This window comes from Ruegeria sp. CF3 (assembly GCF_056537365.1).
This window is the reverse complement of record NZ_JBQFRK010000001.1, coordinates 1292804-1349225: the sequence shown is the minus strand read 5'-3', so window position 1 is coordinate 1349225 and position 56422 is coordinate 1292804. Positions and strand designations below refer to the sequence as shown.

At 59.2% G+C, this 56422-nt stretch carries 56 protein-coding genes (2 of these 56 cut by a window edge); 35 read left to right on the top strand and 21 right to left on the bottom strand.

Translation table 11 applies throughout. From position 1 onward, the window contains the following. On the bottom strand, positions 1-937 hold the 5' portion of the coding sequence (tldD, locus tag ACR0KC_RS06825; RefSeq protein WP_480791095.1) for a metalloprotease TldD. Its footprint begins 485 nt before the window's first position; the window shows 937 of its 1422 coding nt (coding positions 1-937); the start codon lies at positions 935-937; the stop codon falls past the left edge of the window. A gap of 176 nt (positions 938-1113) precedes the next feature. On the opposite strand from tldD, the gene coxB reads away from it, so the two are divergent. From coxB to ACR0KC_RS06770, 11 genes are all read left to right on the top strand, one after another. Then, positions 1114-2025, top strand: coding sequence for a cytochrome c oxidase subunit II (coxB, locus tag ACR0KC_RS06820; protein ID WP_170397324.1), 912 nt, complete (start codon positions 1114-1116; stop codon positions 2023-2025). Between the two features lie 74 nt (positions 2026-2099). Next, a complete protein-coding gene (cyoE, locus tag ACR0KC_RS06815; protein WP_170397322.1) occupies positions 2100-3056 on the top strand; it encodes a heme o synthase in 957 nt (318 codons plus the stop codon). Beyond that, entirely contained in the window at positions 3053-3214 is a 162-nt protein-coding gene (locus ACR0KC_RS06810; protein WP_170397320.1) for a hypothetical protein, read from the top strand. The genes cyoE and ACR0KC_RS06810 overlap by 4 nt, the downstream gene beginning before the upstream one ends. Continuing rightward, positions 3214-3789, top strand: a complete 576-nt coding sequence (locus ACR0KC_RS06805; protein ID WP_170397318.1) for a cytochrome c oxidase assembly protein — start codon at positions 3214-3216, stop codon at positions 3787-3789. Before ACR0KC_RS06810 ends, ACR0KC_RS06805 begins: the two co-directional genes overlap by 1 nt. Positions 3790-3811: 22 nt before the next feature. After that, complete coding sequence (locus ACR0KC_RS06800) at positions 3812-4627, top strand: cytochrome c oxidase subunit 3 (protein WP_480771633.1); 816 nt, start codon at positions 3812-3814, stop codon at positions 4625-4627. A 156-nt stretch (positions 4628-4783) separates the two neighbouring features. Next, positions 4784-5461 (top strand): SURF1 family protein, encoded by a 678-nt coding sequence (locus ACR0KC_RS06795; RefSeq protein WP_480771632.1) that lies wholly within the window; start codon positions 4784-4786, stop codon positions 5459-5461. Then, on the top strand, positions 5458-6846 hold the full coding sequence (thrC, locus tag ACR0KC_RS06790; protein ID WP_170404296.1) for a threonine synthase: 1389 nt from the start codon (positions 5458-5460) through the stop codon (positions 6844-6846). Before ACR0KC_RS06795 ends, thrC begins: the two co-directional genes overlap by 4 nt. After that, a complete protein-coding gene (locus tag ACR0KC_RS06785; RefSeq protein ID WP_170397310.1) occupies positions 6843-8105 on the top strand; it encodes a M16 family metallopeptidase in 1263 nt (420 codons plus the stop codon). The genes thrC and ACR0KC_RS06785 overlap by 4 nt, the downstream gene beginning before the upstream one ends. Continuing rightward, positions 8105-8689: a GNAT family N-acetyltransferase gene (locus ACR0KC_RS06780; protein ID WP_480561164.1), complete on the top strand. Its 585-nt coding sequence runs from the start codon at positions 8105-8107 to the stop codon at positions 8687-8689. Before ACR0KC_RS06785 ends, ACR0KC_RS06780 begins: the two co-directional genes overlap by 1 nt. Before the next feature lie 128 nt (positions 8690-8817). Continuing rightward, positions 8818-9609: an MBL fold metallo-hydrolase gene (locus ACR0KC_RS06775; RefSeq protein WP_480587201.1), complete on the top strand. Its 792-nt coding sequence runs from the start codon at positions 8818-8820 to the stop codon at positions 9607-9609. Positions 9610-9647: 38 nt separating this feature from the next. Beyond that, a complete protein-coding gene (locus ACR0KC_RS06770) occupies positions 9648-11060 on the top strand; it encodes an FAD-binding oxidoreductase (protein ID WP_223117684.1) in 1413 nt (470 codons plus the stop codon). A gap of 39 nt (positions 11061-11099) precedes the next feature. Here the strand turns inward: ACR0KC_RS06770 and ACR0KC_RS06765 are convergent, their stop codons facing one another. The 3 genes from ACR0KC_RS06765 to ACR0KC_RS06755 form a co-directional block, all read right to left on the bottom strand. Continuing rightward, positions 11100-11582 carry a fasciclin domain-containing protein gene (locus ACR0KC_RS06765; RefSeq protein WP_170424274.1) on the bottom strand — a complete coding sequence of 161 codons (483 nt, stop codon included), beginning with the start codon at positions 11580-11582 and terminating at the stop codon, positions 11100-11102. A 171-nt stretch (positions 11583-11753) separates the two neighbouring features. Then, complete coding sequence (locus ACR0KC_RS06760; protein WP_010441681.1) at positions 11754-12293, bottom strand: adenine phosphoribosyltransferase; 540 nt, start codon at positions 12291-12293, stop codon at positions 11754-11756. Positions 12294-12375: 82 nt separating this feature from the next. Then, on the bottom strand, positions 12376-12510 hold the full coding sequence (locus ACR0KC_RS06755; RefSeq protein ID WP_255612018.1) for a hypothetical protein: 135 nt from the start codon (positions 12508-12510) through the stop codon (positions 12376-12378). A gap of 105 nt (positions 12511-12615) precedes the next feature. On the opposite strand from ACR0KC_RS06755, the gene ACR0KC_RS06750 reads away from it, so the two are divergent. Further along, positions 12616-12789 carry a hypothetical protein gene (locus ACR0KC_RS06750; RefSeq protein ID WP_170397300.1) on the top strand — a complete coding sequence of 58 codons (174 nt, stop codon included), beginning with the start codon at positions 12616-12618 and terminating at the stop codon, positions 12787-12789. 2 nt (positions 12790-12791) lie between these two features. Here the strand turns inward: ACR0KC_RS06750 and ACR0KC_RS06745 are convergent, their stop codons facing one another. Then, complete coding sequence (locus ACR0KC_RS06745; protein ID WP_223117685.1) at positions 12792-13421, bottom strand: LysE family translocator; 630 nt, start codon at positions 13419-13421, stop codon at positions 12792-12794. Positions 13422-13705: 284 nt separating this feature from the next. Between ACR0KC_RS06745 and ACR0KC_RS06740 the strand changes: the two genes are divergently transcribed. Continuing rightward, a complete protein-coding gene (locus ACR0KC_RS06740; RefSeq protein WP_170733253.1) occupies positions 13706-14563 on the top strand; it encodes an alpha/beta hydrolase in 858 nt (285 codons plus the stop codon). A gap of 2 nt (positions 14564-14565) precedes the next feature. Here the strand turns inward: ACR0KC_RS06740 and ACR0KC_RS06735 are convergent, their stop codons facing one another. Then, entirely contained in the window at positions 14566-15438 is an 873-nt protein-coding gene (locus ACR0KC_RS06735; RefSeq protein ID WP_170511367.1) for an S-methyl-5'-thioadenosine phosphorylase, read from the bottom strand. 205 nt (positions 15439-15643) lie between these two features. Between ACR0KC_RS06735 and ACR0KC_RS06730 the strand changes: the two genes are divergently transcribed. Continuing rightward, positions 15644-17278: a SulP family inorganic anion transporter gene (locus ACR0KC_RS06730; RefSeq protein WP_170404268.1), complete on the top strand. Its 1635-nt coding sequence runs from the start codon at positions 15644-15646 to the stop codon at positions 17276-17278. Positions 17279-17308: 30 nt separating this feature from the next. On the opposite strand, the gene ACR0KC_RS06725 is transcribed toward ACR0KC_RS06730, so the two are convergent. Further along, positions 17309-17953 (bottom strand): CatB-related O-acetyltransferase, encoded by a 645-nt coding sequence (locus ACR0KC_RS06725; protein WP_170397291.1) that lies wholly within the window; start codon positions 17951-17953, stop codon positions 17309-17311. Beyond that, positions 17953-18558 (bottom strand): flavin reductase family protein, encoded by a 606-nt coding sequence (locus ACR0KC_RS06720; protein WP_480754444.1) that lies wholly within the window; start codon positions 18556-18558, stop codon positions 17953-17955. The genes ACR0KC_RS06725 and ACR0KC_RS06720 overlap by 1 nt, the downstream gene beginning before the upstream one ends. A 72-nt stretch (positions 18559-18630) precedes the next feature. Here ACR0KC_RS06720 and ACR0KC_RS06715 point away from each other — a divergent pair, with 72 nt between their 5' ends. The 5 genes from ACR0KC_RS06715 (at position 18631) to ACR0KC_RS06695 (ending at position 21681) form a co-directional block, all read left to right on the top strand. Then, positions 18631-19125 (top strand): GNAT family N-acetyltransferase, encoded by a 495-nt coding sequence (locus ACR0KC_RS06715; RefSeq protein ID WP_480737445.1) that lies wholly within the window; start codon positions 18631-18633, stop codon positions 19123-19125. 53 nt (positions 19126-19178) lie between these two features. Continuing rightward, entirely contained in the window at positions 19179-19946 is a 768-nt protein-coding gene (locus ACR0KC_RS06710; protein WP_480737293.1) for an EcsC family protein, read from the top strand. 80 nt (positions 19947-20026) lie between these two features. Beyond that, positions 20027-20512 (top strand): NUDIX hydrolase, encoded by a 486-nt coding sequence (locus tag ACR0KC_RS06705; protein ID WP_480612780.1) that lies wholly within the window; start codon positions 20027-20029, stop codon positions 20510-20512. Positions 20513-20583: 71 nt separating this feature from the next. After that, positions 20584-21039 carry a DUF1178 family protein gene (locus tag ACR0KC_RS06700; protein ID WP_480612782.1) on the top strand — a complete coding sequence of 152 codons (456 nt, stop codon included), beginning with the start codon at positions 20584-20586 and terminating at the stop codon, positions 21037-21039. A 3-nt stretch (positions 21040-21042) separates the two neighbouring features. Then, positions 21043-21681, top strand: a complete 639-nt coding sequence (locus ACR0KC_RS06695; RefSeq protein ID WP_170424264.1) for an SDR family NAD(P)-dependent oxidoreductase — start codon at positions 21043-21045, stop codon at positions 21679-21681. Here ACR0KC_RS06695 and ACR0KC_RS06690 read toward each other — a convergent pair. Beyond that, complete coding sequence (locus ACR0KC_RS06690) at positions 21675-22031, bottom strand: hypothetical protein (RefSeq protein WP_170397277.1); 357 nt, start codon at positions 22029-22031, stop codon at positions 21675-21677. The two genes, ACR0KC_RS06695 and ACR0KC_RS06690, sit on opposite strands and share 7 nt — an antisense overlap. Before the next feature lie 155 nt (positions 22032-22186). Between ACR0KC_RS06690 and ACR0KC_RS06685 the strand changes: the two genes are divergently transcribed. From ACR0KC_RS06685 to ACR0KC_RS06660, 6 genes are all read left to right on the top strand, one after another. After that, positions 22187-23425 carry an aspartate kinase gene (locus tag ACR0KC_RS06685; protein ID WP_480705545.1) on the top strand — a complete coding sequence of 413 codons (1239 nt, stop codon included), beginning with the start codon at positions 22187-22189 and terminating at the stop codon, positions 23423-23425. 45 nt (positions 23426-23470) lie between these two features. Next, on the top strand, positions 23471-25714 hold the full coding sequence (gene ptsP, locus ACR0KC_RS06680) for a phosphoenolpyruvate--protein phosphotransferase (RefSeq protein ID WP_170397273.1): 2244 nt from the start codon (positions 23471-23473) through the stop codon (positions 25712-25714). Between the two features lie 165 nt (positions 25715-25879). Beyond that, positions 25880-27325, top strand: a complete 1446-nt coding sequence (zwf, locus tag ACR0KC_RS06675) for a glucose-6-phosphate dehydrogenase (RefSeq protein ID WP_480705542.1) — start codon at positions 25880-25882, stop codon at positions 27323-27325. Positions 27326-27327: 2 nt separating this feature from the next. Next, positions 27328-29133 carry a phosphogluconate dehydratase gene (gene edd, locus ACR0KC_RS06670; RefSeq protein ID WP_480587035.1) on the top strand — a complete coding sequence of 602 codons (1806 nt, stop codon included), beginning with the start codon at positions 27328-27330 and terminating at the stop codon, positions 29131-29133. A gap of 4 nt (positions 29134-29137) precedes the next feature. Beyond that, a complete protein-coding gene (gene eda, locus ACR0KC_RS06665; protein ID WP_223117696.1) occupies positions 29138-29770 on the top strand; it encodes a bifunctional 4-hydroxy-2-oxoglutarate aldolase/2-dehydro-3-deoxy-phosphogluconate aldolase in 633 nt (210 codons plus the stop codon). A 51-nt stretch (positions 29771-29821) separates the two neighbouring features. Beyond that, positions 29822-31012, top strand: coding sequence for a pyridoxal-phosphate-dependent aminotransferase family protein (locus ACR0KC_RS06660; RefSeq protein ID WP_480705540.1), 1191 nt, complete (start codon positions 29822-29824; stop codon positions 31010-31012). An 81-nt stretch (positions 31013-31093) separates the two neighbouring features. Here the strand turns inward: ACR0KC_RS06660 and ACR0KC_RS06655 are convergent, their stop codons facing one another. Then, positions 31094-32203: a pyridoxal phosphate-dependent aminotransferase gene (locus ACR0KC_RS06655; protein WP_480771631.1), complete on the bottom strand. Its 1110-nt coding sequence runs from the start codon at positions 32201-32203 to the stop codon at positions 31094-31096. 149 nt (positions 32204-32352) lie between these two features. Here ACR0KC_RS06655 and ACR0KC_RS06650 point away from each other — a divergent pair, with 149 nt between their 5' ends. Next, positions 32353-33135 (top strand): crotonase/enoyl-CoA hydratase family protein, encoded by a 783-nt coding sequence (locus ACR0KC_RS06650; RefSeq protein ID WP_170564757.1) that lies wholly within the window; start codon positions 32353-32355, stop codon positions 33133-33135. On the opposite strand, the gene ACR0KC_RS06645 is transcribed toward ACR0KC_RS06650, so the two are convergent. The 4 genes from ACR0KC_RS06645 to ACR0KC_RS06630 form a co-directional block, all read right to left on the bottom strand. Further along, entirely contained in the window at positions 33136-33468 is a 333-nt protein-coding gene (locus ACR0KC_RS06645; protein WP_170663858.1) for a DnaJ family domain-containing protein, read from the bottom strand. It abuts the gene before it with no gap. 39 nt (positions 33469-33507) lie between these two features. Continuing rightward, positions 33508-34668: a benzoate/H(+) symporter BenE family transporter gene (locus tag ACR0KC_RS06640; protein WP_480771630.1), complete on the bottom strand. Its 1161-nt coding sequence runs from the start codon at positions 34666-34668 to the stop codon at positions 33508-33510. Between the two features lie 146 nt (positions 34669-34814). Beyond that, positions 34815-37976: a valine--tRNA ligase gene (locus tag ACR0KC_RS06635; protein WP_480705534.1), complete on the bottom strand. Its 3162-nt coding sequence runs from the start codon at positions 37974-37976 to the stop codon at positions 34815-34817. 93 nt (positions 37977-38069) lie between these two features. Continuing rightward, on the bottom strand, positions 38070-38969 hold the full coding sequence (locus ACR0KC_RS06630) for a phytanoyl-CoA dioxygenase family protein (protein ID WP_170404230.1): 900 nt from the start codon (positions 38967-38969) through the stop codon (positions 38070-38072). A 177-nt stretch (positions 38970-39146) separates the two neighbouring features. Here ACR0KC_RS06630 and ACR0KC_RS06625 point away from each other — a divergent pair, with 177 nt between their 5' ends. The 3 genes from ACR0KC_RS06625 (at position 39147) to ACR0KC_RS06615 (ending at position 43694) form a co-directional block, all read left to right on the top strand. After that, entirely contained in the window at positions 39147-41438 is a 2292-nt protein-coding gene (locus ACR0KC_RS06625) for a xanthine dehydrogenase family protein molybdopterin-binding subunit (RefSeq protein WP_480771629.1), read from the top strand. Further along, a complete protein-coding gene (locus tag ACR0KC_RS06620) occupies positions 41416-42492 on the top strand; it encodes a DUF2235 domain-containing protein (RefSeq protein WP_170397244.1) in 1077 nt (358 codons plus the stop codon). The genes ACR0KC_RS06625 and ACR0KC_RS06620 overlap by 23 nt, the downstream gene beginning before the upstream one ends. Positions 42493-42602: 110 nt before the next feature. Beyond that, the gene (locus ACR0KC_RS06615; protein WP_480771628.1) at positions 42603-43694 is read left to right on the top strand and encodes a Hint domain-containing protein; all 1092 of its coding nucleotides are present in this window, start codon (positions 42603-42605) and stop codon (positions 43692-43694) included. 53 nt (positions 43695-43747) lie between these two features. Here the strand turns inward: ACR0KC_RS06615 and ACR0KC_RS06610 are convergent, their stop codons facing one another. Further along, entirely contained in the window at positions 43748-44317 is a 570-nt protein-coding gene (locus tag ACR0KC_RS06610) for a GcrA family cell cycle regulator (RefSeq protein WP_170397240.1), read from the bottom strand. A gap of 126 nt (positions 44318-44443) precedes the next feature. On the opposite strand from ACR0KC_RS06610, the gene ACR0KC_RS06605 reads away from it, so the two are divergent. After that, positions 44444-45247, top strand: a complete 804-nt coding sequence (locus tag ACR0KC_RS06605) for an ABC transporter permease (protein WP_170511463.1) — start codon at positions 44444-44446, stop codon at positions 45245-45247. On the opposite strand, the gene ACR0KC_RS06600 is transcribed toward ACR0KC_RS06605, so the two are convergent. Continuing rightward, positions 45229-46119, bottom strand: a complete 891-nt coding sequence (locus ACR0KC_RS06600; RefSeq protein WP_480705529.1) for a DMT family transporter — start codon at positions 46117-46119, stop codon at positions 45229-45231. The two genes, ACR0KC_RS06605 and ACR0KC_RS06600, sit on opposite strands and share 19 nt — an antisense overlap. A 294-nt stretch (positions 46120-46413) precedes the next feature. On the opposite strand from ACR0KC_RS06600, the gene ACR0KC_RS06595 reads away from it, so the two are divergent. Genes ACR0KC_RS06595 through ACR0KC_RS06585 form a run of 3 tightly spaced genes read left to right on the top strand, consistent with a single transcriptional unit; the run spans position 46414 to position 48956 of the window. Further along, positions 46414-47601 carry an acetylornithine transaminase gene (locus ACR0KC_RS06595; protein WP_480705527.1) on the top strand — a complete coding sequence of 396 codons (1188 nt, stop codon included), beginning with the start codon at positions 46414-46416 and terminating at the stop codon, positions 47599-47601. Between the two features lie 27 nt (positions 47602-47628). Next, the gene (gene argF, locus ACR0KC_RS06590; protein ID WP_480771627.1) at positions 47629-48555 is read left to right on the top strand and encodes an ornithine carbamoyltransferase; all 927 of its coding nucleotides are present in this window, start codon (positions 47629-47631) and stop codon (positions 48553-48555) included. 56 nt (positions 48556-48611) lie between these two features. After that, positions 48612-48956: a 5-carboxymethyl-2-hydroxymuconate Delta-isomerase gene (locus ACR0KC_RS06585; protein WP_480771626.1), complete on the top strand. Its 345-nt coding sequence runs from the start codon at positions 48612-48614 to the stop codon at positions 48954-48956. 27 nt (positions 48957-48983) lie between these two features. Here ACR0KC_RS06585 and ACR0KC_RS06580 read toward each other — a convergent pair whose 3' ends face one another. Both ACR0KC_RS06580 and ACR0KC_RS06575 read right to left on the bottom strand, forming a co-directional pair. Next, positions 48984-49580, bottom strand: coding sequence for a ferric reductase-like transmembrane domain-containing protein (locus ACR0KC_RS06580; RefSeq protein ID WP_480503800.1), 597 nt, complete (start codon positions 49578-49580; stop codon positions 48984-48986). A 6-nt stretch (positions 49581-49586) separates the two neighbouring features. Then, positions 49587-50075: a peptidase associated/transthyretin-like domain-containing protein gene (locus ACR0KC_RS06575; RefSeq protein WP_170397223.1), complete on the bottom strand. Its 489-nt coding sequence runs from the start codon at positions 50073-50075 to the stop codon at positions 49587-49589. A gap of 256 nt (positions 50076-50331) precedes the next feature. Between ACR0KC_RS06575 and ACR0KC_RS06570 the strand changes: the two genes are divergently transcribed. Together ACR0KC_RS06570 and ACR0KC_RS06565 are read left to right on the top strand one after the other, a co-directional pair. After that, entirely contained in the window at positions 50332-51297 is a 966-nt protein-coding gene (locus ACR0KC_RS06570) for a pirin family protein (RefSeq protein WP_170404212.1), read from the top strand. Between the two features lie 65 nt (positions 51298-51362). Next, positions 51363-52337 (top strand): 2-dehydropantoate 2-reductase, encoded by a 975-nt coding sequence (locus ACR0KC_RS06565; RefSeq protein WP_480771625.1) that lies wholly within the window; start codon positions 51363-51365, stop codon positions 52335-52337. Positions 52338-52398: 61 nt separating this feature from the next. Here the strand turns inward: ACR0KC_RS06565 and ACR0KC_RS06560 are convergent, their stop codons facing one another. From ACR0KC_RS06560 to hrpB, 3 genes are all read right to left on the bottom strand, one after another. After that, positions 52399-53877 (bottom strand): inorganic phosphate transporter, encoded by a 1479-nt coding sequence (locus ACR0KC_RS06560; protein WP_170397220.1) that lies wholly within the window; start codon positions 53875-53877, stop codon positions 52399-52401. A gap of 89 nt (positions 53878-53966) precedes the next feature. Further along, entirely contained in the window at positions 53967-54425 is a 459-nt protein-coding gene (locus ACR0KC_RS06555; protein WP_170511319.1) for an NUDIX hydrolase, read from the bottom strand. Between the two features lie 194 nt (positions 54426-54619). Further along, positions 54620-56422, bottom strand: partial view of an ATP-dependent helicase HrpB gene (hrpB, locus tag ACR0KC_RS06550; protein WP_480771624.1) — the 3' portion only. 636 nt of this gene lie beyond the right edge of the window; 1803 of the gene's 2439 nt are visible here — the last part of the coding sequence; its start codon lies off the right edge, out of view; the stop codon is at positions 54620-54622.

Sequence of the window (56422 nt, the reverse complement as noted above, 5' to 3'; positions counted from 1 at the left end):
CTGTACGCGAGCTGGGTGTACCCTCGTCATCCATTGATATCGAACCGCGTCGGTCTGCAATCGTCCCATCATCCACGACTGTTACACCTTTCGAAGCGATCTGCTGCCCCATCAGCCCGGCAAAAGCGGAACTGCCCTTGCGGTTGAAATCACCTTCAAGCCCGTGGCCGATGGCCTCGTGCAACAGAATACCGGGCCAACCGGGGCCCAACGCGACTTCCATCACGCCGGCAGGGGCAGGGACGGCATCCAGATTGACCATCGCGATCCGCAGAGCCTCACGCGCCTTATCTTGCCAGTCTGAGGGATCGATCAAGCCATCCAGCCCAACACGTCCGCCACCTCCGGCAGAACCGCTTTCGCGCCTGCCGTCCTGTTCTACGATAACCGAGATGTTCAGGCGGGTCATCGGGCGTATATCGCGCACCTGCACACCATCGGGGCGAAGAATCTCGACCTCCTGCACTGCAGCGGCAATCGTGGCGCTGACTTGCACAACCCGGGAATCCAGACCACGGGTAAAAGCGTCTATCTCGCGCAGTGTCTCGATTTTGACCGGGAAGGCGGCGGATTCGATCGGGTCTTCATCGGTATATAACCTGGTATTGGTGGCACGTGGTGGCCCGGCCAGCGTCCCACCACCATCGCCGACCGCCAACCGCGCGGTTTCGGCTGCACGCTTCAGAGAGGGAATCGAAACATCCGTTGAATGCGCGTATCCAGCCACTTCACCCTGCACCGCGCGAAGACCGAATCCCTCGGAAGCGTCGTAAGAAGCCGTGCGCAATCGGCCGTCATCAAACACTAAAGATTCGGATTTGCGCCGTTCTACGAACAGTTCCCCATCCTCGGCGCCATCAGTTGCAGCCTTCAGTACAGCAAGCGCTTCATCCTTGGGAAGAACGCTTTCAAACGGGCGAAACGGGGCCTGAGTCATCAGTTGTGACCTTTCGGGTTTGATCCAGATCAAAAATAGCGTCTGTTTGACGCAAGCATTTTGCTTTATCTACCCGACGGAATATGGTTTTTAACGCGGCCAAAGACAACGGGAGAGGTGCGACCGATTCACACCTTTTCGCGAGAGACGCAAAGATCAAACGATCAGGACAGAAAATGAAGAATGCTTTGATGCTTTCCGGGCTTGCTACGGCCCTCTCCAGCCTTCCCGCCATGGCTCAGGAGCTTGAGATTATTGGCAAGCCGGTTGACGGCGGCATGGGGTTCCAGCCTGCTGCCACCAGCCTTGCCGAAGGGATTCAGTCGCTGGACAACATGATTCTGGTGATCATCACCGCGATCTGTGTGTTTGTTGCGGGTCTGCTGGTTTACTGCATCGTACGCTACAACCAGCGCGTAAACCCGAACCCGGCTCGGTTCTCGCATTACACTCCGGTTGAGATTGCCTGGACTTTGGGCCCGATCCTGATTCTGGTCTTCATCGGGGCTTTCTCGCTGCCGGTTCTTTTCAAGCAACAAGAGATTCCCGAAGGCGACATCACCATCAAAGTCGTGGGGAACCAGTGGTACTGGACCTACGAATATGTCGATCATGACTTTGCCTTCGACAGCTATCTCCTGGGCCACCCGGCCACCCTCGACGAGGGCGCGCGCCCGGCTGATGCCGACGTAACACCGTTTGTTCTGGACGATGCGATGCGGGCGAAGCTGGCCGATGCAGGCTATGGCGAAGACGAATGGCTTCTCGCCACCGATACCGCCGTCGTTGTTCCGGTTGGCAAGATTGTCGTGATGCAGGTTACCGCATCGGACGTGATCCATTCCTGGACCATTCCTTCGTTCGGCGTGAAGCAGGACGGCGTTCCTGGTCGTCTGGCCGAACTGTGGTTCGAAGCAGACAAGGAAGGCGTCTATTTCGGACAGTGCTCTGAGCTGTGCGGTAAAGACCATGCCTATATGCCAATCACTGTCAAAGTGGTCAGCGAAGAGGCATATGAACAGTGGCTGCAGGGCGCGCTTGAAGAATATGCAGGTCAGCCTGCTTCCTACCAAGTGGCCTCGAACTAAGCCCTTTGCGGCCTAGGTAAACACATGCGGGCTGCGCGGAAATCGCGCAGCTTTTGCCCCGAAAAGGATCGGATATGAGCGACGCAAGCTTCAATGCCAGCACCGTCTCTGCGCAGACCCGCGCGGACGAGGCCAGCTTTGGTGATTATTTCGCCCTGCTGAAGCCGCGCGTGATGTCGCTGGTCGTATTCACGGCTTTGGTCGGACTACTTGCGGCTCCTGTTCCGATACATCCGTTTGTTGGCTTCTGCGCCATCCTGTTCATCGCTATTGGTGGCGGAGCATCCGGCGCGCTGAACATGTGGTGGGACGCGGATATCGACCGCGTGATGAAGCGCACCAAAGGCCGTCCAATCCCCTCTGGCAAAGTTGAAGAAGGCGAGGCATTGGCGCTGGGTCTGGCTCTGTCTGGCCTGTCCGTGATTATGCTGGGTTTGGCAACCAACTGGTTTGCAGGGGCGTTTCTGGCCTTCACTATTTTCTTCTATGTTGTCGTCTACACGATGTGGCTGAAACGCTCGACGCCTCAGAACATCGTCATTGGTGGTGCCGCGGGGGCGTTCCCGCCGGTCATCGGATGGGTCGCGGCCACTGGCTCGATGACGCTCGAACCGTGGTTGATGTTTGCCCTGACATTCATGTGGACACCTCCGCATTTCTGGGCGTTGGCCTTGTTCATGCGCTCGGACTATGACGATGCCGGGGTGCCGATGTTGACCGTCACCCATGGTCGACGCGCGACGCGCTGGCATATTCTGGTTTATACCGCGTTGCTGGCGTTGCTGGCGGTGGGGACTGCGTTCTCGGATATCGGAGGCCCGATTTATCTAGTTGTTGCGCTGGTTCTGAATGGCTTGTTTCTGCGGGGGGCCTGGCAGATTTCTCGTCGAAACGAAGACGATTCGGAGGCCGACAACTTCAAGGTCGAACGCAGTTTCTTCAAACTGTCGCTGCTGTACCTGTTTCTGCATTTCGGCGCGATTCTCGTCGAGGCCCTGTTGAAACCTTACGGATTAGGAGGCTGGTCATGAGCCTGCGCAAAACTCACGAACTTCACCAAAGACGGTTCAGCCGCAATCTGGGCGTCGGCCTGACACTGGCCGCGTTCATCGTGATCATCTTCGGCCTGACAGTCGTCAAGGTCTCGAACACAGATTTTAGTCTGGCGACGCAGCAGGTGCAGAACTGATGAAGTTGACGGGGCCACAGAAAACGGTCGCGCAACTGGTCGGCGTCGTCGTCCTTATGGGCGGTTTGGCATGGGCAGCGGTGCCGTTTTATAATTGGTTCTGCCGGGTCACGGGGTATGGAGGGACCACGGGGGTTGCCGAGAAAGCCCCTGATGACATTCTCGACCAAGTGGTGACAGTCCGATTTGATGCCTCCAAGGCCAAGGGTATGCCGTGGGAATTCAAGCCCGTCGAACGCGAGATGAAAATACGTATCGGTGAGACAGGTCTGGCGTTCTACGAAGCGTACAATCCAACCGACAAGCCCGTCGCAGGGCAGGCGTCCTACAACGTGGCGCCCTATTCCGCCGGGGGGTATTTTCAGAAAATCGCCTGCTTCTGCTTCGATGAACAGGTGTTGGAGCCGGGTGAGCGAGTCGAGATGCCCGTTACGTTCTTCGTCGATCCCGAACTGATCGAAGATCCCGAAGCAAAATATGTGCATACGATAACGCTGTCGTATACATTCTATGAGATTGATCTGCCCGAGGGCTATGCCGCCCTTGATGTGCAGGCTGAGACAAACAAGAACTAACGCCTGTAGGTGAGGGACGCTGATGGCACACGCAAAAGACCATGATTACCACATTCTGAACCCGTCAATCTGGCCACTGATCGGCGCGGTAAGCGGATTTGTGATGCTGTTCGGGGCCGTTCTTTGGATGCACGGGATTACCCCGTGGATCTTCTGGATGGGGCTGCTCGGGGTTCTTTATACCATGTTTGCATGGTGGTCCGAAGTCGTGGTTGAAAGCCGTCAGGGCGATCATACGCCGGTCGTGCGTATCGGCCTGCGCTATGGCTTTATCCTGTTCGTGATGTCCGAGGTGATGTTCTTCTTCGCCTGGTTCTGGTCGTTCTTCAAACATCGCATGTATCCGATGTACGACTATGCCGGTACTGAATACATCCAGCCGGATATCCACGCCGTTGATCCGTTCCACCTGCCGCTGATCAACACTTTGGTCCTGTTGCTGTCGGGTTGTGCGATTACTTGGGCCCACCACGCGCTTGTTCATGACAATGACCGCAAGGCGCTGATCAATGGTCTGGCCATTGGTATCGTTCTGGGCATCGCCTTTACTGCGCTTCAGGCGTTTGAATACTATGAGTTACTGGCCCATGAGGGTTGGGAGTTCGGTGGCGATCAGTTCTATTCGAACTTCTTCATGGCAACCGGTTTCCACGGCGCGCATGTGATTATCGGCACCATCTTCCTGTCGGTCTGTCTGATCCGCGCCCTGAAGGGGGACTTTACGCCCGAGAAACACGTCGGGTTTGAGGCTGCCGCATGGTATTGGCACTTCGTTGACGTCGTCTGGCTGTTCCTGTTTTTCGCCGTCTACATCTGGGGTCAGGCCCCGCTGATGTAACGCCACGCAGGTGATCCAATTGCAAAAGCCGCCCCACGGGGCGGCTTTTTCTCAATCAGGGGCGCAAGATTGCGCCCCATACAATTACATGGTTGCACTTCGGTTCGCGAGCCCCTTAACAAGGCGCCGGTTCCCGCAACAAGGTCTGATCCCAATATGCGTCGCATTCTGTTTCTGCTGATCTTCGGCCTTGCCGGTCTGGGCCTGCTGCTGTCGCTGGGCATTTGGCAACTGCAGCGGCTGACCTGGAAACAGGAGGTGCTGGCCGAGATCGAAAGCCGCATCGCTGCCGATCCTGTCGCCTTGCCATTGCAGGTGTCCGAAGATGCGGACAAATACCTGCCGGTGACGGTCACAGGCGAGATCGAACCGGGCGAGATCCACGTTTTGGTTTCGGTCAAGCAGGTGGGGCCGGGGTATCGGATCATCCAGTCCTTTACCACCGACGACCGGACTATTCTGGTGGATCGCGGTTTTGTGCCGACCACAGCCAAGCAGGCTGTTCGCCTGACTGGCCCGATGGAAATCACCGGCAACCTGCACTGGCCCGATGAAGTTGATGGCTACACGCCTGACGCAGATATTGACGGCAACATCTGGTTCGCCCGTGATGTGCCCAGTCTGGCCGCCGCGCTGGGGGCTGAGCCGGTGTTGCTGATTGCCCGCTCGGAAACCGATCCGAATGTAACGCCAATGCCGGTGGATACGGCGGGCATCCCCAACGATCATTTGCAATATGCAATCATCTGGTTTGGTCTTGCTCTGGTCTGGGCCGCAATGACCGGATACTTCCTGTGGCGCAGCCGTGCCAATTCCGAAAGTGACGCGACATGAAATACATCTCGACCCGCGGGCAGGCGCCCGAACTGACCTTTGAAGAGGCGATGCTGACCGGACTGGCCCGTGATGGTGGTCTGTACTTGCCCGCTGAAATTCCGGTGATGTCGCAGGACGAAATTGCTGCGTTGGCTGGCTTGTCCTACGAAGAAATCGCATTCCGCGTGATGTGGCCCTATGTGAGTGGCTCGTTCTCCGATGATGAGTTCAAAGATATCATAGCGCGCGCTTATGAGGGCTTCGGCCATGACGCCCGCGCGCCGTTGAAGCAGCTGAACGAGAACCATTTTCTGCTGGAGCTGTTTCACGGACCCACGCTGGCCTTCAAAGATTTTGCCATGCAGCTAATCGGCCAGCTGTTCCAGGTCGCGCTCAAACGGCGGGAAGATCGCGTTACCATTGTCGGCGCGACGAGCGGTGACACCGGTTCAGCCGCCATCGAAGCGTTCCGTGGGCTGGATGCGGTGGATGTGTTCATCCTGTTCCCACATGGCCGTGTTTCAGAAGTGCAGCGCCGTCAGATGACTACGCCTGCAGACAGTAATGTGCACGCTTTGGCGGTAGACGGCGATTTCGATGACTGTCAGGCAGCGCTCAAAGACATGTTCAACGACTTTGATTTCCGCGACGGTGTGAAACTTGCAGGCGTCAATTCGATCAACTTCGCCCGCGTGTTGGCACAGATCGTTTACTATTTCTCCGCCGCCGTCAGCCTCGGCGCGCCACATCGCAAGGTCAGCTTCACCGTGCCGACAGGGAATTTCGGCGATATCTTCGCAGGCTATCTGGCCAAACGCATGGGGCTGCCCATCGATCGTCTGGTGGTGGCGACCAACCAGAACGATATTCTGCATCGCTGTCTCTCCGGCGAGGGATATTTCAAGGGCGATACAATCCCCTCAATCAGCCCTTCAATGGATATTCAGGTTAGCTCGAACTTTGAGCGCGCACTGTACTACGCCTATGGCGAAGATGGCGGCGCAGTCGCTCAGTTGATGGACGAACTCAAGAGCGGAGGTTTCAATGTCAGCCAAGGCGCGATGGAGGCTCTGCGAGAAAGCTTTGACTCGGGCCGCGTTTCTGAGGACGAGACGCTTGAGACGATCAGGCGCACGATGGTCCACAGCGCCGAGTTGGTTTGTCCGCACACCGCCGTTGGGATCAAAGTGGCTGAAGACCACCGCGCTGCCGATGTGCCCATGATCACGCTCGCAACCGCGCATCCTGCGAAGTTCCCGGCGGCGGTCGAGAAGGCAAGCGGCGAACATCCGCCTCTTCCATCCCGCATGTCTGATCTGTATGAACGTCCGGAACGGGTGACCCGCGTTGCGAACGATCTGGGTGCCCTTGAGGATCATATCAGAAGGCATATTGCTGAGTGACAGTCAGACAGGACCAACTGAAGAACGGATTTCGTGTCGTCAGTGAACATATGCCGGGGCTGCAATCTGCGGCCATCGGCATCTGGGTAACCGCCGGTGGGCGGCACGAGCGGATCGAGCAGAACGGTATCGCGCATTTCCTTGAGCATATGGCGTTCAAGGGAACCCAGCGGCGTTCTGCGCTGCAAATTGCCGAAGCGATCGAGGATGTGGGCGGGTACATCAACGCCTATACCTCGCGCGAAGTTACGGCCTATTATGCACGCGTATTGAAGGACGATGTGGCGCTGGCCATGGATGTCATCGGCGACATCGTCCTGAACCCGGTGTTCGACCCGCGCGAGATCGAGGTCGAGCGCGGCGTGATCCTGCAGGAAATCGGTCAGGCCTATGACACACCTGACGATGTGATCTTTGACTGGCTGCAAGAGCAGAGCTATCACGACCAGCCCCTTGGCCGCACCATTCTGGGCCCGACCGAGCGCGTCAGTGCGTTTTCCCGCGAGGACTTGTCTGGTTTCGTGGCCGAACACTACGGGCCGGAACAGATGATCCTGTCTGCAGCTGGAGCTGTGGACCACGATGCGCTGATGAAACTGGCCGAAGAGATGTTCGGCCACCTGCAGCCGCGCAAGGGTCTGATCCCCGACGCTGCGCGGTTCACTGGTGGTGAGGCGCGGCAGGAGAAAGAACTGGAGCAGGCGCATTTCGCGCTGGCGCTGGAAAGTCCGGGCTATCGCGATGATGCGATCTATACGGCCCAGATTTACTCGACCGCTCTGGGTGGAGGCATGTCCTCGCGCCTGTTTCAGGAAGTGCGCGAAACTCGCGGGCTTTGTTATACGATCTTTGCTCAGACCGGTGCTTATGCGGATACCGGTACGACAACGATTTACGCAGGCACCTCGGCCGATCAGGTGGGCGAATTGGCGACGATTACCATCGACGAGATGAAGCGCGCTGCCGAAGACATGAGCGCAGAAGAGGTTGCCCGCGCGCGGGCCCAGATGAAGGCCGGGATGCTGATGGGGCTGGAAAGCCCGTCGAACCGGGCCGAACGTCTGGCGCGGCTGGTGCAGATCTGGGGACGTGTGCCCTCGCTTGAGGACACCGTGGCCAAGATCGATGCGGTCAGCACTGAGGACGTGCGTGCCTTTGCCGAAGACATGGCAGTCAAAGCCCCTGCAGCGCTGGCGCTGTATGGGCCGGTCTCGGGCGCACCGACGCTGGTGGATCTGCAGGAGAGGCGTGCGGCGTGATGCTGTTAGGCAGACGCAAGCTGAAACTCGAAACCGAGCGCTTGACGCTGCGCCCGCCCATGCATTCCGACTTCAACGACTGGACCGCCTTGCGGCGTGCTTCAAAGGACTATCTGGTGCCGTGGGAGCCGGTTTGGGCCAAGGACCATCTGAGCCGAAAGTCGTTTACCAACCGGGTCTATTGGGCCCAGCGCTCAGTCGCGGGTGGTACGGCGATACCTCTGTTCCTGTTTCGTCGCACAGACAATATTCTGCTGGGGGCGATCACGTTGGACAATGTTCGCCGTGGTCCGGCGCAGGCTGGCACCTTAGGCTATTGGACCGGGCAGGCCTTTGCGCGTCAGGGGTTCATGCGCGAAGCAATTGGCGCCGTTGTTCATCACGCCTTCACCCGTCTGGATTTAAGCCGGATCGAGGCCGCGTGTTTGCCTGAGAACAAGGCCTCTCGCGGTCTGCTGGAAAGCTCAGGCTTCAAATACGAAGGCGTGGCGCAGTCTTATCTGCAGATCAATGGGCGCTGGCGAACACATGTTCTGTATGCCAGCTTAAGGTCCGATCGTCGGGGCAAGACTGAGGCAGGCTAGAGGGCACTGCCGCCAGGCATGGCAAGCCTCCTGTCCTGGAGATATCCGTGGCCAGATCAACAAGGGCATGACTTGTTGGCCCATTGCGCTACACTTGCCCTATGTGGCGGTTTGTTGCGGGACTGATGATGATTGCAGGCGGGGCTGTGGCGCAGGAGCGGCGGCCTAGTCACTGCATCGCCATCGCAGATGCGGCACCGGGGATTGAATATCTTCACAAAGCGGCGTGGCAGGATCCCGTGCCCGAGTTTTCGGTTCGTATCAGCTATGTCGCGCATGCATCGTTTCTGATCCAGACACAGGGCGGGCTGAACGCGGTGACCGATTTCACCGGTTTTATCGGCGGCGCTGCGCTAATTCCTGACGTGGTCACAATGAACCATGCGCACAGCACCCACTGGACTGCCCATCCCGATCCGGCCATCCCGTATGTCTTGCCGGGTTGGGGAGAGTTCGGCGAAGGCATCGAGCACCATCTTGATCTGGGTGAGATGCTGATTCGCAATGTGTCGACCGATATCCGTTCGGCCTATGGCGGTATTGAAGATCGCGGAAACTCGATCTTTGTGTTCGAGGTCGAAGGGTTGTGCATCGGCCATCTGGGGCATCTGCATCACATTCCGTCGGATGAACAATTCGCTGCACTGGGTCGGCTGGATGTGGTCATGGCGGCGGTGGACGGAGGCACCACGATGCCCTTGCCCGAGATGGTTCAGGTTCTGAAACGCCTCAAAAGCTCGGTCATTATCCCGATGCATTGGTTCTCGGACTTTTCGCTTGAGCGGTTTTTGGTGGATATTCGGGATGAATTCCCGGTTGAACGGGATGGGGTGTCCGAGATTGTCGTCTCGTTGCGCACGTTGCCCGACAGGCCGACGGTTGTGGTGCTGGAGCCTCAGTACCTGATAGAGCTGGAATAGGGCTTGTCGCGGCCCGTGGCCTTTGGCAGGGAAGAGCCATGAAACTGAACCCTGCAGACAGCCGCCTTGCCGAAGCAATCAGAGCCCGATTGGGTGCTGACGTTTTGCGCCCGATTGCAGATCGTTACCTTGAAGAGCCGCGTCAGCGGTTTGTCGGGCAGCCCGGTTTGCTTGCCTTGCCGCGCACCGTGGAAGATGTGTCGGCTCTGGTGCAATTGGCCGCAGACGCTCGGGTGCCTGTTGTCCCTTATGGCGGCGGCACCGGTCTGGTAGGAGGGCAGGTTGTTCCGGATGGTCCTGTCCCTTTGATCGTTTCCCTGGAACGGATGACGGCGATACGGGCGACTTACCCCACCGAGAACATACTTGTGGCCGAGGCCGGTGCCATTCTGGCCGACGTCCAGACTGCCGCTGAAGACGCGGACCGTCTATTTCCCCTGTCGCTGGCTGCGCAGGGTTCTTGCCGGATTGGCGGCAATCTGGCCACTAATGCGGGTGGCGTGAATGTGCTGCGCTATGGCAATGCACGCGATCTGTGCCTGGGGCTTGAAGTGGTATTGCCCAGTGGTGAGATATGGCACGGGCTTAGCCGGTTGCGTAAGGACAACACCGGTTATGACCTGCGTAACCTGATGATCGGGTCCGAAGGGACACTTGGCATCATTACGGCGGCGGCGTTGAAGCTGTTCCCGCGACCCAAGGGCGTTGGAACCGCAATGTTTCAGGTCTCCTCACCCGAGGCTGCCATTGATCTGTTGTCAGTGGCGCGGGATCAAGTGGGGGAAGCGGTCAGTACGTTTGAGTTGATCCATGGGCAGGGCCTCGAATTCCTGACCGAGGTTTTGCCCGACGTGCGGCAACCCTTTGCGGCAACACCTGAATGGAGTGTGTTGATCGAGCTGGGCCTGTCTGTCGGCCAAGACCCTTCGGACATGCTTGAGGCGATTTATGTCGCCGCTGATGAGCGCGATCTGGTCCGCGATGCGGTTATCGCGCAGAGCGAAGCACAGCGGTCCGAACTCTGGGCCGTGCGCGAGCGCATCCCCGAGGCCAACCGGCTGATCGGATCAGTTTCCAGCCATGATATCTCGGTCCCGATTTCCCGCATTCCAGAGTTCATTCGGCGCGGCGCGGATGTGGTGGCCGGGCAGGGGCCGTTTCGCGTGAACTGCTTTGGACATCTGGGCGACGGTAATCTGCATTATAACGTGTTTCCACCCGCCGGGCAGGACAAGTCAGAGTTTGTTGCGCAGCGGGGCGCGGTCAAACGCGCGGTACATGATCTGGTTCATGAATTTGGTGGATCGGTCAGTGCCGAACACGGTGTCGGTCGGCTCAAGACAGATGATCTGGAACGCTATGGCGATCCGGTCAAGATGCAGGCCATGAGGGCGATCAAAGCAGCGCTTGATCCTCAAGGGATTATGAACCCCGGGGCGGTTCTGGCCTAATAGACGCGCCCCGGACGTATACCGGGGCGCTGCGGTTCTTTACGAAGCGGGCAGAATGACCTTGTCGATCACATGGATCACGCCGTTCTCGGCTTCGATATCGGCTTGCACAACGTTGGCATCATTCACCATGACGCCATTGTCGAGATCGATGGTGATATCTCCGCCCTGCACGGTGGCGGCGGTCATGTCATCGGACAGATCACCCGACATCACTTTGCCCGGGACAACGTGATAGGTCAGCACTGCGACCAACTGGTCCTTGTTTTCGGGCTTCAGCAGATTTTCGACCGTGCCCTCGGGCAGCGCTGCAAAAGCCTCATCCGTTGGGGCGAAAACGGTGAACGGCCCTTCGCCTTTCAGCGTTTCAACCAGTTCGGCGGCCTGAACGGCAGCGACGAGCGTTTCAAAACTGCCCGCGCCCACCGCAGTATCGACGATATCCTTGGCGTGCCCATCTGCCAAAGCAGAGGTGGTCAACAGAAGACTGGCAACTCCAGCAACAGCGAATTTGCGCAACATGACATGATTTCCCTTGTTGAGAATGCCCTAGGTGGCATCATTCGGGGTACGCAGTCAGGTCGCGACAAGATCACAGAATCCAGAGGCAACTGTTTCTTGAATGTGACCCCAATCGCGCTAAGCCTGCGGCGCACGCGATTTCCAGTCACGAGTTTGTGAAGTTTGTGGAGATCAGAGCCCTTCGAACTCGCACAGAACGTGCACGTCCATGCCCAAATCTTCCAGCGCTTTGCGACCACCCAATTCGGGCAGATCGATGATGAACGCGCATGAGATGATCTCGCCGCCCAGCCGTTCGATCAGCTTGATCCCCGCGGCGGCGGTGCCTCCGGTAGCCAGAAGATCATCAACGACCAGGATCTTCTCACCCGGCTGGATGGCGTCATCGTGAATTTCGACTATCGCCTCTCCATATTCCAGCTTGTAGTCTTGGCTGATCGTGGTGCCGGGCAGTTTGCCCTTTTTGCGGATCGGCACGAATCCAACGCTCAGCTGGTGGGCAATCGCACCGCCCAGAATAAAGCCGCGCGCCTCAAGGCCCACAACTTTGTCGATTCGCTCACCGGCGTAAGGGTGCAACATCTGGTCGATTGCCATGCGGAACCCACGCGGGTCGGCAAACAGGGTGGTGACATCGCGGAACATGATCCCTTCATGCGGGAAATCGACGATGGTCCGAATGTAATCCTTGACCGTTTTGTTTCTGGACATGGGCCACCCCTTTGGCATCAAACACGCGCGGGGTATTTCGCCCATAAGGTGCGGTCATGCAAGAGAACTCTGGCCCCTGCGGCTACTTGCTGCGGCCGCGCATGGCGTTAGGCAGGCCGTAGTAGCGATACAGCGCGTTCGGAAGCCAGGACAGGTGCGGCTTGCGCCAGTTGCGTTGATCCCGAAGAAGAATGGCTTGCGCGACATGAAGGTTCATTGCTTTAATCTCACTTTTGCTGTTATGTGCGCGATATCTACTTTATATTCTATGTATATACAATGCATCGCGCTTAGAATCAAGGGCAGGACGGGGACTGGACGTGTGACCAAGAAAGATGGAAAGAAATCTACCAAGAAAAACAGTCAGTTGGTTTTGCGTCTCGACAAGGATGAGCGCGATGCATTCGTCGAGTTGTGCAGGGATCTGGACACCTCCGCCGCCCGCGAAATTCGCCGGTTTATCCGGGGGTTCATGAAGGAAAACGCTGAAAACTGAAATCACGCCGGGCGGCGCAGAACCGCTGTGGCGATGCCCATTCCGATCAGGGTCAACCCTCCGAACCGGGTCATGGTCGTGATGACATTCGCGCGTCCGATCATCCGGCGCAGCTTGTCCGCCAGCAGCGCATAGGCCAGCGCGTTCAGCCCCGCGAGACCCACAAATGTTGCGATCAGGATCGCGAATTGCGGACCCAAAGGCTCGGCTGGACGCAAGAATTGCGGTACGAAAGCGATGAAGAAGGCAATGGACTTCGGGTTCAGCGCGGTGACTGCAGCGGCATGGCCAAAAACACTGCGGGCGGTCACGTCACGTTCGGTTTCAATTGCTTGCAGCCCGCCCGACGGCGCGCTGCGCAGGAGTTTGACACCAAGCCAGACAAGATAGGCTGCCCCAACCCATTTCAGCACGGCAAACAGTGTGGCAGAGGCCAGCACCAGCGCCCCCAGCCCCAGCAGCGACGCGGTCATCGCCACCAAATCCCCCAATGCGACCCCAGTGGCCGAGGCAACCGCCACACTGCGTCCTTTCGACAGCGCATAGCTAAGCACCAGCAACACGGTCGGGCCTGGGATCAGCAGCAGCGCGGTCGAAGCGGCCACAAAGGCCAGCCAGATTTCAATGGACATGGAGTATCCTATTAGAGTGTTTCCCATAGCAAGCCTTGGCACGACGTATTGGTCAAGGCTTTGCGGGCACATTCTCGTGGTGAAACACCGTCTCCAACGGGTTGGCGTTCGGATTTGCGAAGCCGGGGTCGCCTAAATACCAAGGACATGGGGCAGGGAATTCAAGCGTGCAATGCGGTCTGGGATTGCCGCAACAGGTTTAAGATTGGATGAAGCTTGGCTTATGCATCTTGAAACGCCTCCAATGTACCCCACTCTCGCAATGCGACCCAAAGGAGGGAGCCATGGTTCAAACCCAACACGCTGAGGCCGATACCGGCCGCGCCAGATCCGGTGTCGAGCGCCTCAAAAGCATCTTGGTAGGACTGCTGTTGGCCGCGGCGATCTTGTATGCGGGCGTCCTCGGATACATGTTTTTCAACCAGCAATCTCTGCTGTACAAACCCGAAGGTACGTTACCGGATCCGGCTTCGGTGGGGTTGGCGGATGTTGATGCGCTATCGCTGACAATGGCTGATGGTACTGCCCTGACGGTCTGGGCAGCACCCGCTGCAATCCCGGATGCACCGACCGTCCTATTCTTCCACGGCCAAAGCGGCAATCTGGGGGACCGTGCTGAACGGCTGCGCGAAATCCTAAACTCGGGCTATGGGCTGCTTGCCCCCAGCTATCGCGGCTTTCCGGGCAGCGAAGGCGAGCCCTCGGAACTGGCGCTGATCTCTGATGGAGTTCAGCTCTATGACAGGCTGGCGGGTCAGGGCAAAGCTGTGGTGCTGCACGGTCAGAGCCTCGGCACCGGCATTGCCGCCGCTGTGGCTGCCGAGCGTCCCGATGCAGAACTTCTGGTGCTTGAGGCCCCGTTCACTGCAACCGTTGATGTCGCGGCGGAACGCTATCCTTTCCTGCCGGTCTCAGCCTTGATGAGGGATCAGTTCGCCACACGAGATCTTATCGAACAGATCTCGGTGCCGACGTTGATTTTTCACGGCACCGAGGATGAAACTATTCCACTGCATCACGGAAAAGCTCTGGCCGAGATGTCCGATACCGCGCAGATTTACGTGATCCCCGACGGCACCCACAACGATTTGTGGTCGCGTGGCCTATGGGACGAGGTGCAAAAGAAACTGTCGCAGTACTGAGTTTATAACACCCGCCCAGCCACAGCATCCAGCTTGGCCAACAATTCCGGATCGCGCTTTTCAGGCGCGGTCAGGATGGCATACTCCAGCGCCCGGTCGCAGCCATGCGGGCAGGGCGCACGGTCGGTCCCCAGCATAGCGGGCAGACCTTTGACCAATGCCCGGCCTTTTTCCGCATTGCCGGTCAGCGTGGCGATGATGGCGGCCACGTCGACTTCACCGTGATCAGGGTGCCAGCTGTCATAGTCGGTGACCATGGCAATTGAGGCATAACAAAGCTCGGCCTCGCGTGCGAGTTTCGCTTCGGGCATGTTGGTCATGCCGATCACGTCGCACCCCCATTGTTCGCGATATAATTTGGATTCCGCCAATGACGAGAATTGCGGTCCTTCCATCGCCAGATAGGTTCCACCTCGGTGGATGGTGATGCCAGCCGTCTTGCCAGCAGTCTCGCAAGCGTCCGACAGGCGCGGGCAGGTCGGATGCGCAACACTGACATGGGCGACGCAGCCAGTCCCGAAAAAGCTCTTTTCACGGGCAAATGTTCGATCGATGAACTGATCCACGATCACGAAATCACCCGGCGCCATATGTTCGCGGAACGACCCGCAGGCCGAGACCGAGATCACATCCGTTACGCCAAGCCGTTTCAACGCGTCGATATTGGCGCGATAGGGCACCTCGGTCGGCGAGTGCACATGTCCGCGACCGTGACGCGGCAAGAAGGCCATTTCGACCCCATCCAGCGACCCGGTCAGGATCTGATCCGACGGATCGCCCCATGGCGTTTCTACTGTGACCCACTCGGCATTCTCCAGACCATCGATGTCATAAATGCCCGATCCTCCAATGACGGCGATTTTTGTTTGGGTCACGAGTGCTCTCCGTTGAAAATTCCTGCTGTGTGAGTTCTGCGGGCCACAGCACCTTTTGACAAGTGGGTTCAACGGTTTGTGTGCGCTTGGGTCAAGCTATGCGCAGGGCGCATATCAGGGTCCCGCCTGGCGCGGTATCTCGAGACCGGTTTGACCGCTAGAAGGCCCCTTTCGCGCGAACAATACCGACCAACAGGACCGATCCATGCCCCGAGCCATGCTGGCAAGCTTTGCCAATCGTATAGCCAAACCCGATTTGCGCTGGGTCCCGGATGAGGGATTGACCTTTTCCCGCCTGCGGATCGAACTGCTGTCCGGTCTCACCGTCGCCTTGGCGCTGGTCCCCGAAGCCGTGGCCTTTGCCTTTGTCGCCGGGGTGCACCCTCTGGTCGGGCTTTACGCGGCGTTTCTGGTCGGTCTGATCACTGCGTTGATCGGTGGTCGCCCCGGCATGATCTCGGGCGCGACCGGGGCGCTTGCGGTTGTCATGGTCGCACTGGTCGCACAACACGGGGTCGAATACCTGTTCGCAACGGTGGTGCTGATGGGGATTATGCAGATCATCGCAGGTGCGATGCATTGGGGCCGGTTCATCCGACTTGTGCCGCATCCGGTGATGCTGGGCTTTGTGAACGGCCTGGCGATTGTGATCTTTCTGGCGCAGCTGGGGCAATTCAAAGTGCCCGGAACCATGGAAAATACCGGCCACGGCATGGGCGGTGGCGAGTGGCTTTCAGGCCTACAGCTCTACACAATGCTGGGTCTGGTTGCTCTGACCATGGCTGTGATCTGGATCATGCCCCGCATCACCCGCGTCATCCCAGCGCCTCTGGCCGGGATTTTTGTTGTCGCTGCTTTGGTCATTGGCATTGGGCTGGACGTCCCGCGTGTCGGTGATCTGGCTTCGATCGAAGGCGGCCTGCCCAGCTTCCATATACCTATGGTGCCGCTGAACTGGGAGACCTTTGAAATCATCCTGCCCTATGCCCTGATCCTTGCCGCAATCGGTCTGATTGAATCCCTGCTGACGCTGAACCTTGTGGGTGAGATTACCGGCAAGCGCGGTGGTGCCTCGCAGGAATGTATCGCGCAAGGCACAGCGAACGTGGTCACTGGCTTCTTCGGCGGTATGGGCGGTTGTGCGATGATCGGTCAGTCGATGATCAACGTGAAGTCAGGCGGGCGCACGCGTATCGCAGGTATCGCTGCAGCGCTGTTTCTGTTGCTCTTCATCCTAGTGGGTTCGCCTCTGATCGAGCAGATTCCACTGGCCGCACTTGTCGGTGTGATGTTCATGGTGGTGATCGGAACCTTCGCCTGGAATTCGCTGAAGATCATGCGCAAAGTGCCTTTGATGGATGCGTTCGTGATCGTACTGGTGACAGTCGTCACCGTGATGGAAGACCTTGCGGTGGCTGTTGTGGTCGGTGTGATTGTCTCTGCCCTGGCTTATGCATGGAATAACGCCAAACGCATCCACGCGGTTACGCGCGACTCGGAAACGGAAGAAGGGGCGAAGGTCTATGAAATTCAGGGCCCGCTGTTCTTTGGTTCGTCCGAGGGCTTCGTGGAGCTGTTCGACGTAAGAAACGACCCCGAGACCGTCATCATCGACTTTGCAGCCAGCCGTGTGGTGGACCAATCCGCGCTGCAGGCTATCGAAAACATCGCCGCCAAATACGAAGCGGCTGGCAAACGCGTCATGCTGCGGCACCTGAGCCGTGACTGTCATACACTGCTGAACAAGGCCGGCCATCTGATGGTCGACAGCGATGATGACCCGGATTACGAACTGGCTGTGGATTATTCGGTCCGCACCGGTATTCTGGGCGGGCACTGAATACGCGAAAGGGCGGCCGGATTGGCCGCCTTATATCTCGGAAGCAATGCGCTCCAACGCATCGATATTGCCTGAAAGCAAGGCATCTTCGGCCCGAGTGATGGTTTCTGCGGGCCAATCCCACCATCGCAAGTCTTGCAGCCTTTCAATCACATCGCGATCAAAACGATAGCGCCGGACTTTTGCCGGATTGCCGGTAACGACTGCATAGGGTGGAACCTGACCCCGCACGACCGAGCCTGCGCCAACAATCGCGCCATTTCCGATCTGCGCTCCGGGTAAAATCAAAGCTCCGTAACCGATCCAGACATCGTGCCCGATAACGGTATCACGTGTATCAGGCTGGTAGCCTGACATGCGATCCGGATCGAAGATTGGAAATGGAAAGCAGGTCAAGCCATCGGTCGCGTGATTTGCGGAGGCAGTGATAAACCTTACTCCATGAGCGATTTGGCAGAACTTGCCCAGCATCAGCTTTTCTTCTGAAAAGGGAAACAGATACGGTGCAAGCCGCTGCGCCCAGTCCTTCGGTGCATCGAAATCCGACGCATAAGTGTAAGCTCCTGCCTCAAAGCGGGGATGATCGATGGCCTGAGACAGAAACACTGTTCCGTTGTGGCTAGAGCCGTCGGGCAGAACAATCGGATATCTGCGTGTAGGATCAGGCAGTGGCATTAGTCATCCGGGCGTGAAAGGCTGAACAATTCTGTCACCACAGAATAGTCCCGATAACCCAACCGCGCGAGCGGGTTGAATGAGGTCACGTCAAGTTTGCCGTCACGGATGTGGTCATCGTGCAGGTGCACACCAGTGACCTCTCCGAACACCACCCGATTGGACTCACCCGGCAGAGTTACGATCTGAGTAAGTTTGCATTCCAGCGCTGCGGGCGCTCCCTCGACCCGAGAGCAATTTATGGTTTCGCATTCAACTGGTGTCAGCCCAGCATGAGCGAACTCGTCGACGTGCTTTTCCAAACCCTCTGAGCTGGCATTCATTGCGTCGCGATGCGCATGGGCCACCACGTTGACGCAGAATACCTTCGTGGCCTCGATGTTGGCGATGCTGTCCTTGCCGCCATCCTGATCGTGTTTGGAGCCGGTTGAGGCGAACATCACCTGAGGCGGTGTATAAGCGACACCATTGAAGAAGGAATACGGGGCCAGGTTGTTGATCCCGTCAGCATCGCGCGTCGAAATCCAGCCGATCGGGCGTGGGGTTATGATGGCGTTGAAGGGGTTGTGTGGCAGGCCGTGGCCGTCTTCGGGGCGATAGAACATATGGACTCCAAGCGTTTGCCCAAGGCCTATCGAAGTGCTAGGGCGATTTCCAGCAAGGATAAGAGGGCGCGCGTGCAGCAATTCAAGATCAGGCCGGAAGAGCCGGAAGACTGGTGGGAGGTCGAAGCGCTCTATGACCTGTGCTTTGCTCCGGGGCGCGAGGCGTTGTCGTCTTATCGTCTGCGTGATGACGTGCCGCCTGTCGCTGGCCTGTCGCAGGTCGCGCGCGATGGGCAGGGCATTCTGGCTGGTGCAATCCGGTTCTGGCCCGTGCATGTGGGTGAACATGACGCGCTGCTGCTAGGTCCAGTGGCGGTCCACCCGACCCATCAAGGCGAAGGGTTGGGCGGATATCTGATCCATCAGGGGGTAGAGGCCGGGCGCGCCAAAGGGTGGGATCGCGTCATGCTTGTGGGCGATGCGCCCTATTATGCCCGGTTCGGGTTCACCCCGCTGACGGGTGTCGAAATGCCCCCGCCCACCAACCCTGATCGCATACTGGGTTTGGAACTGACCCCCGGAGTTTGGTCCGGAATTCAGGGACTTGTTAGTCGCTGGACCCGTTGACCCATTGAAAACCCGCTGCAAAGTCCCGATGTTTTCAGGACAGGAGGGCACAGATGCAGGACGTGGTTCTTGTCGAAAAACTCGATCCCGAGGCCGAGCTTGATCGGCTTGCGCAGCTGTATGGTGCGGCAGGTGGCGTAGGAGTGAATCTGCTGAACAAGCTTGGTGGTTCGGCGGAATCCTTATTGGATCAGTTGCCTAAACCGGTGCGAGAAGGTCTGACCGAAGCAACCGAACAGGCGCTTTGGCTTGCCATGCATGCGGCCGAAGGCTCTCGGCGTGCCGTGCCGGACCAGAAACCATGGGTCAACACAGTCTTGACTACTGCCATGGGCGCAGCCGGAGGTCTGGGTGGAGTGTCCACAGCACTTGTCGAGCTGCCCGCGACAACCGCCATGATGCTGCGCGCGATCCAAGGCGCAGCGATGCGGGAAGGGTTTGATCCGACCGCCGAGAACGTGAAATTCGACTCGATCCGAGTGTTGTCAGCCGCAGGTCCTTTGGCCGAGGATGACGGGGCTGATCTGGGCTTTTTCTCAATGCGCATGACCCTGACCGGACCGACCATGCAACGCCTCATTGCGATGGTGGCGCCGCGCCTGTCCGTAGTGCTGGGCCAGAAGCTGGCGGCGCAGTCTGTACCGTTGCTTGGGGCGCTTGCCGGGGGCGGTACAAATTTTGTCTATACTCGCTACTACCAGCAGATCGCGCATGTGCATTTTGGGCTGCGTCGATTGGCGATTGATGCCGACATCCCTCATGACGAGCTGGTGCGGCGCTTGTCGGGGCGGATGGCTCTTAATAAGGGCGCTTTCCCGTAAAGCTTGGCAGACTTTGCCGGATATGATAAATATCACTTTATAAACCGCAACATAAGCGGAGCGAGCAGTGGATATGAACCGTGTTTGACGGGCGCAGTAGTGGTGCGATTGCCGGGCTTTCGGCAGAAAACCTCTCCCTTTCCGGGGCGCTGCCTGTTTATGCTCAATCCGCTGCGCTTTGCTATCGAACCAATGATGACCTGCCAGAGATTTTGTTGATCACAACGCGCAGGGCGCGGCGCTGGATCATCCCGAAGGGGTGGTTGATCAACGGGCTGACCCCGTCTGAAACAGCCGCCCGCGAGGCCTGGGAAGAGGCTGGTGTTTTGGGGCAGTGCGGAAGCGAAAGCCTTGGTCGGTTTGCCTATATCAAGAACCGGCCTGGCAAGCCATCGGCGCTGTGTCTAGTTGATGTGTTTCCGCTGCATGTGCAGCGATCCGAGGCGCATTTTCCCGAAGCGGGTGAGCGCAGGCGCAAATGGGTTTCGCCCAAAAAGGCGTCATCGAAAGTGGCGTCGCCTGATCTCGCCGCGCTTTTGGGTGGATTCGGGCTGCACCGGCAGTAGCGCGACAAGATCAAGACTTGATATTGCCATGTTGGTCGGTATCTATTCGCCAACCGGATTTTGGATGTGATATGATTCAATACGCATTGAAATGCAGCAATGACCACAGCTTTGACAGTTGGTTTCAATCCGCAGCCGGCTTTGACAAACTGTCAGCGGCCGGGTTGGTAACCTGCGCGGTCTGCGGCTGCGACAAGGTGGAAAAGGCGGTGATGACACCGCGTGTCCGGCCTGCGCGCAAGGCGGTGACCGAGGTTGCACCAGAGCAGCCTTCTGCGGATGAGATCAGCATGGCAACACCTTCGCCCGAGATCGCTGAGGTCCTCAGCGAACTGCGTCGAAAGGTCGAGGAAAACTCGGACTATGTGGGCAAGGATTTCGCCAAAGAAGCCCGCAAAATCCATCTGGGGGATGCGCCCGAGCGCGCGATCTATGGTGAGGCCAAGCCCGAAGAGGCGCAATCGCTGATTGAAGACGGCGTGCCGGTCGCACCGTTGCCGTTTGTTCCTAGCCGGAAGACCAACTGACCCATGCACATCGTTATTACGGGCACGAACCGAGGGATCGGGAAATCCATTGCGGATCAGTATCGTGCAGAAGGTCATGAAGTGACCGGAACTGCCCGGGACGGTAGCGCAGATATCGTGCTGGATGTCACGGACCCAGAACAGCACGCTGCAATGGCCGAGCAACTGCGAGGCCGCCAGATTGACCTGCTGATCTGCAATGCGGGCGTTTATCTGGACAAAGGACACGACATTAGTGGCTATCCCGCCGAGATGTGGGCGCAAAGCTTCGCCGCCAACGTGACAGGCGTGTTTCTTACCATCCAGTCCTTGTTGCCGAACCTGTGTACCGCGCGGGGGCGGATCGCCATCGTTTCGTCTCAGATGGCGTCACATACGCGCGCGCCGGGTGGCAGCTATATCTACCGTGCGTCAAAGGCGGCGGCGCTGAATTTGGGCCGCAACCTAGCGACTGACCTACAGGCGGATGGCATTGCGGTGGGAATCTACCATCCGGGCTGGGTGCAGACGGACATGGGCGGATCTGCAGCAGAGATCACGGTCGATCAGGCGGCAAACGGCTTGATCGAGCGATTTGCGGCTCTCTCGCTCGATACTACCGGTTGTTTTGAAACCTGGGATGGTCGGGCGCACCCTTACTGAGAGTTCAGGGCCGCTTTGGGGATTTCGTAGACTTCACCGGGATCAATGAAGATCACCATGATATCACCGCGTGTCTCATAGGTCAGTTTCGATGTCGAACTGCTGGAATCCGGCACGCCTTTGGTGAAGTAAATCCGCCGGACCTCGCCAGTGTTCAACTGAACCGCCAACGTCGCCGTTCCATCTTCGCGCTTCCGCAACTCGGCTGGACAACTGGCCAGTGTATCACCCGCTAATGCAGCGCATGGAACGGTGCCTAATGAGTTCTCGCCATCCGTTCCCGATAGGGTGGCCACTTGGGCATTTGCGGCAGTCGAAACCAGGCTTAGGGCAAGGGCAAAGCGGAACATTGAAATCCTCGTGGAATAAGACTTTGACCGAACGCTTACACCACGCACGACCAAAGTAAAGCACTGCGGTGCAGACTTTGCCCACTTGCCCTTGCGCCCCCCCTCGCATAAGAGGCACGGGATCAGAAATTCAAGGCGCGGAGACACTAGCCCCCATGCCCGTACTCGTGATGAAATTCGGCGGCACATCGGTCGCCAATCTGGACCGGATCCGCCGTGCTGCCAAACGGGTTGGTGTCGAGGTAGCCAAAGGCTATGACGTCATCGTCATCGTTTCGGCGATGTCCGGCAAGACCAACGAGCTGGTGGGCTGGGTCGATGAAATCTCTCCGCTCTATGACGCGCGCGAATATGATGCCGTTGTCTCCTCTGGTGAAAACGTTACAGCTGGCCTGATGGCGCTGACCCTGCAGGAAATGGACATCCCGGCGCGCAGCTGGCAGGGTTGGCAGGTGCCGCTGATCACCAACGGTGCTCATTCAGCGGCCCGGATCGAAGAAATCCCGCCCGAGAATATCAACCAGAAATTCGGCGAAGGGATGCGCGTTGCGGTGGTCGCGGGCTTCCAGGGCATCAGCCCCGAAGGTCGCATCACCACGCTGGGTCGGGGCGGTTCGGACACCACTGCGGTGGCTTTTGCTGCCGCTTTCGAAGCCGAGCGCTGCGACATCTATACGGATGTGGACGGTGTCTATACGACCGACCCGCGCATCTGTGAAAAGGCGCGCAAGCTGGACAAAATCTCGTTCGAGGAAATGCTCGAACTGGCCTCGCTGGGGGCCAAAGTGCTTCAAACCCGCTCGGTCGAGCTGGCGATGCGCTACAAGGTGAAACTGCGCGTTCTTTCAAGCTTTGAGGAACAAGCCGACGAGGCCGGTACACTGGTCTGCGACGAGGAGGATATCATGGAATCCAATGTTGTGGCCGGTGTGGCCTATTCCCGCGACGAAGCCAAGATGACCGTCGTTTCGGTGGCGGACCGTCCCGGCATCGCCTCGATCATCTTTACCGCGCTCAGCGACGAGGGCGTGAACGTGGACATGATCGTCCAGAATATCTCGGACGAAGGGCGCACCGACATGACCTTCTCCTGTCCGACCAATCAGGTCTCCCGCGCCGAAAAGGCATTGCTGGCGATCAAGGATCAGGGTGAGCTGAACTACGCCGAACTGGTTGCGGATGAGGATGTTTGCAAGGTCTCAGTTGTCGGGATCGGCATGCGCTCGCAATCCGGTGTTGCGGCCAAGATGTTCAAGATTCTCTCGGATGAGGGGATTAACATCAAGGTCATTACAACCTCCGAGATTAAAATTTCCGTCCTGATCGACAGGAAATACATGGAACTTGCGGTTCAGGCACTGCATGATGCCTTTGAACTGGACAAGGCGGCCTGAGCTTTCAGCCAAGTGTCCTGTCTGAAACCGTAACGTGGGTGGGCCATGGCGGAAGGCACGGAAACAGAATCTCGCAAGTTGCTGGGACGGCTGCGCGAAGAAATGGCGAGCGAAGCCGCCGGTCAGGAACGTCTTGACCGGATCACGCACCTGATCGCCGACAGTACCGGTCGCGAAGTTTGCTCGATCTACCTGTTTCGGGATGAGGATACGCTTGAACTGTGCGCCACCGAAGGTCTGTCCCCAGAAGCGGTGCACAAGACGCGGATGCGTATGGGCGAAGGGCTGGTCGGTCGCGTCGCCAAATCTGGCAAGGTGGTGAATACGGCGGACGCGCCCTCGGCCAAGGGCTTTCGGTACATGCCGGAAACCGGCGAGGAACGGTATTCGTCCTTTCTTGGTGTGCCGGTACAGCGTCTGGGTCAGAAACTGGGCGTGCTGGTGGTTCAGTCCCGGGACGCGCGCGAGTTTTCGGCGGATGAGGTTTATGCGCTGGAAGTTGTCGCGATGGTTCTGGCCGAAATGGCCGAACTGGGCGCGTTCGTCGGCGAAGGCGCGGCCTTGTCACCGCTGCACCAGCAATCGGTGCAACTTACCGGTGGCCCGGCGCAGGAGGGATCTGCTGAAGGCCATGTCTGGCTGCATGAACCTCGTGTTGTTGTCACCAATCCCATTGCCGAAGACCCGCATCGTGAGCGTGAGCGGCTGACCGAGGCAGTTGAAGAGCTACGCGTCGGCGTCGACAAGATGCTTGAGATTTCTCAGGGCGGCGACAAAGAGCAGTTGCAGGTTCTGGAAGCCTACCGGATGTTCGCCAACTCCAAGGGTTGGATGCGCCGGATGGAGGAGGACATCGCTCTTGGTCTCAGCGCAGAGGCGGCGGTCGAGAAAGAACAATCTCAGGCGCGGGCCCGCATGGGGCAGGTCACCGATCCGTATTTACGTGAACGGTTGGCCGATCTGGACGACCTCAGCAATCGGTTGCTGCGAATTTTGACTGGACAGGGTAACGGAAATGGGGCTGACCTGCCGCCCGATCCGATCCTAATTGCGCGAAATATCGGCCCCGGTGATCTGCTTGAATATGGCCGTTCTCTCAAAGGGATCGTGTTGGAAGAAGGCTCGGTCGGAAGCCATGCCACTATCGTGGCGCGCGCGTTGGCGATCCCGTTGGTGGTGCATGTAGGCCGCATCACCACCGAAGCCCTGAACGGCGATCACATTCTGGTTGATGGCGATAGCGGTGTCGTTCATCTGCGCCCCGAAGACACCGTCGTTAGTGCATTCCGTGACAAGATCGCGATGGAGGCCAAAGCGCAGGAGCGCTACGCCTCGATCCGTGAAACGCCCACCGTTACTCAGGATGGTGCGCGAATCAACATGGTGATGAATGCGGGCCTGATGGCCGATCTGCCCTCACTTAGCAATTCTGGTGCCGAGGGAGTGGGCCTGTTCCGCACTGAGTTGCAGTTTCTGATCCGCAATCAGATGCCCAAGCGATCCGAGCTGGTGACGCAATACAAACGGGTTCTGGATGCTGCGGGCGAAAAGCGTGTGGTGTTCCGTACACTCGATATCGGGTCAGACAAAGTTCTGCCCTATATGAAGCATGTGGAAGAACCGAACCCTGCGCTGGGCTGGCGGGCGATCCGGGTGGGTCTGGACAAGCGCGGCGTGATGCGGATGCAGTTGCAGGCGCTGATCCGGGCCGCCGATGGCCGCCCCCTGACGATCATGTTCCCGTTTGTCGCGCAGGCTGACGAATTCCGTGAGGCGCGCTGGGAGGTCAAGAAAACGATCGAGCGTGAACGGCGCCTGGGCCATGTTCTGCCTGAATCGCTCGAAGTGGGGGCGATGCTGGAAACGCCTTCACTTGCCTTTGCGCCGCAGAAGTTCTTTGACGAAGTCGGCTTTATCTCGATCGGTGGGAACGACCTGAAACAGTTTTTCTTCGCCGCCGACCGCGAAAATGAACTGGTTCGCCGTCGCTACGATACTCTGAATGTCAGCTTTCTGAGTTTCATTGAACGTATCGTTGAGAGATGCTCGATCTCGGACACACCGCTCAGCTTCTGTGGCGAAGATGCCGGCCGCCCGGTCGAGGCGCTGTGTCTCGCGGCCATGGGCATCCGTACCCTTTCGATGCGCCCGGCCTCAATCGGGCCGGTCAAAAGCCTGTTGTTGCGGTCGAACCTTCAGGATGTGCGTAAAATTATCGCCGATGCCCGCCATCGTGGAGAACAATCCGTGCGTCCGGCGGTGATGGACTGGCTGCGGACGCAGTCCTGACTGATCTTCCGCGATGCCAGCTGCAAATCCGCGCTTGATTTTTGCGCTCAGGTTTTCTATTCAGCCGATGAATGTTAGCGATAACATAGCTAATGACGCACATGCGTTTTAATCCCGGGCTGAAACCTCGCTTATGCTGGCGGGGAATTCGAAAGGAGCCTTGCAATGGTCTCACGCGTAATTCCGGTAGATCCGTTCGACCTGGTGTTGTTCGGCGCGACGGGCGATTTGGCGCAGCGTAAAATCCTGCCGGGCCTCTATCATCGCTTCGAAGTCGGCCAGATGCCTGAGGATGCGCGCATCATTGGAACCGCCCGATCCGACATGGACAGCGACGGGTTCCGTGAACAGCTGCGTGCGTCGATGCAAGAGTTTGCGCCGGGTTTCAAAAAGGATACGCTTGATCGCTTTCTGACCCGCGTCGAGTATGTTCCGGTAGATGCGCTTGGCGATGCGGGTTGGTCTGACCTTGCGAAAACGCTGCGACCGGATGTGGTACGCGCCTTCTATCTGTCAGTAGGCCCAAGCCTTTTCTCGGGCATCGCCCAACGTCTGAACGAGTACGGCCTGTCCACACCTGACAGTCGTATCGTGGTCGAGAAACCCTTTGGTCACGATCTGGCATCAGCCAAAGCGTTGAACGAAGGGCTGCGGGCCTGTTTTGAAGAACATCAGATTTACCGGATCGATCATTATCTGGGCAAGGAAACCGTGCAGAACCTGATGGCGCTGCGCTTTGCCAACTCGCTTTTCGAACCGCTTTGGAATGCCACCCACGTGGATAATGTTCAGATCACGGTGGCCGAGACCGTGGGTGTCGAGGGGCGCGGCGCCTATTACGATCAATCCGGCGCGATGCGCGACATGATCCAGAACCATCTGGTTCAATTGCTGTGCCTGACGGCGATGGAACCGCCTTCGAAATTCTCACCCAACGCGGTGCGCGATGAGAAAGTCAAAGTGATCGAAGCGCTGGAGCCGGTGGAACCCAAGGATATCGCTCGTGGTCAGTACCGCACCAAAAAAGGGGGCGATGGCTATCTGGATCACGTCGGCAACCCCGCCAGCCGTACCGAAAGCTTCATTGCGCTGAAGGCGCATATCGGCAACTGGCGCTGGGCCGGTGTCCCGTTTTATCTGCGGACCGGCAAGCGCCTGCGCGCACGTGAATCCGAGATTGCAGTGTTCTTCCGCGACCCGCCGCATACGATTTTTCCGAATGTCGGCCCATTGCATGGCAACGTGCTGGTGATCCGCCTGCAACCGGACGAAGGCATCACGCTCCGCACCACCATCAAGGAACCGGGGCAGGGCGGGTTCCGCCTGTCCGACGTTGCACTCGATATGAGTTTCGCTGATGCGCTGGGCGACGACGGCCAATCCCCGGATGCCTATGAACGCTTGATCATGGATGTCATCCGCGGCGACCAGACTTTGTTCATGCGCGGGGATGAAGCCGAGGCCGCATGGGCCTGGGTCGATCCCATCATTCACGGCTGGGAAGAGCGTGGAGATAAGCCCGCGAAATACGATCAGGGCAGTTCGGGGCCCGAAGAAGCATTGATGCTGATGCATCGCGATGGGCGCCGCTGGCGTCAGATCGGAGGGTAATCATGGTCAACACAGTTATATCCGACGTCACCAAACGCATCATCGACCGCAGCGCCGATCTGCGTGGTCCGCATCTTGAACGAATGGAGCAGGCCAAATCCAAGGGCCCTGCGCGTGCGCACCTGTCCTGCAGCGGGCAGGCCCACGCCTATGCCGGGGCGGGCGAAGATCAGGACTCCATGGCCACCGGCACGGCTGGCAATCTGGGGATCGTTACCGCCTATAACGATATGCTCTCGGCCCATCAGCCTTTCGAACGCTACCCGGCCCTGATCCGCGATGCGATCCGCGCAGCAGGCGGCACAGCGCAGGTTGCAGGCGGCGTGCCAGCCATGTGCGACGGCGTCACGCAAGGCGAGGCGGGGATGGAACTCTCGCTGTTCTCGCGCGATGTGATCGCGCTGGCGACCGGAGTGGCGCTAAGCCACAACACTTATGACGCCGCCGTTTTCCTGGGCGTCTGTGACAAGATCGTGCCCGGCCTGATCATCGGCGCGCAAGCCTTTGGGCATCTTCCTGCCGTCTTCCTGCCTGCAGGTCCGATGACCAGTGGCCTGCCGAATGACGAAAAGGCCAAGGTCCGCCAGAAATTCGCCGCCGGAGAGGTGGGCCGCGAAGAGCTGATGAAGGCCGAAATGGCCGCATATCACGGCCCCGGCACCTGCACCTTCTACGGAACTGCCAACACCAACCAGATGCTGATGGAATTCATGGGCCTGCACCTGCCAGGGTCCAGCTTCATCAACCCCAACACCCCCCTGCGCGATGCCCTGACCGAGGAAGGCGCGCGCCGCGCCCTGTCTCTCAGCGCGCTGGGCAATCACTACACACCGGTCTGCCAGATCCTTGACGAGCGCGCTTTCGTCAATGGCATCGTCGGCCTGATGGCCACCGGCGGTTCCACCAACCTACTGATCCACCTGATCGCCATGGCGCGTGCCGGTGGTATCGTGCTGGACTGGGAGGATTTTTCCGACATCTCCGCTGTCGTGCCTTTGGTCGCGCGCGTCTATCCCAACGGTCTGGCAGACGTGAACCACTTCCACGCTGCGGGTGGCCTGGGCTTCGCCATCGGTACGCTGCTGGAAGATGGCTTGCTGCACCCCGATACGCTGACTGTCGCGGGGCAGGGCCTGCACAACTACACCAAAGAACCCAAGCTGAAAGACGGCGAGTTGGTCTGGGAAGAGGGCGCGGGCCACAGTCTGAACGAAAAGATCGTTCGCCCGGCCAAAGACCCGTTCCAACCCACGGGCGGGCTCTCTCGCTTGACGGGCAATCTGGGCACAGGGGTCATGAAGGTGTCGGCTGTAGCACCTGAACACCAAGTGGTCGAAGCGCCCGTGCGTGTATTCCACGACCAGAACGCCGTTAAAGCCGCTTTCAAAGCCGGAGAATTCACCGATGACGTCATCGTTGTTGTTCGCTTCCAAGGGCCAAAAGCCAACGGTATGCCTGAACTTCATTCGCTGACGCCGATCCTGTCGATCCTGCAGGGCAGGGGGCAGAAGGTGGCTCTGGTCACCGATGGCCGTATGTCGGGCGCATCCGGCAAAGTGCCCGCCGCCATCCATGTCTGCCCCGAGGCGCTGGATGGTGGACCGATCGCCTATCTGCAAGACGGTGACCTGTTGCGCGTTGATGCGGTCAAGGGCGAGTTGGAAATCCTGACCCCCGGTGTTCTCGACCGCAATCCGGCCACCGCCGACCTTACGGCAAACCAACACGGTGTTGGCCGTGACCTCTTCGGCGCCTTCCGTCAGAATGTCGGCTCAGCCGACACCGGCGCCAGCATTTTCGGAGTGTAACCCAATGTCCAAAACCCAACGCACCCGCGAGATCTGCGCGCTGGCCCCGATTGTTCCAGTCCTGGTCGTCGACGACGCGGCCCATGCGCGCCCGTTGGCCGAAGCTTTGGTCGCCGGTGGCCTCCCGGCGCTTGAAGTCACCTTGCGCACTCCCGCCGCGCTCGCCGCGATCCGCGCCATGGCCAACGTCCCCGGCGGTGTTGTCGGGGCGGGTACACTGGTCACGCCCGAAGATGTCCGCGCTGCCAAAGAGGCTGGCGCTCAGTTCGGCGTCTCCCCCGGTGCGACCGATGCCCTGATCGCCGCCTGCGAAGCCGAAGGTCTGCCCCTTCTCCCCGGTGCGGCTACTGCAAGCGAAGCCATGGCTCTGCTGGAAAAGGGCTATGACATGCTGAAATTCTTCCCCGCCGAGGCCTCAGGAGGGGCTCCCGCCCTAAAAGCCATCGGCGCACCGCTACCGCAGATCACCTTCTGCCCAACTGGTGGCGTATCGCCGTCAAATGCCCTCGATTACCTGTCACTGTCGAATGTTGTCTGCGCCGGCGGCAGCTGGGTCGCGCCGAAGCAGATGGTTCAAAACGGTGATTGGTCCGGGATCGAAACACTTGCCCGCGAGGCCGCCAGTCTGCTGGATTGACGCCGCAGGGCAAGACGCTAGGGTAGGCCTCAATTCAAACAGGTTGCCCTCATGACAAACCAAACCTCCCTCGCGCATGGGCGCGAGTATCTGGCCATCCCCGGCCCTTCGGTCATGCCCGATACGGTGCTGCAAGCGATGCACCGTCCGTCGCCCAATATCTATGACGGTGAATTGATCGAGATGATGCCCGCGCTCACCCGAGATCTGAAACGCGTTGCCGGAACTCAGCACAACGTCGCCATCTATATCGCTAATGGTCACGGTACATGGGAGGCTGCGCTTTCCAACGTCATTGCACCCGGTGAAACCGTGCTTGCCCCGGCCTCTGGCCGCTTCACCCACGGTTGGGCCGAGATGGCCGAAGGAATCGGCGCCAAGGTTGACCTGATCGATTTCGGCATGTCCTCGCCCTGGGATCTTGACCGCATCGCCGAGGCCCTGCGTAACGATACCAGCCACAAGATCAAAGCGGTCCTTGCGGTCCACGTCGATACGTCCACATCGATCCGCAACGATATCCCGGCCTTGCGAGCGTTGCTCGACGACATTGACCACCCAGCTTTGCTGATGGCTGACTGCATCGCGTCGATGGGCTGCGACCGGTTCGAGATGGATGCCTGGGGTGTCGACGTCACTGTCACGGCTTGCCAGAAAGGGCTGATGACCCCGGCGGGCACCGGCTTTGTCTTCTTCAACGACAAGGCGCAAGCCAAGCGCGCCACAATGCCCCGCGTCTCGCATTATTGGGACTGGCAACCACGCGCCAATCCAGATCTGTTCTATCAGTATTTCAACGGCACCGCGCCAACCCACCACCTGTATGGCCTGCGCGCCGCGCTCGACCTGATCCATGGCGAAGGGATCGAACAGGTCTGGGCCCGCCACGAACACCTGGCAACGGCCATCTGGGCCGCCTGTGAAATCTGGGCGCAAGGTGGCGCGCTGCATTTCAACGTCGCCGACCCGGCCCATCGCAGCCACGCGGTCACTGCCCTCCGCCTGACCGAGGGGCGCGGCACGCCGCTGCGCAGCTATACCGAAACCCAACTGGGTCTGACGCTGGGCATCGGTCTGGGAATGGAGGATTGGGATGGCTGCTTCCGCCTTGGCCACATGGGGCACGTAAACGCTCAAATGGTCATGGCCATGCTGGGTGGCGTCGAAACCGCTATGGCTGCGCTCGATATACCCCGTGGTCAGGGTGCGCTCGAAGCCGCCGCCGCGACGCTGGCCGGATAAGCCCGATCCGCCTCTTCATCTGGCCCGAAATACCTTCGGGGGAAATCGCGCATGTGCGCGATAGGGGGCAGACAGCCCCCTTTACGAGGCTCGGGCTTTTGCCAAGGCCGTGGGCAGAGCAGCTTCAAACGCCGCCATTTCCGCCTCACCTCCGCAGCTGACCCGAATGCACCGGTTCTGGGGCGCGGCAAATGGCATCCGCACGAACACGCCTTGTTCAACGAGCGTGTCCAACACGGCCTTGGCAAACACCCCATCGCGCCCACAATCAATCGCCACAAAGTTTGTCGCAGACGGCAAAGGCACCAGACCATTCGACCGTGAAATCTCTTCGATGCGGTTCCGGGACCCGGCAATCCTTTGCTGCACATGCGTCAGCCAATCTTCATCTTTTAGCGCGGCCAATGCCCCTGCCTGCGCGGCTCGGTTCATGCCGAAATGGTTGCGCACTTTGTTGAAGCTCGCAATCAACTCGGACGAGCCGATAGCGTAGCCTACCCGCGCCCCGGCCATGCCATAAACCTTGGAAAACGTTCGCATCCGGATCACACGTGAATCATCAGCAGCGACAGGTGCAGCGGTCCCTTCGGGCGCGCATTCGACATATGCCTCGTCAAGAACCACCAAACAGCCCTCTGGCAAAGCCTCTAGAGCGGACACGATATCCTCACCTGAATGCCATGTTCCCATCGGGTTGTCCGGGTTGGCCAGATAGACCAACTTGGCGTCTACCTCCGCCGCTTTGGCGAACAGCGCCGTCGGGTCCTCGTGATCGTCGTGGTAGGGGACCTTGTGCAATACCCCACCAAACCCGGCCACGTGGTAATTGAAAGTCGGATAAGCTCCATCCGAAGTCACAACTGCATCGCCGTGACCAACCAGCAGGCGCACCAGATAGCCCAGCAACCCGTCAATGCCTTCGCCAACCACGATGTTTTCAGGCGCGACCCCATGATGTACCGCCAGCGCATGGCGTAGTTCGTAATTCTCGGGATCGCCATACATCCATATCTCGCCCGCGGCCCGTTGCATTGCATCGATGGCGCGCGGGGACGGGCCAAACACGCTTTCATTCGCACCGATCCGGGCCACGAAGGGCGCGCCACGTTGGCGCTCCTGCGTTTCGGGGCCGACAAAAGGCACGGTCGCGGGCAGTGTGAGGGCAAGCGGGGTATAACGAGGACCAGTCATGGCCGCAGATAAGCGCAACCGATCAGGCGGGGCAAGCCTTGCCAGAAGTTCAAAGGAGGCTTCGGATGTGCGGTTTGCCCTGACGTCGCTGTGGCGCTGCTGGCGTCTTGCTGGCATGTTTACACAACAAAACACGCCCCGGAGGTCCCATGTCCCGCGTATCCATCGAATACAAAGACCACATCGCACGTGTCACGCTGACCCGTGGCGACAAGATGAACGCGCTGGACGATGCGATGATCAAGGCGATCCTTTCGGCCGGTCAAGAGGTCGCCGCAGCCGACATCCGCGCCGTGGTGCTATCGGGGGAAGGCAAAAGCTTTTGCGCTGGGCTCGATATGGCCAGCTTTGCCAGCATGGCGCACACAGACCCAAGCGAATGGCTGATGACCCGCAGCCACGAAGATGCCAACGAAATGCAGGAACTTGCCTTGATCTGGCGGCGCGTCCCGGTGCCGGTGATCTGCGCTATTCAAGGCGTCGCCTATGGCGGTGGGCTACAGATCGCGCTGGGTGCTGACATCCGCATCGCGCATCCCGAAGCCAAGCTGGCAGTGATGGAGATGAAATGGGGCATTATCCCCGACATGGGCGGCATGGTTCTGCTGCCAGAGCTCGTGCGCTCGGACGTGCTGCGCCTGCTGACCTATACCGCCCGCCCTATCGGAGCGCCACAGGCGGCAGATTGGGGGCTTGTTACCAAACTGTCGGATGATCCCCTGACCGAAGCGCTGGCGCTGGCCGAGGACATCGCGGGTAAAAGCCCGTCCGCCATCCGCGCCGCCAAACGGTTGATTGATGTGGCCGAAACCCGTGACCGTGCTGATGTGCTGTTGGCCGAATCTACCGAACAGGTCGATCTGATCGGTAAGTCGGATCAAATGGAAGTTGTCATGGCACAGATGCAGGGCCGAAAGCCCGAATTCAAATGATCACCGCATGAATGCGCGCCGTGCATCGCGGGCCATGTTGTATCGCATCTCAAGATCAGCAATCTTTTTCATTGCTGCCCTGCGGTCCTGATTGGCAGTCAGCGCTGCAAACTCCTTGCGGGCGGCGTCGAGCTGTTTCTTGATGTCGAACTCCTCGGGCAGAACTCCGGCCTGCGCCATGATCCGATGACCCGCAGCAATGGCGGGATCGCCTTGTGCCTCGCCCGAGCGGTCGGGCAACGGGGCACCTTCGCCTTCAAGACCTTGCAGTTGGCCTTCGGCCTGCGCCTTTTTGATCTGGCGTTCAATCAGTTTTCCAAGCGATCCGAACATGCGCTTATTTTACCGCCTGAGGGGGTCTGATGAAAGGGCTCAGCGCACTCGGTTTGTTGCTAGATATGCGATACCCCCAGCCAACAGCCCCCAGACTGCCGCGCCCAACCCAAAAACCGTTATGCCGGAGGCTGTGATGGCCAGTGTCAAAATAGCCGCTTCGCGCTCGACAGGGACGTCCAGCGCGGCATGCATGGCATTGGCCAGGACCCCGATCAGGGCCACACCTGCCAGAGTGCCCATTAGCAGCGGGTCGGCATAGGCGGCAAAACTGGTGATCGCCACGGCAAAGATACCGAAGAGGCAGTAGAACACGCCCCCCATGATTGCCGACCAATAACGCTGCGCCGGATCGGGGTGGCTTTCCTCGTTGGAACACATCGCTGCGGTGATTGCGGCCAGGCAGGTTGCAGGCGCCCCGAAAGGGGCCGAAAGCATGCTTGCGCCACCGACGGATGAAAACAACCGGCCGGGAACAGGATCAAAGCCAAAGCTGCGCATCACCGCGACGCCGGGGATATTCTGTGTCGCCATCGTGACGATAAACAGCGGTACGCCGATCCCGATGGCCGACGCGACCGAGAATGATGGCATGGTCCAGATCGGAGCCGCGATCAAACGATCCGGCATCAATTGGGCATCTCCTGCGTTCAGCGACACAATGATAGCCGCCGCGACCACAGCTGCCGGAACCGCGATCAACCGATTGAAACGGCCCGCGACAAACCACGTCAGGATCACCGGCAACGCCTGCCATGGAATCTCGATCGCCGCCTTGAAGGGCACAAGGCATAGTGGCAAGAGCACACCTGCCAGCATTGCTTGCGCCAGTGTTGTGGGAATTGCTGCTGCCAATCGTCCCAGCGGCTTCCACAGCCCTGCCAGAACCGTAAATGCTCCGGCGCACAGGAACGCACCAATCGCGCCTGAAAATCCCTCGACCGGGGTGGCCGAGACGGCTAACAGAGCGGCCCCCGGAGTCGACCACGCAACGCTGATCGGCATTTTGTACCGCAGGCTGAGGACGATGGCTGCAAGCCCCATGGCAATCGCCGCACTCATCAGACCCGAGGCGGCTTCCTGCGATGAAGCTCCCATCGCGCCCAACCCCTGCAGCACGATGGGAAACGAGCTGAAGAACCCGACAATGGCCACAACCAACCCGGTTGAGACGGTCTGCATCGGAGGGAAAGATCGCATCGTCAGTGCCTCGCCAGGTTGTTTCGCCGAAGTGCTAACAAGCGGGGCGTGGCGTGAACAAGGGGAAAGCTCTGAGGGTAAAGAAAAACCTCACCGCCGGTTGGGTGGTGAGGTTCGATTTCAATATATCAGCAGCAGGAAAAAGATCAGGCAATTTCAGCCAAACGGGCGAGAGCTTCGTTTAGCTTGGCTTCTTCTTCTTCGCGGGCGGCAAGGTTAGCTTTGGCTTCTGCAACAACCTCTTCCGGGGCCGATGCCACGAATTTCGGGTTGTTCAGGCGCCCGCGCAGACCGCCGAGTTCCTTGGCCAACTTGCCTTTGGCTTTTTCCAGCCGTTCCTTTTCCGCACCAATGTCGATGATGTCCGCCAGTGGCAGGCCAAAGGAGGCACCGGGGGCGGCAATCGAGATCGTGCCCTTTGGCAGTTCATCCGCCTTGGTCAGGCTGTCGATCCGCGCCAGACGTTTGATCAGCGCTTCGTTGCGGTCCCATGCAGCTTGGCCGTGCGCGTCAATCTCAGTCACCAGCATCGGCACGTAGAGGCCAGCAGGAACCCGCATCTGTGCACGGGCCGAGCGGGTGTTTTCGATCACCGAGATCACCCAGTTCATTTCTCGATCCGCATCCGCGTCGATCAGGTTAGCCGCCGTATAGGTTGGCCAGTCTGCATGCACGACCATCTTGGGCCGCGTGCCGGTCAGGCCCCACAGCTCTTCGGTGATGAAAGGCATGATCGGGTGCAGCATGACCATGCACTGGTCCAGAACCCAGCGCATGGTGGCGCGGGTCTCGGCCTGTGCCTCGGCGTCATCGCCTTGCAGCAAGGGTTTAGAGAGTTCCACGTACCAGTCGCAGACCTTGCCCCAGACAAAGGCATAAAGCCCGTTGGCCGCATCGTTGAAACGATAGCTTTCCAGCGCCGCGTCGACCTCTTCCCGCACACGGGCGGTTTCACCGATGATCCAGCGGTTCACGGCGGCTTTGGGTTTCAGGTCAGTCACGTCCAGTTGCGGGACAGCGTCGGTGAAGACCTCATTCATCTCGGCAAAGCGGACGGCGTTCCACAGTTTGGTGCCGAAGTTTCGGTAACCTGTGATGCGCTCGCGCGACAGTTTCAGTACCCCGCCAATAGCCGCCATTGAGGCATTGGTAAAGCGCAGCGCGTCAGCACCGAATTCGTCCACGATCTCCAACGGGTCGATCACGTTGCCGGTGGTTTTGGACATCTTCTTGCCCTTCTCGTCGCGGACGAGCTGGTGCAGATACACGGTGTGGAACGGGATTTCGTTCACCACCGCCAGTTGCATCATCATCATCCGCGCGACCCAGAAGAACAGGATGTCAAAGCCGGTGATCAACACATCGGTTGGGAAATAGCGCTCTAACTCTTCAGTCTTTTCAGGCCAGCCCAGCGTGCCGATAGGCCAGAGGCCGGAAGAGAACCATGTGTCGAGTACGTCGGGGTCGCGCCAGACCGGGTAGACCAGCTTGGTCGGGTCTTGTTCGACTGCGTATTGAGCAAGGCTTTCGGCGAACTGATGGATCGCTTCCTGCTTATCGGCAACTTCGATGACAGTCGCGTGGCTCAGCGGGCTGGGTATATTGGCATTGTCGTCGAGGAATTTCTCTGTAACGGCCTCAAGGCTTGCCGCGCATTCCATGACATTGCCACGATGCAGCATGCCGCCTTCGTTGAGCAAACGACCCAATTCGACCAAATCAAGGTCGCCGTCGTTTTCGTCGTCCTTGAAATTCTCAGCCGAGAGATCGAGACCATACCAAACCGGTATCTGATGCCCCCACCATAGCTGGCGCGAGATGCACCACGGCTCGATGTTTTCCAGCCAGTGGTAATAGGTCTTCTCGCCCGACTCGGGGATGATCTTGACAGTGCCGTCCTTGACCGCGTCCAGCGCAGGGCCGACGACCTTGGCGGCGTCGACGAACCATTGGTCGGTGAACATCGGCTCGATGACGACTTTCGAGCGGTCGCCGAAGGGCTGCATGATCGGTTTGCTTTCGACCAGCGGCACCAGCTTGTCCGCGCCTTCGTGTTCCGGCTTTAAAGCGGTCGAACCCAGACGTTGATCATCCGCGCGAGTCATGACAGCCAGACCGTCTGTAGTGATCTCCTCGACGACCTTCGCACGTGCCTCGAACCGGTCGAGGCCGCGCAGATGATCAGGGATCAGGTTGATCGCGTCGATCTCGTTCTCGGTGAACTCTCGCCCGCGCGCGTATTCCTGCGCCTTGTCCGCCTCTTCGGCATAAGGCGCACCATCGGCGCGCATTGCGCCTTTGGTGTCCATCAGGCGATACATTGGAATGCCGCCGCGCTTGGCGACCATATTGTCGTTGAAGTCATGTGCACCGGTGATTTTCACCGCGCCCGAGCCGAAATCTGGATCAGGGTAATCATCGGTGATGATCGGGATCTGACGGCGATGCTCTTTCGGGCCAACCGGGATTTCGCAGAGTTTTCCGACGATGGGCGCATAGCGCTCATCCGATGGGTGAACCGCAACTGCGCCGTCGCCGAGCATGGTTTCGGGGCGAGTCGTGGCGATCGAGATATAGTCGCGCTCTTCCTCCAGCACGATATTCCCGTCCTCATCTTTCTCGACGTAGGTATAGGTCTCGCCGCCCGCCAGCGGGTATTTGAAGTGCCACATGTGGCCTGCAACTTCGATATTCTCGACCTCAAGGTCCGAAATTGCGGTCTCGAAATGCGGGTCCCAATTGACCAGCCGCTTGCCGCGATAGATCAGGCCCTTTTCGTACATGTCGACAAAGACCTTGATCACTGCGTCGTGAAAATTCGCAGAATTTTCGTGGCCTGTGCGCGGGTCACGCGGCGCACCCGCCATGGTGAAGGCGTTGCGCGACCAATCACAGGACGAGCCCAGGCGCTTGAGCTGCTCGATGATCGTGCCGCCGTATTCTCCCTTCCATTCCCAGACCTTGTCCAGAAACGCCTCACGTCCCAGCTCACGACGTCCCGGCTGCTGGGTGTTGGCCAACATCTTTTCCACCTGCATCTGCGTGGCGATACCAGCGTGGTCCTGACCGGGCTGCCATAGCGTGTCGAACCCGCGCATCCGGTGCCAGCGGGTCAGAACATCCTGCAGCGTGTTGTTGAACGCGTGGCCCACATGCAGCGCACCCGTCACGTTCGGCGGTGGGATCATGATGGTAAAGCTCTCGTCGCGCGATTTGTTCGCGCCTGCCTTGAAGGCTCCGGCCTCTTCCCAGGCCTTGTAGATGCGGGCCTCGGCTTCGGCCGCGTTGAATGTCTTTTCCATCGCCATGGGGTGCGTCCTGCGTCATCAATCTCGGGTCAGCGCCTGCAATAGCGAATGCGTAAGGGAAGGGGAAGGGTCTGCGCGGCGGTCCTGCAATGATCAGCCGGGATTTGATGGGGCGGGCGCATAAAGATCCAGCTTTTCGCTGGCCCCTTGCCCCATCGCCTTGGCCTGATCGCTGCGGATGCGCGCGTGCAGGTCCAGCGCCTCAGGAGCAAACAGCTCGGTCGGCTCAGGGATATGGATGAAATTCCCCACCCGGTCCTCGCCCCGCGCCAGAATGGCATAGTCGCGATCCGCCACTTTTTGCTGCGCATTGGGGTTGAGATAACGGATAGCCAGGCCAATTCGACGATCATCAGATACGTTCGGCCCTGACCCATGAATGGTCAGCCCATGGTGCAGCGACATCTGGCCGGGCTGCAACTCGATATGGGTTTTGTCTTCCTCCGCGACATCGACTGCCACCTCTTGCCCACGCGACAGCAGGTTGTTGTCGGAGAACGTATCATTATGCGGCAGGATCGGGTTCTTGTGGCTGGCCTTCACGAAATCCATGCAGCCACTCTCAACCGTCGCAGGGGATAGGGCGATCCAGGCGGTCAACTGGTCCGAGGTTTCACCCATACCCCAATATGTCAGGTCCTGATGCATGCCCACCACTTGCGTCGTGCGCGGTTCCTTGATGAACAGCTCAGCCGACCACAACAGCAGGTCTGGGCCCAAAACACCTTCGACAACGTCCAAAACGCGCGGGTCCAACGCGATGCGAGTGGCAAATGGCATCACCACATGCGCGTTGATGCGTTTGTACATGTTCAGGGGTAGCGGCAGGTCAGCCTCGCGCCAGCTGGCCTCGACATCTTCCAACTCGGCACGGTACCCGGCGGCTTCTGCGGCAGAGAACACGGGGATCGGAAATATAAACCCATCATCCCAATAGGCCTCGGCACTTTGGCTGTCCAATCGGCCATTCGTCAGCTTGATTTCTTTGGGCATGGAAACCTCCACTCGACTGAATTTAGGTTCAGCCTAGGCGCGGCCCAGATCGGCGTGCAACGCTGTTTCCAGACATGAATGTCGCTTTCAGACCGTGCGGGGTTAATTTTCTCAGCCACTGGACAAGGTCCTGCTTCACGCTAGGGTCGCGCATTCAGGCAGCCAGAGGATCATCCCATGGAAAAATTCGGCAAAAGCCAGCCCATCAAACGGACCGAGGACCAGCGGTTTCTGACCGGGCAGGGGCAATACATGGACGATTCTGTGCCCGAGAATGCGCTGTTCGCAGCATTCTTTCGCAGCCCGGTGGCGCATGCCACCATCACGTCGCTGGACCTTGAAGATGCACGTACAGCGGATGGGGTGCGCTTGGTCATGACGCTGGAAGATCTGACTGCTGCCGGGATCGATACGGTGATGAACGCGACTACAGTCGCCAACCGCGACGGCAGTCAAGGCGCTGCGTCCGAGCGGAACATGCTGGCCAAGGACCGCGTGCGTTTCGTCGGAGAACCCGTTGCGGTCGTCATTGCCGACTCGTTGTTACAGGCCCGCGATGCAGTCGAATTGATCTGGATGGAAACCGAAGACCTGCCGGTCAAGATGGATGTCGCTGCGGGTGGCGAACCTTTGCATCCACAAGCCCCCGACAACCGCGCCTTTGACTGGGGCTTGGGTGATGAGAAGGCGACCAATGACGCCTTTCAGGCAGCGGCGCGCACCGTCGCGCTGAACGTGCATGACAACCGGGTCATCGTGAGCTCGATCGAACCGCGTGGCTGTCAGGCCGATTGGTCGGGTGGCCGTATGCATTTCTCATATGGCGGGCAGGGTGTCTGGGGGATGAAAGCGCAGCTGGCACAAAAGCTGAAACTGGACCCCGAGGCGATCCGCGTCACTACGCCAGATGTCGGCGGCGGATTTGGTATGAAGGCGATGCCTTATCCCGAATATTTCACCGTTGCTGTTGCTGCCATGAAACTGGGCCAGCCGGTGCACTGGATGTCGGACCGGTCCGAAGCGATGTTGTCCGATCACCACGGCCGCGACCTGACCTCACTGGCGGAGCTCGCCTTTGATGCCGATCACAAGATCACTGCTTACCGGGTCCACAGCAAGATCAACCTTGGCGCTTATAACAGCCATTTCGCGCAGGCGATCCAGACCAGCCTGTTCAGTAAGGTTTTGATGGGTGTCTACGATGTTCAGACCACCTACTTGCGGGTCGAAGGATTCTTCACCAACACCACGCAGGTCGACGCCTATCGCGGTGCCGGGCGACCCGAGGCGATCTATGTGCTGGAACGCGTCATGGACCGTGCTGCGCGTGAGTTGGGGATTGATCCGTGGGAGTTGCGGCGCAAGAATTTCATCCGACCCGAAGCCTTCCCCTATAAGACCGCAACCGGCGAAACCTATGATGTGGGTGAGTTCAACATGGTCCTCAGCCGCGCCGCCGAACAGACTACGGGCTTTGAGGCCCGCAAAGCGGCGGATGCGGAAAACGGCCTGATCCGGGGGCAGGGGCTTTGTTACTATATCGAAAGTATTTTGGGAGACCCTTCCGAAGGCGCGAAGATCGAGTTTTGCGAGGACGGAACGGTGAACCTCTATGTCGGCACTCAGTCCAATGGGCAAGGGCACGAGACCGTCTATGCCCAGTTCCTATCGGACCAGACAGGGATTCCTTCGCACCTGATCAATGTTGTGCAAGGCGACACGGACAGGCTGGCGCAGGGCGGCGGAACCGGCGGATCACGCTCGGTCACGACCCAAAGCAACGCGACACTGGTCACAGTTGATACGATGATCGCCGCATTCACGCCCTATCTTGCGGATAAGATGGGGGTCGAGGAAAGCGATGTGACCTTCGACCATGAAACCTTCCGCGCGCCGGGGTCCAACCTGACCCCCACGCTGACCGAGGCGGCCGAGATGGCGCGCGCTGACGGGCGCACCGATCTGTTGCAGCACGAAGCCCGCGCTACGCTAGATGCACGCAGCTATCCCAATGGTGCACATGTTGCCGAAGTCGTTATCGATTCTTTCACTGGTGAAACATGGGTCGACCGCTACACGGTGGTGGATGATTTCGGCAATCTTATCAACCCGATGCTGGCCGAGGGGCAGGTGCATGGCGGGGTAGTGCAGGGTATCGGCCAAGCACTGACCGAGCATGTTGTTCATGATGCCGAGGGGCAACTGCTCACGGCTTCGTTCATGGACTACGCCTTGCCCCGCGCTGCTGAGATACCCATGATAGAGTTTACCTCGGCGCCGGTTCCGTCAACCGCCAACCCGATGGGGATGAAAGGCTGTGGCGAGGCAGGCACCGTGGGCGCACTGGCCGCAGTGGCGAACGCGGTACAGGATGCGCTCTGGGATCACGGGGTGCGGCAGGCGGATATGCCTTTCACACCTCACAAAGTTTGGGAATTGTTGACGCATGGTTTTGTCGCGGCTGAGTAGAAAGGTACTGGGATGGCTCGGACGGCCTCTGCGGTCCGAGCACTCGGCCGAAACGCGCCACCGCGAACCTGTCAGCCATGTCATCATTCTTGACGGCACCATGTCGACGCTGGAAGCAGGGCGGGAAACCCACGCGGGCCAGACTCTGCGCCTGTGCTGCGAGATGGGCAGCCAGGTTTCGGTTTTCTACGAATCCGGCGTGCAGTGGGAAAGCTGGAAGTCCACTATGGACGTGATGATGGGGCGGGGTATCAACCGTCAGATTCGTCGGGCCTATGGTTATTTGGCTTCGCGTTACAAACCCGGTGATAAGATCTTTTTCATCGGCTATTCACGCGGCGCATACGGGGTCCGCAGCCTTGCGGGCGTGATCGATGCTATCGGGTTGCTCAAGGCCGAACACGCCACTGTCCGCAATATCAAACAGGCCTATCGACACTATGAATGTAACGCCAATGGCGAAGCGGCGGCGGTCTTTCGTCGGGAGTTCTGTCACGAGGATGTCGCCATCGAGATGGTCGGCGTCTGGGACACGGTCAAGGCGCTGGGCCTGCGCCTTCCGCTGCTCTGGCGCTGGGCCGAGGAACGCCATGCCTTCCACAACCACCAGCTTGGCCCTGCCACCCGCCACGGCTATCACGCCATGGCGCTGGACGAGACCCGCGAGGTGTTCGAGCCGGTGCTGTGGAAATGCACCCCCGACTTCAAGGGCCATATCGAGCAGGTTTGGTTCCGCGGCACCCACGGCGATGTTGGCGGCCAGCTGAACGGGTTCGAAGAGGCCCGCCCCCTCAGCAACATCTCCCTGATCTGGATGCTGGACAAGGCCGAGCTGCACGGCCTGCCATTGCCCGAGGGCTGGCGCGACCGTTTCCCTACCGATCCGCATGCGCAATCCGTGGGCACCTGGCGTGGCTGGGGTAAGATTTTCCTGCTGCGCAAGCATCGCAAAGTAGGGCGTGACCGGTCAGAGAAACTGCATGTCTCGGTTTCGCCCGAGGAACTACCCCGATGGGTGCCGATGCCAAATCTGCCTTCGCATCCGGCGCAGTAACAGAAGCAACAGCTTGCCTTCCTATGAAAGTTGTATCAACAGCAGCCACAGCATTTCTGTCCCGTCAGTGCCGGGTGGACGTCTTAGCATCATCGAAAGACATGTGATTTATGCCGGATCCATACTTTTCTGAGCTCAAATACTTAGGTGGCCCGGCCCTGGATTTTATCGAGGTCGCGGTTGACGCTGGTACGGATGTCTCGGGGTTGGTCGTGACGATCTATTTGAGCAATGGCTCGATCCGAACCACCAATACTCTGGCCGGTATCACGCCGACAACGGTTGCCGGTCGCGATATCTATGTAATCGACACGACAAGTTCCGGGACATTTAACGGATTGGGTAAAACCAATGGTATCTCGCTTTCCGAAGGGACAACGGTTTATCAGTTTAATTCTTTCAGCGATCCTCCAAGTCCCGGCCCGATCACTGCGAACACTGGCCCGGCCAATGGTATGCAATCCACAGTCATCGGGCAGGCCGGCGCTGGCGATTCCCTGATTTCGACCGACAATGGCGGCACATATACAGTCAATACCGATCCCACCCCGGGCAGCATCCCCTGTCTGACTGCGGGCACACTCGTATCCACTGATTTGGGTCCGGTGCCGGTAGAAGATCTGAAGCCTGGCCAGCTGCTTTTGCTGGCGCGGGGTGGCAACCAGCCTTTGCTGCAGATCTTGCGCCGTTCACTCACTGCGCGCGAGTTGCGCCGCAATCCGAAACTTTATCCAGTGCGAATTTGCGCGGGCGCACTTGGACAAGGCCTGCCCCGACGTGATCTGCTTGTCTCGCGTCAGCATCGCATGCTGGTGTCCTCGGCGATTGTGAAACGCATGTTCGGTCGTTCTGAGGTTCTGGTCGCCGCGATAAGGCTGACCGATCTGCCGGGGATTTATGTCGATGAAACCGTAGACAGCGTCACGTATTTCCATCTGGTCCTGGCGACGCACGAAGTGATTATCGCCGAGGGTGCCCCGACCGAAAGCTTGCTGATAGGACAGGAAGCGTTGAATTCACTCCCTCCTGCAATGGTCGAGGAACTTACTGTATTGTTTTCGGGCATTTCGACCGGGGGCCTCTCGGATACCAGTTATCTGGTGCCGGACAACGCGCGTCAGAAACAGCTGGTGTCGCGCCACGCTCAACACGCCCGATCATTGCTATCCGACTATACGGAAAGCACCCGTTCTGCAGACTAATGTTGATAGAGCGTTGGCCAACCAAGGCCAACACCCGCTGTCATGTCTAAGAATTACCGCCGACGATCTCTGCGCGAGCTCATCGGCTGGAACGCCACGCCCACATGCGCTTCGCAATAGGGTTTGCCTGCCTCGACGGGCAGGCCGCAGAACCAGAAATCCTCGGTCGCGGGGTCGCCGACAGGCCATTTGCAGGTCTTTTCGGTCAGCTCCATCAAAGACAGCTTCTTGGCCTTCTTTTCAATCTCGTTGACCTTGGCCAAAGCCTCGGGGCTGATCTCATTGGCCGACGGTTGCGGAGGCAACGGCTGGCCGGCGGGTATGATCTGGCGACGGGCCGGGGTGACCGGTTTGGCCTCGGGGGCTGGCACCGGACGGGCCGGTTCAGTCTTGGGTGTCGGTTTCGGTTTGGCCTCGGCCTTGGGCGCGGGGGCCGGTTTTTCCTTAGGCTCGGCCTTTGCCGGGCTTGCACCGGTGGCGCGATTCGACAGACCCAGACGGTGCACCTTGCCGATCACCGCATTGCGGGTCACGCCGCCCAGTTCCTTGGCGATCTGGCTGGCCGACTGGCCCTCGCCCCACATCTTTTTCAGCAGCTCTACACGCTCGTCAGTCCAGGACATCATTTGCCTTTCAAAAGCGGAAAGCGGCCCCGGATTCGGGCCGCCTTGGGAAATCATCTCAGCGCCCTATTCTAAACACTGCGGCCCGAGTTACAAGCGGTCTTCGAATCAGGTATGGGGCAGAGCATGCATAATCTCATGGATCACGACGCACGCCGCTTTGGCGCGGTGAATTGGATGGGCCTCTATACACTGGCGCAGCGCGAGACCCTGCGCTTTCTGGCCGTGTGGACGCAGACCCTGCTGGCACCGCTGGTGACGGCAGGCCTGTTCCTGCTGATCTTCAACATTGCCATTGGTCCCAGCCGACCGGATGTGATGGGGGTGCCGTTTCTGACCTTTCTGGCACCGGGCATCATGATGATGACCGTGATTCAGAACGCCTTTGCCAATACATCGTCATCGATGGTGATCGCCAAGGTTCAGGGCAATATCGTCGATACGCTGATGCCGCCGCTATCGCCGCTGGAAATCCTGTTGGGTTATCTGGCCGGAGGCATCGCCCGCGGTATCCTGATCGCCCTTGTTGTCGCAATCGCTCTGGCGTTGGTTCTGGGCATCGTGCCGCAGAACCCGATGATCGCACTGATATTCGTGGTTTTAGGCGGCGCGTTCATGGGCGCGCTTGGGCTTTTTGCCGGGATATTTGCCAACAAGTTCGACCAGATGGCGGCGATCACCAATTTCATCGTCACGCCTTTGGCTTTCTTGTCCGGCACTTTCTATTCTGTGCAGGCGCTACCGCCAGTGCTCAATCGGCTAAGCCATGCGAACCCGGTCTTCTATCTGATTGACGGGTTGCGCTATGGGATGATCGGCGTGTCCGACAGCTCTCCTTGGTTGGGCATGGCGATCTGCGCCAGCGCGACATTGTTGGTTGGAGGATTGACCTGGCAGATGTTGCGCACCGGCTACCGGCTCAAGGCCTGACGGTGTATCGCCTCGCGCCAGACCAGAATCAGACCTCCGGTCAGGATGATGGCCGAGCCGATCAGGCTGATCCCATCCGGTATCACCTTGAATACCGCGAAATCGTAGAAGGCAGCGAAGATCAGCGTAGCGTAGCTGATCGGAGCCACAAAAGAGGCATCCGCCCGCGCCATTCCGTTGACGAAACAAGCCTGCGCACAGGCCATTAGCACACCAATCGAGGCCAGCGCCGCCCATTGCTGAGGCGTCGGCATCTGGAAAATGAAACTTACCGCGACTGTCGCAATGGTCAGACCCATCGCATTGTTGATCAGCAGAATCTGGATCGGTATTTCTCGGCCCGAGAGCTTTTTGATAAAGATCAGTTCCATCCCAATTATCACTGCTGCGGTCAGGGCCAGTAATGCAGCGGGTTGAAAGCTAGCGGGCGTTGGACGCAACAGAACCAAGGCACCGATCAAGGCCACGATGGCGGCCAACCAGCGCCACGGGCCGACACCTTCTTTCAGCAGCGGGATCGCCAACATCATGGCAAAGACCGGGTTCAGGAACGAGATCGCCGTCGCATCCGCAATCGGTATGAAAGCAACGGATGCAAACATCAGCGTGATCCCCAGCCAGCCGAAGCTTGTCCGTCCGATATGCAGACCCCAATGCGGGCGGCTCAGGCGGGGGCGCATGATGCCGACGGCTGTCACGATTACCAGAAAGGCAAACAGAAACCGTCCATGGCTGATCTGCATCGGATGCAGGGCAGGGCCAAGCACATCCGTCCCCAGTGCTTTCGCCAGCAATGTGGTCCCTGCGAGAAGGGCGCTGGCCGCAAGGATCAGCAAGGCCGCAAGGGCAGGATTCTGACGTACCGGTGTCATGGTTCAGCCGTGCGCCAGCGTCGGGTAAATGACAAGCGGTAAATCACGGTCTCAGAATGATTTTTGCCCCGATCGCAAAAACGGGGTTTTCAGACCCGGTGCACCCCGCTATACGGCCTCACATGATCAATACCGCACATATCCTGCGCCTCCGACGCCGACGCCTGACCGCATAATCGGCCCGTTTGATCCATTTGCGCTGTCCAAATCCGCGCAAACCCCACCAAATCAGTTGACGACCATGGCTCCAGTGTATCACTCACAGGGCTCAAGCTATTCGAAAAGGATGATCCGATGATCCCGTCCGTTCTGCCGACCTATAACCGCGCGCCCCTGACATTCGTGAAGGGCGAAGGCGCCTGGCTGACCGAGGCGGATGGCCGACGTTTTCTGGATCTGGGCGCGGGCATAGCGGTGAACGCGCTGGGTCATGCACATCCGGCGCTGGTGGCGGCCCTGACGGAACAGGCGCATGCGCTGTGGCATGTTTCAAACCTCTATAACATCCCGCAACAGCAGGCACTGGCGGACAAGCTGGTGGAACACACCTTTGCCGATACTGTGTTCTTCACCAATTCGGGCACCGAATCCTGCGAATTGGCCGTCAAAATGGCCCGCAAGTGTTTCTATGACAAAGGTCAGCCCGAGAAGGTCGAGATCATCACTTTCGACGGCTCATTCCATGGCCGGTCATCGGCGGGTATCGCCGCCGCCGGGTCCGAGAAAATGACCAAAGGTTTCGGCCCGCTGCTGCCAGGCTTTGTCCATCTGACATTCGGAGACCTCGACGGTGTCACCAACGCCATCACCGACACCACGGCAGCCATCCTGATCGAACCGGTTCAGGGCGAAGGCGGCATCCGCCCCGTTCCGGATGCAGAGCTGAAAGCCTTGCGCCAGATTTGCGATGATAACGGCCTTTTGCTGATCCTCGATGAAGTCCAATGCGGCGTTGGGCGGACCGGCAAACTCTTTGCACATGAATGGGCCGGCATCACGCCGGATATCATGATGGTCGCCAAAGGCATCGGCGGCGGTTTTCCTCTGGGTGCGGTTCTGGCCACCGAAGAGGCCGCCAGCGGCATGACGGCAGGCACCCACGGCTCGACCTATGGCGGCAACCCCTTGGGCTGTGCCGTTGGCTGCGCGGTGATTGATCAGGTCGCTACTCCGGCCTTCCTCGAAGGTGTGAATCGCAAGGCAGGCCTGCTGCGTCAGAAGCTCGAAGGCCTGATCGCGGACCACCCCGAAGTATTCGAGGAGGTGCGCGGCTCAGGTTTGATGCTTGGCCTGAAATGCAAACCCGCCAATATCGACGTGGTCAACGCTGGCTATGACAACGAGGTCATAACGGTCCCCGCCGCAGATAACGTGATCCGCCTGCTGCCGCCGCTGACCCTCACCGAGGATGACATCGCACAAGCCCTGATCCGCCTCGAGAAAACTGCGGCACAAGTCGAAAACGCAATGGCTTCGGCCTGAACTCGCCTGATTGAAAAGTGAATTAAAATGAACCACTTCCTTGATATCCACAAAACTGACGCAGGTGATCTGCGGAACATGATCGATCAGGCCAGCGCGATGAAACAGGCGCGCCTTGGGCGTCCCAAAGCCGCCCCCGACGACGAGCAGCCTCTGGCAGGCCGCATGGTTGCGCTGATCTTTGAAAAGCCATCAACGCGGACCCGCGTGTCCTTCGATGTTGGCGTGCGCCAAATGGGCGGGCAGACCATGGTACTGTCCGGCAAGGACATGCAGCTGGGCCATGGCGAGACCATCGCCGACACTGCACGGGTCCTGTCGCGCTATGTCGACATGATCATGATCCGAACCTTTGATGAAACCATCCTGACCGAGATGTCCGAATACTCGGACGTTCCCGTCATCAATGGTCTGACCGATCGTACACATCCCTGCCAAATCATGGCCGATGTGCTGACCTATGAAGAGCATCGCGGCCCCATCGCAGGAAAAAAGGTCGTCTGGACCGGCGACGGCAACAATGTCTGCGCTTCATTTCTGCATGCCGCCGGTCAATTCGGTTTCGACCTGACATTCACCGGCCCGGCGCAGCTGGACCCAGAAGAAGAATTCATGGGGCTTGCGCGCCAGAAGGGCTCGAAAATCGTGATCGAACGGGACCCGCACAAAGCTGTTGAAGAGGCCGACCTCGTGGTCGCCGACACCTGGGTCTCAATGCACGATTCTCAATCCGCGAAGGAGCGCCGCCACAACATGCTGCGGCCCTATCAGGTCAACGCCGAGCTGATGTCGCATGCCAAGCCAGACGCGTTGTTCATGCACTGCCTGCCTGCGCACCGCGAAGAAGAGGCCACATCCGAGGTCATGGACGGCCCGAACTCGGTGATCTTTGACGAGGCCGAAAACCGCCTGCATGCGCAAAAAGCCGTGATGCGCTGGTGTCTGGGCGTCTGAGGCCGACAGCAATCTGGGAGAGCCATAGATGGCTCTCTTAAATCTCGGAGCAACCAATGCCACACGTCACTCTGGAATTCTCTGCCGGGCTCGAAAAAACTCATGATTTTCAAGCCATCTGTGAGCAGCTCTATTCCGTGCTCGCCGCGCATGAAGAATTCGATGCCCCAACACTCAAAATCCGTGCCACCTCGTTTCCGTATTTCCGCATCGGGACCGAACCGCAGACCTTCATTCATGCCACGCTCTTGTTGTTGCAAGGCCGAGATGAGGCAACGCGCGCCGAGTTGAACGCGATCATTCTGAGTGTTCTGGCTGCGTCTGCGCCCACGGTCGGCAGCATCACCGTGCGGGATGTTGAAATAGATCGCGCGACCTATGCCAAACGCCTGTCAGCCTGACGCGGCCCCGGTATGCGTATGGGAGGACTAAACGCGTCGGGACACTTCCCAGACCCGTAATCTGGCGAGCGTAGCGACGCACGCCAGAACTACCAGCACACACAATGCGATCTTGGTCATGATCTCCATCGTGCCCTCAATCATCAGGGCGTGTACGACACTGCCCAGTATGGTCACCACTGCCAGTCCGGCGTGACCCAGACGCCAGAGCCGAAATCGCAGGTTCAGGCGTAGCCGCAGAACGCCCATCGTTGCTGCAGCAAAACCCGTCCACATCGCGATCACACCCCAGACGGAAAAGGGTGTGGCTGATACGAATAGAAGCGCGTCCACGACATCCGGCGGGCTCGTGATCCACAAACCGCCCACATGGATTACGATCGCTGCGACAAGGGCCAGACCGCACCGCCTGTGCCATAAGCGGCTGCGCACAGGTGAAAGCCCAGGCAACCAGCGTCCGGCCAGCAAGGGTTGCATCAGCAGAAGGCACATCCCGACGATGCCCGCAAACCCGGCTAGGATGTAGATCGGCTCGCGCCACGCCAGATAAGGGCTGAATGCTGCCGCGATAACCGGCACCAGAAGGGCGACAATCAACGCTGCCCAGATCAGTATGCGCCTCAACACGTATCAGGCAGGCTGCAAGACGAAATGCGCGGCAAGCGTTTTGTCTTTCGCGCTCGACATCACCGGGCGCAGGAATACCGTCTCAAATTCGCCGCTGTCATAGGCGAGATGCCCATGCGGTTGGCCAAAGGCGGGCACGATTTGTGGCATCTCAAGCCGAAATTCACCGTTCGCATCCGTCAGCGTCGCCCCATGGCTGCGCTGGTCGCGCTCGTGCCCCTCGGTCGTATGCGCCCAGATCTGGATACGCTGTCCGGGCAAGGGGGCTCCGTCGCCTGCGCGGCGCACGGTGCCGGTCATCCAGAAACCTCCGCCGCCGATGCGCTGCACAATAGGGGCGCCGGGGCGATAGTTGTTCGATCCGCCCCGCATGGACGGGGTCGGTGCAACGCCCTGCGCCCGCGCGGGCGTGGTCAGCCCGGCCGTGCCTAGCGCTGCAAAACAGCCCGCCGTAACCAACGCGCTGCGGCGGGTAAGAAGAACGTGCGACATCGAGAGGGCTCCTTTCGATAACGGGCATGGTGTCTGGCCTGACACTCAATCTAGCACGTTTGTTGCGAAAGCCGAGTTAAGCTGGTCTGAAGTTCGGGTCATTTCATCACCGTCACGTGAGCGTTGCCGCCGTTTCCGCCCATCGTGCACTGTATATGTGCACTCATGCGCTATGCCAGATAATAAATCATACTATATTCCACATTATCAAACATATTGAAGCCCAAGCCAGATCCTGACCTAAGGGAGAGCGAGAATGAGCTGGAATCCGACCCATACACCCGACTGCCGGTCCGAGAACCCGGCGCTAGACAGCCTGATCATCCCCCGTGCCCGTGATCTGGGCGGGTTCGAGGTGCGCCGCGCGCTACCCTCGGTCAAACGGCAACTGGTCGGCCCCTTCATCTTCTTCGACCAAATGGGTCCGGCCGAATTCATCACCGAAGGCGGTATTGACGTACGGCCGCATCCCCATATCGGACTTGGTACCGTGACCTATTTATATCAGGGCGAGTTTGAACACCGCGACAGTCTCGGCACGCATCAGATGATCTATCCCGGCGAGGTCAACTGGATGGTCGCTGGGCGTGGTGTGACCCATTCCGAACGTACCAGTGACCAAACACGCGGCAAGAAACACAGCCTGTTTGGCATCCAGACTTGGATCGCCTTACCCGAAACGCACGAAGATATGGCCCCCGATTTCGAACACCACAAACAGGGCGCGTTGCCCCATATTCAGGATGCAGGCGTCAGCGCCCGCCTGATCCTTGGTTCCGCCTATGGCGAAACCAGCCCGGTCACCATGCTGTCCGAGACCTTTTATCTCGACGTCCAGCTAGAACCGGGTGCCTCCTTCCCGCTGCCCGACAATCACGAGGATCGCGGTGTCTATGTCACCACAGGCTCGGTCGAGATCGCAGGCGACAGCTTCGAGGCGGGTCGCATGATGGTCTTCCGCCCCGGCGATCACCTGTCCGTGAAGGCCGGACCACTGGGTGCGCGGCTGTTGTTGCTGGGCGGCGCAACCCTGAACGAAGATCGCTACATCTGGTGGAACTTCGTCTCCTCCTCGAGGGAGAAGATAGAAACGGCCACACGCGAATGGAAAACTGCCGACTGGGCGAACGGCGCCTTCCACCTGCCGCCCGGTGATGATCAGGAGTTCATTCCGATCTCGGAAGACCTCGAACGCACCCGACCCAGACGCGCCCGCGTCTGACCTGACGTCACGCTGGCTCCGTTGAACGATCCCGGCGATCCTTGCAGGGACAGCGGAGGTTAGCCATGAATATTGTCATCGCCGGTGCAGGCAGCATTGGCTGCTTTTGCGGCGCATTGCTGGCCGCAGCGGGACACAGCGTGACGCTGCTGGGCCGCGCGCGGGTGCTGAACGCCATCCGGGGACAAGGGCTGACGGTGACAGATTTCTCGAACCTGCATCGCCACGTCGCCGCCGCACAACTCACGCTCAGCGAAAACCCTGCCTGTCTTGGGGATGCCGAGTTGGTCATCGTCACGGTAAAAACCGGCGCGACCGCCGAGATGGCAACGCTGATCGCCGCACACGCCACGGAAACGGTCCCGGTTCTGTCTTGGCAGAATGGGCTCGAGAACGCCCGCACCCTGCGCACCGCTCTTCCCGGACGCGACGTTCGGGCTGGAATGGTGCCGTTCAACGTGGTGCCGACGGGCCCGGCAACCTATCACCGCGCCACATCGGGCGAGATCGTCATCGAGCATGGCTCCCGGTTTCTGGCTGAACGCCTAAGCGCCCCAGATCTACCCGTCAGCGAAAGCGACCAGATCGAGGCAGTGCAATGGGGTAAGCTGGTGATCAACCTCAACAATGCATTGAACGCATTGTCCGGCCTGACCTTGCAAAACCAACTGCTCGACCGAAACTGGCGTCGCCTGATGGCTGATCAGATGGCCGAGGCGCAGCGTGTTTTGAAAGTCGCCGAGATCGAGGCCACCTCCACAACGCCACTACCCGCATGGATGACACCGCACATTCTACGTCTGCCAACGCCAATTTTTACACGAATTGCGGCAAAAATGCTGACCATCGACCCAAATGCGCGCACCTCGATGGCTTATGATCTGACGGCGGGTCGCCCGACCGAAATCGACAGTCTACAGGGCGAAATCATCAAACTCGGCCAACAGTACGCGATCCCAACCCCGATAAATAGCCGAGTCTCTCAACTCATCCACCAATCACCGGACACGCCGCTCACAGTCGACCAGATCATAACCTGATCCGTCTCTTCATCTGGCCTAAAATACCTCGGAGCGCGAGGCAGAGCCTCGCAAATTCCGATCAAGCGAACGCAGTCAAAACCCAGAAAATTAGCGCCGACATCACTGCCGCTGCCGGTACCGTGATCACCCAGGCCGCCACGATGGTCATGAAATGCGACCGCCGCACCAGCTTGCGCCGCCGCCGTTCCTCGCGCGCCAGTCGCAGCTCCGCCGGCCGCTGGCGGTTCGAGTATTTCCACCGCCGTTCTGCATGCCACTCCCGATAGAAGCCAACACCAAAGACGGCCCCAACCGCGATATGAGTCGAACTGACCGGCAGACCCAGCCAACTGGCGACGATGACCGTGATCGCCGCCGATAGCGCGACACAGAACGCCCGCATCGGGTTCAGCTTGGTGATCTGGCTGCCGACCATACGGATCAGCTTGGGACCGAACAGGAATAGGCCGAACGAGATGCCAAACGCACCGATCACCATGACCCATGTCGGGATCGAGACTTTCGTGGCAAAATCTCCGAACTCGGCCGCATGCACGATCGCCGCCAATGGACCCACCGCATTGGCCACATCATTGGCCCCATGCGCAAAGCTCAGAAATGTGGCCGAAATCACCAGAGGCAGACCAAACAATGTTTTCAACGACCGGGTCCGGTTCTCCAACCCTTCAGACTTGCGCTTGACCCACGGTACCGTCGCAGCCCAGACCAGGCCGCCAAAGGTCAGACCGATCAAAAGGGCAAATTGAAGATCAATTTTGACGATCCGCTTCAGGCCTTTGACCGACAAGTAGGTGGCAAACGCCCCTGCCATCACGGCAACCAGAATGGGCACCCAGCGCCGCGCTGCCGCGATCTTGTCGTCCTGATACTGGATCTTGTGTTTGATCAATGCCAGAAAGGCGGCTGCAATCATCCCGCCCAAAACGGGTGAGATCACCCAGCTGGCGGCAATCGCGCTCATCGTGCCCCAGCTCACCGCACTTAGGCCTGCCGCAGCAATGCCGGCACCCATCACGCCGCCAACCACCGAATGCGTGGTCGAAACCGGTGCCCCGACCCAGGTAGCCAGATTGACCCACAGTGCCGACGATATCAGGGCCGCCATCATCGCCCAGATGAACACATTGCTGTTCTGCACCGACATCGGATCGATGATGCCCTTAGAGATGGTCGAAACCACATCCCCCCCTGCCAGCAATGCGCCTGCGCTTTCTGCGATGGCGGCAATCAGGATGGCTCCGCCCATGGTCAGAGCATTGGCCCCAACTGCCGGGCCCATATTGTTGGCCACGTCGTTGGCACCGATATTGATCGCCATGTAAGCGCCGAATGCAGCAGCTGCGACAACGATCACGCCGCCATCGGCCCGTCCGAACAGAAGCGCTGCAGCCAAACCTGCCAGCGCGATAAAGGCCAGTGCAATTCCGGGGGCCAACAGAGGACGCGATACTTGGGCATTGGCGTGCTCAACGCGCGAGATACGCTGTAGGTCACGGTCCAGTGCGTGCCAACGGGCTTTAGTGGGGTGGTCTGACATCGGTTCACAACGGCTGTTTTGAATGATGCCCGCCGCTAAACGGTTCCAATGGGCGCGGCAACCTTTGTCATCAGTTTTTTACAATATTGTTACAATTGCAGTAGCAAGTCGCGCAATTCCGGCTCTTGCACGCGTTCGGCGGCCACCTTCGGGGACACCCAGCAGCGCTTACGCTGATCGGACTCGGGGAATACATCCGCCAGTCCGGTCACCTCGATCCGATAAACGCTGGTGATAACCGGCAACGCCGTGCCGTCATCCAACCTTTTGTCGTAAGAGTAATGACCAACGGGATCTTTCTGCACCTCAGTCGCGCGCACTCCAGCCTCTTCCCAGGCTTCCCGCAATGCGGTTTCCGGCCCGTTGAGCCCATCAATGGGCCAGCCTTTGGGGATAATCCAGCGTCCGGTGCCCCGACTGGTGATCAACAGAACGTCGTCACCGGGACCTGCCTTGCGGGTACACAACGCAGCAACCTGCACCCGGCTTGGGCGCTGGATCAGCGGTCGCGCGACCTCTTCCCAGATGTTGCGTATCCATGTCGTCATGTCAGGCCTGCTCGGGCGTGTTCTTTTTGTAATTCGAAGAAGTTACATAATCATGTATTGCTGAGTTAACAATACCGCCCTCGGATAACCGCAAAATATGGCCTGAACTTTCGGTGTTTCGTGTATTTTTGCAGCAATTTGTGCGCTTTGCACTGTTTCCGCCAATGAGGCTTATCAACGCCCACCTGATCAACTCAGCCTTTGCGCCGCTTCGCGCGCAGCGTTGGATCCGCCTGAGTTGGATCTTCGGGCCAGGGATGTTTTGGGTACTGCGCCCGCATGTCCTTGCGCACATCGGCATATGACCCGGCCCAGAATCCGGGCAGATCACGGGTGATCTGGATCGGTCGCTGGGCCGGTGACAGCAGCGTGATCTTCAAAGGCTCGCCCCCAACCACCGGATGTTGCGTAACGCCGAATACCTCTTGTAGCCGAACCGAGATTTCGGGCACCGCACCGCCATAGTCAATTGGCAGCTTGCGGCCCAACGGAGTCACAAACGAGCCCGGCGCCCGCCGATCCAGTTCATGCATCTGTTCCCAGTCCAGCCGAGCACGCAGCGCGGGCAGCAGGTCGAACCGCTTCCAGTCATCGGCATTGCGCACGCCCGAGAGCATCGGCAGCAGCCAGTCTTCCAGCGTATCCATCAGCCCGGTTTCCGAGAAGTCCGGCAGATCAGCGCCTTCCGCGCGGATCAACTCGACCCGAGCGGCCAATCGCGCTGCGGCCCCGTTCAGCCGCACACCCAGATCGCGCACCCCGTCCAACATCGCCCGCGCCAATGCATCCTCGGGGACATCTTTCCAGATGCGGTCGTCCAGCGTGATCGCTCCGAACCGCTCTTGCCTGCGCGCCACGACACGGCGTTCGCGTTTCGACCAGTCGCAGCTGTCGACCCACGCGATCTGATCGCCGAATAGATCGCGAATTTCCCCCTCGGAAATCTGCGCTGCCATGCGCACACGCGCCTCACGCGGGTTCCCATCCGTATCCGTCACCACGAGATATGGCGCACCTGCCAGCGTATCACCAGCTTCCAGCACGACGCCTTTGCCACCCGACAGGACATAACGCGGGACATCTCCCTTGCGCCGCTGTCCGATGCGATCGGGATAGGCCAGCGCCGCCATCGCTGCCGGGCTCAGACCGCCCGCATCCTTAGATTGCGCGCGCAACCGTTTTGCTTCGCCCTTGATCCGATCCAGCGCGCCCATGTTGACCTGCCAGACCCGATTGCGCTGAAACGCGCGCACGTCCCGCAGCACCTCAAGCCTCAAAGACAGATCGACCGGAGCGCCCCTTAGCGGATCGCGTTCCGCCATCAGCGCCGCCAGTGTCGCGGCCTCAGGTCCTGCGTGCAGCAACATATGCCCCAGCCGAGGATGCAGGGGCAGCGCCGCCAGTGCCCGCCCATGCTCGGTGATCCGGCCTTTGCCATCCAGGGCACCCAGCATCGCCAGCAACGCGCGCGCCTCAGCCAGCGTGCCTTCGGGCGGCGCGGTCAGAAACGCAAGATCACCCGGTTCTGCGCCCCAGAGCGACAATTCTAACGCCAGCCCGGTCAGATCGGCAGCCTCGATTTCGGCAGGCGGGTAGGCGGCTAGTGCACCTTCTTCGCCCTTGGACCACAACCGATAGCAGACACCTTCGGCCACACGCCCCGCACGGCCTGCGCGCTGCGTCGCTTCGGCCCGCGTCACCCGCTCGGTCACCAGCTGCGACATGCCTGATCCGGGATCGAACCGTGCCCGCCGGGCTTGCCCCATATCGACCACCACGCGGATATCGGGAATAGTCAGCGAGGTTTCGGCAATCGACGTCGCCAGAACCACCTTGCGACCTTGCTTAACCGGCGCAATCGCCGCGCGCTGGGCGGCAAAGGGCAGTGCTCCGAACAAAGGCCGCACTAAACAGGTGTCGGGTAGACGGCTGGCCAAAGCCGCCTCGGCCCGCCGAATTTCACCTTCACCGGGCAGGAACACCAGCATGCCCCCTTT

What these genes read in the sequence shown, in the direction of transcription:
- ACR0KC_RS06725 (WP_170397291.1), bottom strand. Translation starts at nt 17,953, where the DNA reads ATGCCACTGCCTGATCCTACACGCAGATATCCGATTGTTCTGCCCGAC.
- ACR0KC_RS06775 (WP_480587201.1), top strand. Translation starts at nt 8,818, where the DNA reads ATGATTGCAGGCGGGGCTGTGGCGCAGGAGCGGCGGCCTAGTCACTGC.
- ACR0KC_RS06615 (WP_480771628.1), top strand. Translation starts at nt 42,603, where the DNA reads ATGCCGGATCCATACTTTTCTGAGCTCAAATACTTAGGTGGCCCGGCC.
- ACR0KC_RS06660 (WP_480705540.1), top strand. Translation starts at nt 29,822, where the DNA reads ATGACAAACCAAACCTCCCTCGCGCATGGGCGCGAGTATCTGGCCATC.
- ACR0KC_RS06605 (WP_170511463.1), top strand. Translation starts at nt 44,444, where the DNA reads ATGCATAATCTCATGGATCACGACGCACGCCGCTTTGGCGCGGTGAAT.
- ACR0KC_RS06770 (WP_223117684.1), top strand. Translation starts at nt 9,648, where the DNA reads ATGAAACTGAACCCTGCAGACAGCCGCCTTGCCGAAGCAATCAGAGCC.
- thrC (WP_170404296.1), top strand. Translation starts at nt 5,458, where the DNA reads ATGAAATACATCTCGACCCGCGGGCAGGCGCCCGAACTGACCTTTGAA.
- ACR0KC_RS06570 (WP_170404212.1), top strand. Translation starts at nt 50,332, where the DNA reads ATGAGCTGGAATCCGACCCATACACCCGACTGCCGGTCCGAGAACCCG.
- ACR0KC_RS06640 (WP_480771630.1), bottom strand. Translation starts at nt 34,668, where the DNA reads ATGCGATCTTTCCCTCCGATGCAGACCGTCTCAACCGGGTTGGTTGTG.
- ACR0KC_RS06650 (WP_170564757.1), top strand. Translation starts at nt 32,353, where the DNA reads ATGTCCCGCGTATCCATCGAATACAAAGACCACATCGCACGTGTCACG.
- ACR0KC_RS06610 (WP_170397240.1), bottom strand. Translation starts at nt 44,317, where the DNA reads ATGTCCTGGACTGACGAGCGTGTAGAGCTGCTGAAAAAGATGTGGGGC.
- ACR0KC_RS06635 (WP_480705534.1), bottom strand. Translation starts at nt 37,976, where the DNA reads ATGGCGATGGAAAAGACATTCAACGCGGCCGAAGCCGAGGCCCGCATC.
- ACR0KC_RS06780 (WP_480561164.1), top strand. Translation starts at nt 8,105, where the DNA reads ATGCTGTTAGGCAGACGCAAGCTGAAACTCGAAACCGAGCGCTTGACG.
- ACR0KC_RS06720 (WP_480754444.1), bottom strand. Translation starts at nt 18,558, where the DNA reads ATGTTCTATCGCCCCGAAGACGGCCACGGCCTGCCACACAACCCCTTC.
- coxB (WP_170397324.1), top strand. Translation starts at nt 1,114, where the DNA reads ATGAAGAATGCTTTGATGCTTTCCGGGCTTGCTACGGCCCTCTCCAGC.
- ACR0KC_RS06730 (WP_170404268.1), top strand. Translation starts at nt 15,644, where the DNA reads ATGCCCCGAGCCATGCTGGCAAGCTTTGCCAATCGTATAGCCAAACCC.
- ACR0KC_RS06765 (WP_170424274.1), bottom strand. Translation starts at nt 11,582, where the DNA reads ATGTTGCGCAAATTCGCTGTTGCTGGAGTTGCCAGTCTTCTGTTGACC.
- cyoE (WP_170397322.1), top strand. Translation starts at nt 2,100, where the DNA reads ATGAGCGACGCAAGCTTCAATGCCAGCACCGTCTCTGCGCAGACCCGC.
- zwf (WP_480705542.1), top strand. Translation starts at nt 25,880, where the DNA reads ATGGTCTCACGCGTAATTCCGGTAGATCCGTTCGACCTGGTGTTGTTC.
- eda (WP_223117696.1), top strand. Translation starts at nt 29,138, where the DNA reads ATGTCCAAAACCCAACGCACCCGCGAGATCTGCGCGCTGGCCCCGATT.
- ACR0KC_RS06560 (WP_170397220.1), bottom strand. Translation starts at nt 53,877, where the DNA reads ATGTCAGACCACCCCACTAAAGCCCGTTGGCACGCACTGGACCGTGAC.
- ACR0KC_RS06575 (WP_170397223.1), bottom strand. Translation starts at nt 50,075, where the DNA reads ATGTCGCACGTTCTTCTTACCCGCCGCAGCGCGTTGGTTACGGCGGGC.
- ACR0KC_RS06645 (WP_170663858.1), bottom strand. Translation starts at nt 33,468, where the DNA reads ATGTTCGGATCGCTTGGAAAACTGATTGAACGCCAGATCAAAAAGGCG.
- ACR0KC_RS06690 (WP_170397277.1), bottom strand. Translation starts at nt 22,031, where the DNA reads ATGTTCCGCTTTGCCCTTGCCCTAAGCCTGGTTTCGACTGCCGCAAAT.
- argF (WP_480771627.1), top strand. Translation starts at nt 47,629, where the DNA reads ATGAACCACTTCCTTGATATCCACAAAACTGACGCAGGTGATCTGCGG.
- ACR0KC_RS06620 (WP_170397244.1), top strand. Translation starts at nt 41,416, where the DNA reads ATGGTTTTGTCGCGGCTGAGTAGAAAGGTACTGGGATGGCTCGGACGG.
- ACR0KC_RS06595 (WP_480705527.1), top strand. Translation starts at nt 46,414, where the DNA reads ATGATCCCGTCCGTTCTGCCGACCTATAACCGCGCGCCCCTGACATTC.
- ACR0KC_RS06630 (WP_170404230.1), bottom strand. Translation starts at nt 38,969, where the DNA reads ATGCCCAAAGAAATCAAGCTGACGAATGGCCGATTGGACAGCCAAAGT.
- ACR0KC_RS06685 (WP_480705545.1), top strand. Translation starts at nt 22,187, where the DNA reads ATGCCCGTACTCGTGATGAAATTCGGCGGCACATCGGTCGCCAATCTG.
- ACR0KC_RS06740 (WP_170733253.1), top strand. Translation starts at nt 13,706, where the DNA reads ATGGTTCAAACCCAACACGCTGAGGCCGATACCGGCCGCGCCAGATCC.
- edd (WP_480587035.1), top strand. Translation starts at nt 27,328, where the DNA reads ATGGTCAACACAGTTATATCCGACGTCACCAAACGCATCATCGACCGC.
- ACR0KC_RS06745 (WP_223117685.1), bottom strand. Translation starts at nt 13,421, where the DNA reads ATGTCCATTGAAATCTGGCTGGCCTTTGTGGCCGCTTCGACCGCGCTG.
- ACR0KC_RS06700 (WP_480612782.1), top strand. Translation starts at nt 20,584, where the DNA reads ATGATTCAATACGCATTGAAATGCAGCAATGACCACAGCTTTGACAGT.
- ACR0KC_RS06795 (WP_480771632.1), top strand. Translation starts at nt 4,784, where the DNA reads ATGCGTCGCATTCTGTTTCTGCTGATCTTCGGCCTTGCCGGTCTGGGC.
- ACR0KC_RS06755 (WP_255612018.1), bottom strand. Translation starts at nt 12,510, where the DNA reads ATGAACCTTCATGTCGCGCAAGCCATTCTTCTTCGGGATCAACGCAAC.
- ACR0KC_RS06695 (WP_170424264.1), top strand. Translation starts at nt 21,043, where the DNA reads ATGCACATCGTTATTACGGGCACGAACCGAGGGATCGGGAAATCCATT.
- ACR0KC_RS06800 (WP_480771633.1), top strand. Translation starts at nt 3,812, where the DNA reads ATGGCACACGCAAAAGACCATGATTACCACATTCTGAACCCGTCAATC.
- ACR0KC_RS06810 (WP_170397320.1), top strand. Translation starts at nt 3,053, where the DNA reads ATGAGCCTGCGCAAAACTCACGAACTTCACCAAAGACGGTTCAGCCGC.
- ACR0KC_RS06805 (WP_170397318.1), top strand. Translation starts at nt 3,214, where the DNA reads ATGAAGTTGACGGGGCCACAGAAAACGGTCGCGCAACTGGTCGGCGTC.
- ACR0KC_RS06585 (WP_480771626.1), top strand. Translation starts at nt 48,612, where the DNA reads ATGCCACACGTCACTCTGGAATTCTCTGCCGGGCTCGAAAAAACTCAT.
- ACR0KC_RS06555 (WP_170511319.1), bottom strand. Translation starts at nt 54,425, where the DNA reads ATGACGACATGGATACGCAACATCTGGGAAGAGGTCGCGCGACCGCTG.
- ACR0KC_RS06760 (WP_010441681.1), bottom strand. Translation starts at nt 12,293, where the DNA reads ATGTCCAGAAACAAAACGGTCAAGGATTACATTCGGACCATCGTCGAT.
- ACR0KC_RS06710 (WP_480737293.1), top strand. Translation starts at nt 19,179, where the DNA reads ATGCAGGACGTGGTTCTTGTCGAAAAACTCGATCCCGAGGCCGAGCTT.
- ACR0KC_RS06655 (WP_480771631.1), bottom strand. Translation starts at nt 32,203, where the DNA reads ATGACTGGTCCTCGTTATACCCCGCTTGCCCTCACACTGCCCGCGACC.
- ACR0KC_RS06600 (WP_480705529.1), bottom strand. Translation starts at nt 46,119, where the DNA reads ATGACACCGGTACGTCAGAATCCTGCCCTTGCGGCCTTGCTGATCCTT.
- ptsP (WP_170397273.1), top strand. Translation starts at nt 23,471, where the DNA reads ATGGCGGAAGGCACGGAAACAGAATCTCGCAAGTTGCTGGGACGGCTG.
- ACR0KC_RS06625 (WP_480771629.1), top strand. Translation starts at nt 39,147, where the DNA reads ATGGAAAAATTCGGCAAAAGCCAGCCCATCAAACGGACCGAGGACCAG.
- ACR0KC_RS06565 (WP_480771625.1), top strand. Translation starts at nt 51,363, where the DNA reads ATGAATATTGTCATCGCCGGTGCAGGCAGCATTGGCTGCTTTTGCGGC.